The sequence below is a fragment of the Curtobacterium flaccumfaciens genome (assembly GCF_004361695.1).
In the GTDB taxonomy this organism is placed as follows: Bacteria; Actinomycetota; Actinomycetes; order Actinomycetales; family Microbacteriaceae; genus Curtobacterium; species Curtobacterium flaccumfaciens_B.
In genome coordinates this window covers 1-57671 of the sequence record NZ_SNVW01000001.1, presented here as the reverse complement: position 1 = coordinate 57671, position 57671 = coordinate 1, and the positions used below count along the sequence as shown (strand labels likewise).

At 71.6% G+C, this 57671-nt stretch carries 50 protein-coding genes and 1 tRNA gene (1 of these 51 running past the window's edge); 31 read left to right on the top strand and 20 right to left on the bottom strand.

Features of this window, described 5'->3' with window-relative positions:
• Nucleotides 1-1528, bottom strand: the 5' portion of a protein-coding gene (locus tag EDF64_RS00250) for an ABC transporter substrate-binding protein (RefSeq protein WP_133518120.1). 134 nt of this gene lie to the left of the window's left edge; 1528 of the gene's 1662 nt are visible here — the first part of the coding sequence; its start codon is at nt 1526-1528; its stop codon lies beyond the left edge, outside the window.
• Between the two features lie 32 nt (nt 1529-1560).
• Here EDF64_RS00250 and EDF64_RS00245 point away from each other — a divergent pair, with 32 nt between their 5' ends.
• Nucleotides 1561-2160 carry a TetR/AcrR family transcriptional regulator gene (locus tag EDF64_RS00245; RefSeq protein WP_133518119.1) on the top strand — a complete coding sequence of 200 codons (600 nt, stop codon included), beginning with the start codon at nt 1561-1563 and terminating at the stop codon, nt 2158-2160.
• Nucleotides 2161-2277: 117 nt separating this feature from the next.
• Here EDF64_RS00245 and EDF64_RS00240 read toward each other — a convergent pair whose 3' ends face one another.
• Nucleotides 2278-3309 (bottom strand): cation diffusion facilitator family transporter, encoded by a 1032-nt coding sequence (locus tag EDF64_RS00240; RefSeq protein ID WP_133518118.1) that lies wholly within the window; start codon nt 3307-3309, stop codon nt 2278-2280.
• 242 nt (nt 3310-3551) lie between these two features.
• On the opposite strand from EDF64_RS00240, the gene ileS reads away from it, so the two are divergent.
• From ileS to ndk, 4 genes are read left to right on the top strand one after another with little or no spacing between them, the layout of a single operon-like run.
• Nucleotides 3552-6821, top strand: coding sequence for an isoleucine--tRNA ligase (gene ileS, locus EDF64_RS00235; protein WP_133518117.1), 3270 nt, complete (start codon nt 3552-3554; stop codon nt 6819-6821).
• Complete coding sequence (locus EDF64_RS00230) at nt 6818-8263, top strand: bifunctional folylpolyglutamate synthase/dihydrofolate synthase (RefSeq protein ID WP_133518116.1); 1446 nt, start codon at nt 6818-6820, stop codon at nt 8261-8263. The genes ileS and EDF64_RS00230 overlap by 4 nt, the downstream gene beginning before the upstream one ends.
• Nucleotides 8260-8676, top strand: coding sequence for a DUF4233 domain-containing protein (locus tag EDF64_RS00225; RefSeq protein WP_071293754.1), 417 nt, complete (start codon nt 8260-8262; stop codon nt 8674-8676). Before EDF64_RS00230 ends, EDF64_RS00225 begins: the two co-directional genes overlap by 4 nt.
• 35 nt (nt 8677-8711) lie before the next feature.
• Nucleotides 8712-9131, top strand: coding sequence for a nucleoside-diphosphate kinase (gene ndk, locus EDF64_RS00220; protein ID WP_071293755.1), 420 nt, complete (start codon nt 8712-8714; stop codon nt 9129-9131).
• 73 nt (nt 9132-9204) lie between these two features.
• On the opposite strand, the gene EDF64_RS00215 is transcribed toward ndk, so the two are convergent.
• From EDF64_RS00215 to EDF64_RS00195, 5 genes are all read right to left on the bottom strand, one after another.
• Complete coding sequence (locus tag EDF64_RS00215; protein WP_133518115.1) at nt 9205-9555, bottom strand: hypothetical protein; 351 nt, start codon at nt 9553-9555, stop codon at nt 9205-9207.
• Nucleotides 9556-9566: 11 nt separating this feature from the next.
• Nucleotides 9567-9872 carry a hypothetical protein gene (locus tag EDF64_RS00210; RefSeq protein WP_133518114.1) on the bottom strand — a complete coding sequence of 102 codons (306 nt, stop codon included), beginning with the start codon at nt 9870-9872 and terminating at the stop codon, nt 9567-9569.
• A gap of 122 nt (nt 9873-9994) precedes the next feature.
• Nucleotides 9995-10861, bottom strand: coding sequence for a DsbA family protein (locus EDF64_RS00205; RefSeq protein WP_166645541.1), 867 nt, complete (start codon nt 10859-10861; stop codon nt 9995-9997).
• A gap of 193 nt (nt 10862-11054) precedes the next feature.
• Entirely contained in the window at nt 11055-11906 is an 852-nt protein-coding gene (locus EDF64_RS00200) for a DsbA family protein (RefSeq protein ID WP_133518112.1), read from the bottom strand.
• Between the two features lie 100 nt (nt 11907-12006).
• Nucleotides 12007-12609 carry a vitamin K epoxide reductase family protein gene (locus tag EDF64_RS00195; protein WP_243736181.1) on the bottom strand — a complete coding sequence of 201 codons (603 nt, stop codon included), beginning with the start codon at nt 12607-12609 and terminating at the stop codon, nt 12007-12009.
• Nucleotides 12610-12877: 268 nt separating this feature from the next.
• On the opposite strand from EDF64_RS00195, the gene EDF64_RS00190 reads away from it, so the two are divergent.
• Nucleotides 12878-15721, top strand: a complete 2844-nt coding sequence (locus tag EDF64_RS00190) for an Rne/Rng family ribonuclease (protein WP_133518111.1) — start codon at nt 12878-12880, stop codon at nt 15719-15721.
• A 2-nt stretch (nt 15722-15723) separates the two neighbouring features.
• Nucleotides 15724-16734 carry a hypothetical protein gene (locus EDF64_RS00185; protein WP_133518110.1) on the top strand — a complete coding sequence of 337 codons (1011 nt, stop codon included), beginning with the start codon at nt 15724-15726 and terminating at the stop codon, nt 16732-16734.
• A gap of 373 nt (nt 16735-17107) precedes the next feature.
• On the opposite strand, the gene EDF64_RS00180 is transcribed toward EDF64_RS00185, so the two are convergent.
• The gene (locus tag EDF64_RS00180) at nt 17108-17380 is read right to left on the bottom strand and encodes a DUF4031 domain-containing protein (RefSeq protein WP_071293760.1); all 273 of its coding nucleotides are present in this window, start codon (nt 17378-17380) and stop codon (nt 17108-17110) included.
• Nucleotides 17381-17560: 180 nt separating this feature from the next.
• Between EDF64_RS00180 and rplU the strand changes: the two genes are divergently transcribed.
• The 15 genes from rplU (at nt 17561) to EDF64_RS00105 (ending at nt 34104) form a co-directional block, all read left to right on the top strand.
• Nucleotides 17561-17869: a 50S ribosomal protein L21 gene (gene rplU / locus EDF64_RS00175; RefSeq protein ID WP_071293761.1), complete on the top strand. Its 309-nt coding sequence runs from the start codon at nt 17561-17563 to the stop codon at nt 17867-17869.
• Between the two features lie 14 nt (nt 17870-17883).
• On the top strand, nt 17884-18135 hold the full coding sequence (gene rpmA, locus EDF64_RS00170; protein ID WP_022905368.1) for a 50S ribosomal protein L27: 252 nt from the start codon (nt 17884-17886) through the stop codon (nt 18133-18135).
• 86 nt (nt 18136-18221) lie between these two features.
• A complete protein-coding gene (gene obgE, locus EDF64_RS00165; protein WP_133518109.1) occupies nt 18222-19787 on the top strand; it encodes a GTPase ObgE in 1566 nt (521 codons plus the stop codon).
• 7 nt (nt 19788-19794) lie between these two features.
• Nucleotides 19795-20613: a glutamate 5-kinase gene (proB, locus tag EDF64_RS00160; protein ID WP_243736180.1), complete on the top strand. Its 819-nt coding sequence runs from the start codon at nt 19795-19797 to the stop codon at nt 20611-20613.
• A gap of 384 nt (nt 20614-20997) precedes the next feature.
• Entirely contained in the window at nt 20998-22263 is a 1266-nt protein-coding gene (locus tag EDF64_RS00155) for a glutamate-5-semialdehyde dehydrogenase (protein WP_133518108.1), read from the top strand.
• 41 nt (nt 22264-22304) lie between these two features.
• Nucleotides 22305-22505 (top strand): hypothetical protein, encoded by a 201-nt coding sequence (locus EDF64_RS00150; RefSeq protein WP_071293764.1) that lies wholly within the window; start codon nt 22305-22307, stop codon nt 22503-22505.
• An 11-nt stretch (nt 22506-22516) separates the two neighbouring features.
• Nucleotides 22517-23116: a nicotinate-nucleotide adenylyltransferase gene (nadD, locus tag EDF64_RS00145; RefSeq protein WP_133518107.1), complete on the top strand. Its 600-nt coding sequence runs from the start codon at nt 22517-22519 to the stop codon at nt 23114-23116.
• A gap of 356 nt (nt 23117-23472) precedes the next feature.
• The gene (locus EDF64_RS00140) at nt 23473-24774 is read left to right on the top strand and encodes a hypothetical protein (RefSeq protein ID WP_166645540.1); all 1302 of its coding nucleotides are present in this window, start codon (nt 23473-23475) and stop codon (nt 24772-24774) included.
• Nucleotides 24775-24903: 129 nt separating this feature from the next.
• Nucleotides 24904-25278: a ribosome silencing factor gene (gene rsfS / locus EDF64_RS00135; protein WP_133518105.1), complete on the top strand. Its 375-nt coding sequence runs from the start codon at nt 24904-24906 to the stop codon at nt 25276-25278.
• A gap of 123 nt (nt 25279-25401) precedes the next feature.
• Nucleotides 25402-25477, top strand: a tRNA-Ala gene (locus tag EDF64_RS00130).
• Nucleotides 25478-25599: 122 nt separating this feature from the next.
• Nucleotides 25600-26523: an aldose 1-epimerase family protein gene (locus tag EDF64_RS00125; protein WP_166645539.1), complete on the top strand. Its 924-nt coding sequence runs from the start codon at nt 25600-25602 to the stop codon at nt 26521-26523.
• Nucleotides 26502-28052: an anthranilate synthase component I family protein gene (locus tag EDF64_RS00120; RefSeq protein WP_166645538.1), complete on the top strand. Its 1551-nt coding sequence runs from the start codon at nt 26502-26504 to the stop codon at nt 28050-28052. Before EDF64_RS00125 ends, EDF64_RS00120 begins: the two co-directional genes overlap by 22 nt.
• 85 nt (nt 28053-28137) lie before the next feature.
• Nucleotides 28138-28959, top strand: a complete 822-nt coding sequence (locus EDF64_RS00115) for a hypothetical protein (RefSeq protein WP_208108790.1) — start codon at nt 28138-28140, stop codon at nt 28957-28959.
• Nucleotides 28956-30656, top strand: a complete 1701-nt coding sequence (locus EDF64_RS00110; RefSeq protein WP_243736179.1) for a DNA polymerase Y family protein — start codon at nt 28956-28958, stop codon at nt 30654-30656. Before EDF64_RS00115 ends, EDF64_RS00110 begins: the two co-directional genes overlap by 4 nt.
• A 25-nt stretch (nt 30657-30681) precedes the next feature.
• The gene (locus EDF64_RS00105) at nt 30682-34104 is read left to right on the top strand and encodes an error-prone DNA polymerase (RefSeq protein ID WP_133518103.1); all 3423 of its coding nucleotides are present in this window, start codon (nt 30682-30684) and stop codon (nt 34102-34104) included.
• Between the two features lie 7 nt (nt 34105-34111).
• Here EDF64_RS00105 and EDF64_RS00100 read toward each other — a convergent pair whose 3' ends face one another.
• Both EDF64_RS00100 and EDF64_RS00095 read right to left on the bottom strand, forming a co-directional pair.
• A complete protein-coding gene (locus EDF64_RS00100; RefSeq protein ID WP_243736178.1) occupies nt 34112-35641 on the bottom strand; it encodes a sensor histidine kinase in 1530 nt (509 codons plus the stop codon).
• The gene (locus EDF64_RS00095; RefSeq protein WP_070416542.1) at nt 35638-36315 is read right to left on the bottom strand and encodes a response regulator transcription factor; all 678 of its coding nucleotides are present in this window, start codon (nt 36313-36315) and stop codon (nt 35638-35640) included. Before EDF64_RS00095 ends, EDF64_RS00100 begins: the two co-directional genes overlap by 4 nt.
• 228 nt (nt 36316-36543) lie before the next feature.
• Here EDF64_RS00095 and EDF64_RS00090 point away from each other — a divergent pair, with 228 nt between their 5' ends.
• On the top strand, nt 36544-36852 hold the full coding sequence (locus EDF64_RS00090) for a hypothetical protein (protein ID WP_133518102.1): 309 nt from the start codon (nt 36544-36546) through the stop codon (nt 36850-36852).
• A 565-nt stretch (nt 36853-37417) separates the two neighbouring features.
• On the opposite strand, the gene EDF64_RS00085 is transcribed toward EDF64_RS00090, so the two are convergent.
• Nucleotides 37418-38602: an FUSC family protein gene (locus EDF64_RS00085; protein ID WP_166645537.1), complete on the bottom strand. Its 1185-nt coding sequence runs from the start codon at nt 38600-38602 to the stop codon at nt 37418-37420.
• A gap of 80 nt (nt 38603-38682) precedes the next feature.
• Here EDF64_RS00085 and EDF64_RS00080 point away from each other — a divergent pair, with 80 nt between their 5' ends.
• Nucleotides 38683-39927, top strand: coding sequence for a phosphotransferase enzyme family protein (locus tag EDF64_RS00080; protein WP_133518100.1), 1245 nt, complete (start codon nt 38683-38685; stop codon nt 39925-39927).
• A gap of 462 nt (nt 39928-40389) precedes the next feature.
• Entirely contained in the window at nt 40390-42519 is a 2130-nt protein-coding gene (locus tag EDF64_RS00075; RefSeq protein ID WP_166645536.1) for a DEAD/DEAH box helicase, read from the top strand.
• 190 nt (nt 42520-42709) lie between these two features.
• Here the strand turns inward: EDF64_RS00075 and EDF64_RS00070 are convergent, their stop codons facing one another.
• The gene (locus tag EDF64_RS00070) at nt 42710-42982 is read right to left on the bottom strand and encodes a mycoredoxin (RefSeq protein ID WP_133518099.1); all 273 of its coding nucleotides are present in this window, start codon (nt 42980-42982) and stop codon (nt 42710-42712) included.
• Between the two features lie 43 nt (nt 42983-43025).
• Between EDF64_RS00070 and EDF64_RS18030 the strand changes: the two genes are divergently transcribed.
• Nucleotides 43026-43247 carry a hypothetical protein gene (locus EDF64_RS18030; protein ID WP_166645535.1) on the top strand — a complete coding sequence of 74 codons (222 nt, stop codon included), beginning with the start codon at nt 43026-43028 and terminating at the stop codon, nt 43245-43247.
• Entirely contained in the window at nt 43244-44776 is a 1533-nt protein-coding gene (locus EDF64_RS00065) for a CYTH domain-containing protein (protein ID WP_166645534.1), read from the top strand. The genes EDF64_RS18030 and EDF64_RS00065 overlap by 4 nt, the downstream gene beginning before the upstream one ends.
• Before the next feature lie 150 nt (nt 44777-44926).
• Here EDF64_RS00065 and EDF64_RS00060 read toward each other — a convergent pair whose 3' ends face one another.
• The 3 genes from EDF64_RS00060 to EDF64_RS00050 are packed head-to-tail and all read right to left on the bottom strand — an operon-like array spanning nt 44927 to nt 48848.
• Entirely contained in the window at nt 44927-45460 is a 534-nt protein-coding gene (locus tag EDF64_RS00060; RefSeq protein WP_133518097.1) for a cysteine hydrolase family protein, read from the bottom strand.
• On the bottom strand, nt 45457-47628 hold the full coding sequence (locus tag EDF64_RS00055) for a S9 family peptidase (protein WP_133518096.1): 2172 nt from the start codon (nt 47626-47628) through the stop codon (nt 45457-45459). Before EDF64_RS00055 ends, EDF64_RS00060 begins: the two co-directional genes overlap by 4 nt.
• Entirely contained in the window at nt 47625-48848 is a 1224-nt protein-coding gene (locus EDF64_RS00050) for a Fic family protein (protein ID WP_133518095.1), read from the bottom strand. The genes EDF64_RS00055 and EDF64_RS00050 overlap by 4 nt, the downstream gene beginning before the upstream one ends.
• A 125-nt stretch (nt 48849-48973) precedes the next feature.
• Here EDF64_RS00050 and EDF64_RS00045 point away from each other — a divergent pair, with 125 nt between their 5' ends.
• Nucleotides 48974-50170 (top strand): amidohydrolase, encoded by a 1197-nt coding sequence (locus EDF64_RS00045; RefSeq protein ID WP_133518094.1) that lies wholly within the window; start codon nt 48974-48976, stop codon nt 50168-50170.
• A 102-nt stretch (nt 50171-50272) separates the two neighbouring features.
• On the opposite strand, the gene EDF64_RS00040 is transcribed toward EDF64_RS00045, so the two are convergent.
• Complete coding sequence (locus EDF64_RS00040) at nt 50273-51163, bottom strand: aminodeoxychorismate lyase (protein WP_133518093.1); 891 nt, start codon at nt 51161-51163, stop codon at nt 50273-50275.
• 19 nt (nt 51164-51182) lie between these two features.
• Complete coding sequence (locus EDF64_RS00035) at nt 51183-51533, bottom strand: tryptophan synthase subunit alpha (RefSeq protein ID WP_071293782.1); 351 nt, start codon at nt 51531-51533, stop codon at nt 51183-51185.
• Between the two features lie 64 nt (nt 51534-51597).
• On the opposite strand from EDF64_RS00035, the gene EDF64_RS00030 reads away from it, so the two are divergent.
• Nucleotides 51598-52104, top strand: a complete 507-nt coding sequence (locus tag EDF64_RS00030) for an 8-oxo-dGTP diphosphatase (RefSeq protein WP_208108789.1) — start codon at nt 51598-51600, stop codon at nt 52102-52104.
• 12 nt (nt 52105-52116) lie between these two features.
• Here EDF64_RS00030 and EDF64_RS00025 read toward each other — a convergent pair whose 3' ends face one another.
• The 3 genes from EDF64_RS00025 to EDF64_RS00015 form a co-directional block, all read right to left on the bottom strand.
• A complete protein-coding gene (locus tag EDF64_RS00025; RefSeq protein ID WP_133518091.1) occupies nt 52117-52401 on the bottom strand; it encodes a hypothetical protein in 285 nt (94 codons plus the stop codon).
• Between the two features lie 29 nt (nt 52402-52430).
• Nucleotides 52431-53834 (bottom strand): ABC transporter permease, encoded by a 1404-nt coding sequence (locus EDF64_RS00020; RefSeq protein ID WP_133518090.1) that lies wholly within the window; start codon nt 53832-53834, stop codon nt 52431-52433.
• A gap of 333 nt (nt 53835-54167) precedes the next feature.
• Nucleotides 54168-55856 carry a cation:proton antiporter gene (locus EDF64_RS00015; RefSeq protein WP_133518089.1) on the bottom strand — a complete coding sequence of 563 codons (1689 nt, stop codon included), beginning with the start codon at nt 55854-55856 and terminating at the stop codon, nt 54168-54170.
• Between the two features lie 117 nt (nt 55857-55973).
• Here EDF64_RS00015 and EDF64_RS00010 point away from each other — a divergent pair, with 117 nt between their 5' ends.
• Nucleotides 55974-57230 (top strand): inorganic phosphate transporter, encoded by a 1257-nt coding sequence (locus EDF64_RS00010; protein ID WP_243736177.1) that lies wholly within the window; start codon nt 55974-55976, stop codon nt 57228-57230.
• The gene (locus EDF64_RS00005; RefSeq protein ID WP_133518088.1) at nt 57230-57526 is read left to right on the top strand and encodes a hypothetical protein; all 297 of its coding nucleotides are present in this window, start codon (nt 57230-57232) and stop codon (nt 57524-57526) included. The genes EDF64_RS00010 and EDF64_RS00005 overlap by 1 nt, the downstream gene beginning before the upstream one ends.
• Nucleotides 57527-57671: the final 145 nt, after the last annotated feature.

Below are 57671 nucleotides of genomic sequence, written 5' to 3'. Positions count from 1 at the left end.
TCTTCTGGGCCTGCTCGTAGAGGTCGCCGCGCTCCGAGGTGTCCGACGTCCGTGCCGCCTGCTGGAGCAACGTGTCGAGCTCCGGATCGTCGAGCTGTGCGAGGTTCGCGAAGTACCCGGACGGTGCCGGCGTGATGCTGGCGCTGTCGTACAGGATGCGGAGGACGTCCGCGCCGACCTTCGTGTACGGCGCGCTGACCACGTCGTACTCGTTCGCGGCCAGGGCGGCGTACCAGCTGGACAGGTCGAGCTCCTTGATGACGACCTTGAAGCCGACGGCCTTCTCGGACGCCTGGATCTGCTGGAACAGGCTGCGCTCGGCGGGCACCGACTGGTTCGTCGACACCGGGAAGGTCACGGTCAGCTGCTGGCCGTCCTTCTCGCGGACGCCGTCGCTGCCGACCTTCCAGCCGGCGTCGTCGAGCAGCTGCTTCGCCTTCGTCGGGGAGTACCCGAACAGGCCCTTGTCGGAGTACCCGTAGGGCTCGACGCTCGAGAGCACGGAGTACGAGCGCTTCGCGGTCCCGAGGAAGAGGCTCTGGATCCCGGGGTTGATCTCGGCACCGGCGATGAACGCCTTGCGGACGGCCTCGTCGCGGAACACGCCGTGGCCGGAGTTGAGCTCGAGACGGTTCGAGGCGCCAGGCCGGGGTGCGTCGAGGTCGCGGATCGACCCCTTCGCCGAGGCGGCCTTCAGCTGGTCGGGCTGGGCGTTGTCGATGACGTCGACCTGGCCGGACTGCAGCGCGGCGTAGCGCGACGTCGAGTCGGGCAGGAAGCGCCAGGTGATGCCCGCGAGTCGCGGCTTCGTCGTCCCGCCGGCCTGCTTGCCGAGCGGCGTGTAGTCGGTGTTCTTCGCCAGGGTGACCCGGTCGCCGTGCTTCCACCCGGTGACCTCGAACGGGCCGGTGCCGACGGGCGACTCGCAGTTGACCTCCTGCGAGCGCTGCAGGGCCTTGGGTGACTCCATGCCGACCCACGGCTGCGAGAAGGACTCGAGCAGCGCGCTGTCCGGACGGCTGAGGGTCAGCGTGACGGTGTGGTCGTCGGTGGCGGTCGCCTTCGTGATCGACTGCAGCGCGAGGTAGCCCGTGCTGGACGCCGTCGCCGGGTCCTGCACGTGCTCGATGTTGGCGACGACCGCCGCGGCGTCGAAGGGCGTGCCGTCGGTGAAGGTGACGTCGTCGCGGAGCGTGAAGGTGAGGGTCGTGCCGTCGTCGCTGGTCTTCCAGGACTCGGCGAGCGCGGGGACCGGCTTGCCGTCGTCGAGCGCGGTGAGCTCCTCGATGTACTGGCTCGACAGCAGCGCCTGCGGGTAGTTGCCGCCGACGTGCGGGTCGAGGCAGGTCGGCTCGGCGTCACCGGAGGCGTAGACGAGCGTGCCGCCGTTCCGCGGCGTCGAGTCCGCCGTGCTCGTGCCGGTGCCGGTGCAGCCGGTGAGGGCGAGGAGGAGCGCGAGGGCACCCGCGGCGCCCGCTGTGCCGCTCGCGACACGGCGGCGGGTTTTCTGTACTGAGTCCAAGATCATGGCTGAACGAGTCTAGCGGTTTACTGGGGCGCATGGACGAACCGATGCGCCGCGGTGGGCGACCCCGACGCTCGAGTGCCGAGGTCCTCGCGGACGCCGCCGCCGAGCTGTTCCTCGAACAGGGCTACGGCCGCACGACCGTCGACCAGGTCGCCGTGCGCGCCGGGGTGAGCCGGGCGACGTTCTTCAACTACTTCACCGCGAAGTCCGACGTGCTCTGGCTCGAGCTCGACGCCGCCGTCGCGTCGCTGCCGGAGCACCTGGCCGCCTCGACCGAGGGCTCCGCCGTGCGTGCCGTCGAAGAGGCCCTGCTCGCCACCGCCCGCGCCCACGATCCCGAGCGGGTGCCGTGGGCGATCGCGCAGGCCGAGGTGATGGGGATCGGGCCGGAGCTCGTCGCCAGCGTCGCCGCCCGGGTGACGGCCCAGCACGCGACGGTCGCGGCGTTCGTGGCCGGGCGGACGGGGGACCACCCCGCTGCGCTCTGGCCGCAGACGGTGTCTGGCGCGATGCTCGGGGCGGCCGCGGCGGCGTTCGGGGTCTGGGTCGCGGACGGGGTCGGCCGGCGTCCGCTCGTCGAGTACGTCGGGGCGGCGCTGACGCCGGTGGCCGCGGGGCTCGACGGGCGCTGAGGGGCGGGGCTCGACGCGCGCTGAGCCGCGGGGCGGGGCGGGCCGCGCGCGGGCCCGGGTGCGCGTGCGGGCCCGGGTGCGCGTGCGGCCCGCGCGCGCGTGCGGTCCCGCCCGCGCTCAGTCCGTCCGCAGGGTCCCCGCGCCACCGGCGGCCACGTCCTCGACCGTGCCGTCCCGCACGACCTCGGGGACCTCGTCGTCCTTCGGCACGAGCGACTCGTCGCCCGGCAGGCTCAGCGTGAGCACCGCCTCCTCGATGTACTGGCTCTGCTCGAGCGAGTGCTCGACCTCCCGCAGCCGGACGGCCACGTGCTCCTCGTTCTCGTTGCCGGTCAGGTCCACCGCGGCGACGAGGTAGACCCGCGACGGCCCGACGAACTCGAGGTGCAGGTACGTGACCCGCTCGACCTGTGACCGGCCGAGCAGTTCGACGAGCACCGCGTTCTCGAGCTCCGGCGAGGTGCTCTCGCCGAGCAGGAACCGGCGGTTGCGGTCGATCAGGACGATCGCGACGACGCCGAGCAGGACACCGATCGCGATGGAGCCGATCGCGTCGAAGACCGCCAGGCCGGTGATCTGGTGCAGGAACACCCCGAGGAACGCGACGACCAGGCCGACGAGCGCGGCGGCGTCCTCGGCGAAGACGGCACGGAGCGTCGGGTTCGACGACTGCAGCACGTGGCGGAGCACCGGGACGCGGCGCTTCGTGGCGGCACCGTGCGCCTGCCGGTAGGCCTGCAGGAAGCTCGTGCCCTCGAGGATGAACGACACCGCGAGCACGACGTAGTTGATGAGGACGTCCTCGGCGGGCCCGGTGTCCCCGAGCTCGGAGATGCCGTGGTAGATCGAGACGATCGTGCCGGCGGTGAAGAGGCCGAACGCGGCGAACATCGACCAGATGTACGTCTCGCGGCCGTACCCGAGCGGGTGGGCGCTGTCGCGCTTCCGGGCACCGCGGCGCTCGGCGACGAGCAGGAAGACCTCGTTCCCGGTGTCCGCCCACGAGTGCGCCGCCTCGGCGACCATCGAGGCCGATCCGGTGAGCATGGAGGCGACGGTCTTGGCGATCGCGACGAGCAGGTTCGCGGCGAACGCGATGATCACGGTGAGCGAGGACTCGGGGCGGTCCTGCTCGGAGGAGGCGGGCATCGCTCCAGCATGCTCCCGTCCGGTAGACTCGTGCACCAAGAGCACCGATCCGGCCATCACCGGGGAGCTCCCGGAAGAACGCGGACCTGGTCCGTCAGTAGAACCGGGCGGGTTCGGGACCGTCACCACCCCGACGACGAGCGGTCGTGGACGTGCCGGACCGGCACCCCGCGGCAAGCGAGGTGGTACCGCGGAGCACGCTCCGTCCTCGTGGAGATCGACCGAACCCACGAGGAGCACCGGTGCCTTACCCGTTGAACGCAGACCGTTCCGACGACGCCCGCGACGGCGTCACCCCGTCGCCGTCCTTCCCCGCCGTCGAGCAGGGGATCCTCGCCTTCTGGAAGGGCGATCGCACCTTCCAGGCGTCCATCGACCAGCGCGAGGGCTGCCCGGAGTGGACGTTCTACGACGGCCCGCCCTTCGCGAACGGCCTGCCGCACTACGGCCACCTGCTGACCGGGTACGCGAAGGACGTCTTCCCGCGCTACCAGACGATGCGCGGCAAGCAGGTGCACCGCCGGTTCGGCTGGGACACCCACGGCCTGCCGGCCGAGCTCGAGGCGATGCGCCAGCTCGGCATCACCGAGAAGCACGAGATCGACGAGATGGGCGTCGACGTCTTCAACGCCGCCGCGAAGAAGTCGGTCCTGCAGTACACCGACGAGTGGCAGCAGTACGTCACCCGTCAGGCGCGCTGGGTCGACTTCGAGGACGACTACAAGACCCTCGACGTCACCTTCATGGAGAGCGTCCTCTGGGCGTGGAAGCAGCTCTGGGACAAGGGGCTCGCCTACGAGGGCTTCCGGGTCCTGCCGTACTGCTGGAACGACCAGACGCCGCTGTCGAACCACGAGCTGCGCATGGACGACGACGTCTACAAGATGCGCCAGGACCAGTCCGTCACGGTGTCGTTCCCGCTGCAGGGTGCGCGCGCCGAGTCGCTCGGGCTGGCCGGCGTGCGTGCGCTCGCCTGGACGACGACCCCCTGGACCCTGCCCACGAACGCCGCCCTGGCCGTCGGGCCGGCGGTTTCGTACGTGGTGCTCCCTGCGGGGCCGGGAGGCGCGGCTGACGGTGCCGACGCCGGTTCCGTCTCCTACCTGTTGGCTTCGGACACCGTGGCCGCCTATGCGAAGGACCTCGGCTACGAGACGGCCGAGGACGCCGCTGCCGCGGTCGTCCGCACCCTGACGGGTGCGGAGCTCGACGGCGTCGAGTACGAGCGCCTGTTCGACTTCCTGGCCGATGCCGAGGGCATGGAGCACGCCTGGCGCATCCTCGTCGCCGACTACGTCGAGACCGGCGAGGGCACCGGCATCGTGCACCAGGCGCCTGCCTACGGCGCCGACGACCAAGAGGTCTGCGCCGCCGCCGGCATCCCGGTCGTGCTGTCCCTCGACGAGGGCGGCGTCTTCACGTCGCAGTTCGGCGAGGTCGCGGGGATGCTCTGGTCGGACGCGAACAAGCCGCTGACCAAGGCCGTCCGCGACGCCGGTCGCCTGCTCCGCCAGGCGTCCTACGAGCACAGCTACCCGCACTGCTGGCGCTGCCGGAAGCCCCTCATCTACAAGGCCGTGTCGTCGTGGTTCGTCCGCGTCACCGAGCTGCGCGACCGCATGGGCCAGCTCAACCAGGACATCAACTGGGTGCCGGACAACGTCAAGGACGGCCAGTTCGGCAAGTGGGTCGGCAACGCCATCGACTGGTCGGTGTCCCGCAACCGGTACTTCGGCACGCCGATCCCGGTGTGGCAGTCGGACGACCCCGAGTACCCGCGCACCGACGTGTACGGGTCGCTCGAGGACATCGAGCGCGACTTCGGCCGCCTGCCGCTGAACGCCGAGGGCGAGGTGGACCTGCACCGCCCGTTCATCGACGACCTCACCCGACCGAACCCGGACGACCCGACCGGGCGGTCCACGATGCGCCGGATCTCCGACGTGTTCGACGTCTGGTTCGACTCCGGGTCGATGCCGTACGCCCAGGTGCACTACCCCTTCGAGAACCGGGAGTGGTTCGACTCGCACAGCCCGGCCGACTTCATCGTCGAGTACATCGGGCAGACGCGCGGCTGGTTCTACGTCATGCACGTGCTGTCCACCGCGCTGTTCGACCGTCCGGCGTTCCAGAACGTCATCAGCCACGGCATCGTGCTCGGCTCGGACGGCCAGAAGATGTCGAAGTCCCTCCGGAACTACCCGGACGTCTCCGAGGTGTTCGACCGGGACGGTGCCGACGCGATGCGCTGGTTCCTCATGTCGTCGTCGGTGATCCGCGGCGGCAACCTCGTCGTCACCGAAGAGGGGATCCGCCAGGGCGTCCGCGAGTTCCTGCTCCCGCTCTGGTCGACGTACTACTTCTTCACCCTCTACGCGAACGCCTCCGGGGCCGACGGGTACCAGGCGTCCCGTCGAACGGACAGCACCGACGTCCTCGACCGCTACCTGCTCGCGAAGACCCGGGTGCTCGTCGAGGACGTCACCACGCACCTCGACGCGCTCGACACCCCGCTCGCGGCCCAGGCCGCGCGGGACTTCGCCGACGTGCTGACGAACTGGTACGTCCGTCGGTCGCGCGACAAGTTCTGGCTCGGGGCGGAGTCCTCGCCCGAGGCCCGGGCGGCGTTCGACACGCTCTACACCGTGCTCGAGACGCTCACCCGCGTCGCCGCGCCGCTCGCCCCGCTGGTCACCGAGGAGATCTGGCGCGGTCTGACCGGCGGCCGGAGCGTCCACCTGACGGACTTCCCGGACGCCGACGAGTTCCCGGCCGACGACGCCCTCGTCGACGCCATGGACCGCGTCCGCGACGTCGCCTCGAAGGGACTCGCGCTCCGCAAGGCGACCGGCAAGCGTGTCCGCCTGCCCCTCGCCACGCTGACCCTCGTGGTGCCGGACCCGGCGGCCGTCGCCCCGTTCGCCGACATCCTCCGCGACGAGCTCAACGTCAAGCAGGTCGTGCTCGAGCAGCAGGAGGAATCCTCGCTCGGTCGCTACGGCATCGAGCGGAAGCTCACCGTCAACGCCCGCGCCGCCGGACCCCGGATCGGCAAGCAGGTGCAGCAGGTGATCCCGGCCGCCAAGCGGGGCGACTGGGTCGCGACCGAGTCCGGCGTCACCGTCGGCGGCATCGACCTGGTCGAGGGCGAGTACACGCTCGACCTCACCGTGGCCGACGACAGCGTCGCGGTGGCGTTCCTCGACGGCGGCGGCTTCGCGGTGCTCGACACCGTCACCACGCCCGAGCTCGAGGCCGAGGGGCTCGCCCGCGACGTCGTCCGCGCCGTCCAGCAGGCCCGCCGCGACGCCGACCTCGACGTCAGCGACCGGATCGCCCTGCGACTCCGGGTCACGGCCGACGCGGTGGACGCCGTCCGGACCCACGAACAGCTCATCGCGGGGGAGACCCTGTCGACGAGCGTCGACGTCGAGACGGTCGAGTTCGCGCAGAGCGAGGGCACCGACGTCGGCAACGGTGCGAAGGTGTCCGTGGAGGTGGCACGCGCATGAGCGATTACCCGGAAGAGCCGTCCGAGGACGGCATCGAGATCCCGGTCGGCCCCGCCGGCGACGTCGACCCGACGGAGTCCGTGCCGTTCGGCGCGGACGACGACGAGGTCGAGCGCGTCGAGGCGGCGCTGTACGCCCGCATCGGCGAGCAGTCGCCCGAACACCGGCTGTCGGCCACCCGGCGTGCCGTCGAGCTCCTCGGCGACCCGCACCTGTCGTACCCGGTGATCCACCTGACCGGCACGAACGGCAAGACCTCGACGGCGCGGATCGCCGAGAGCATCGTGCGCGCGCACGGGCTCCGAACCGGCCTCATGACGAGCCCGCACCTGGTGTCGATCCGGGAGCGCATCGTCATCGACGGCGCACCGATCGCGCCGGACCGCTTCGTCGAGAACTGGGACGACATCGCCCCCGTCCTCGAGCTCACCGACCAGGAGCTCACCGCCAAGGGCGAGCTCCCGCTGACCTTCTTCGAGGCGCTGACCGTCCTCGCCCTGGCGTGCTTCGCCGAGGCGCCGGTCGACGTCGCCGTGATCGAGGTCGGCATGGGCGGCGAGTGGGACTCCACGAACGTCGTGCAGAGCCAGGTGCAGGTCTTCACCCCGATCGCGATCGACCACGCGAAACAGCTCGGCAGCACCGTCGCGGAGATCGCCCGCACGAAGTCGGGGATCATCAAGCCGTCATCGTCCGTCGTGTCGAGCGCACAGGTCCCCGAGGCCCTCGCGGAGCTCCAGCGCGCGGCCGAGCTCACCGAGTCGACCCTCGCGATCGAGGGAGAGGGCTTCCGGGTCGTCGACGTGACGCCGGCCGTGGGCGGGCAGCTCATCACCGTGCAGGGGATCGCCGGCCGCTACGACGACCTGTTCCTCCCGCTGTTCGGCAAGCACCAGGCCCACAACGCCGCAGTGGCGATCGCCGCCGTCGAGTCGTTCCTCGGCCGCGGCTCGCAGCCCCTCGACGAGGACGTCCTGTCCGAGGGACTCGCCGGTGCGACCAGCCCCGGACGCCTCCAGCCGATCGCGACCGGGCCGACCGTCGTGGTCGACGCGGCGCACAACCCGCACGGTGCCCGCGCCCTCGCCGAGGCCCTGCCCGTGGCGTTCCCGTCCGAGCACGTCGTCGGCGTCGTCGGGATCCTCGGCGACAAGGACGCCCGCGGGTTCGTCCGCGCGCTCAAGGGCACCATCTCGACGTTCGTCGTCACGCAGCCCCCGGGAGACCGGGCGCTCGACGCGGACGAGTTCGCCCGGATCGTCGTCGACGAGGTCGGCGAGGACCGGGTCGTCGTCGAGCCCTCGCTCGCGGCCGCGCTGCAGGAAGCGCGCGACCTGGCGGACGAGGCGGACGCCGAGGACGCCATGGTGCTCGTCGCGGGCTCCATCGTGATGGTGGGCCGGGTCATGGACCTGGTGCACCGGGAAGGCACGGCGAAGTGACGGACGCACCACGGGCCTCCAGGCCGGGTCGTGCACCGCGCGTCCGCAAGCCGCGACGCGAACGCGGGGCGCAGGAGAGCCTGCTGTCCATCGCGCTCGTGCTCGAGGCGATCATGTTCTTCTTCCCGATGCTCGTCGTGTTCGGCAAGGGGACCCTCCCGCCGGCCGCGGCGTTCGGCGGCGGCATCGGCGCGATGGTCGTGCTGGCGCTGGCCTCACGCCTGACCGGCAAGCCCGCCGGTGTATGGTTCGGGTGGCTGCTGCAGGCGGCCATCCTCGCCACCGGGTTCATCGAACCGTTCATGTTCGCGGTCGCCGTGGTGTTCCTGGCGCTGTGGGTCTTCTGCTTCGTCAAGGGCGGTCAGCTCGACCGCATGAACGCCGCGCGCCGAGCGGCCATCGGCGAGGACTGACCACCACATTCGACCCCGAACACAGGGAGTACTGCGTGTCCGACTTCGAAGAGACCCTCGTCCTCGTCAAGCCCGACGGCGTCGCCCGCCAGCTCACCGGTGAGATCCTCCGCCGGATCGAGGCCAAGGGCTACGAGATCGTCGACCTGAAGATGCTCACGGCGCCGCGTGACCTGCTCGACGCCCACTACGAGGAGCACCAGGGCAAGCCGTTCTTCGAGCCGCTCGTCGAGTTCATGCAGTCCGGCCCGGTCGTCGCCGTGCGCGTCGCCGGCAACGGCGTCATCGCCGGCTTCCGGTCGCTCGCCGGCACCACCGACCCGACCTCGGCCGCGCCGGGCACCATCCGTGGTGACCTCGGTCGCGACTGGGGCCTCAAGGTGCAGCAGAACCTCGTGCACGGCTCGGACAGCCCCGAGTCGTCCGCGCGCGAGCTCGCGCTCTGGTTCGCCTGAGCCCGATCGAAAGACTGAACGCCTCACGCAACAGCGTGAGGCGTTCAGTCTTCGCTTTTATCCAGTGGAAGGTCTACACGATCTTCCACTTGACGCTCAGGGCTGAGCCGCCCTTGGAGCACATCGCGGAAATCAGATAGGTGCGTCCGATCCCCGGTTCGTTCCAGTGGTAGGACCGCACCGTGTTGTAGGTGATGCAGTTCAGCGTGTACTGGATCGTGCCTTTCCCGTTGCAGGTGTGCAGGAAATTGCCGTTCTGAATGACGGAAGTCGGCCCACAGTTCAATCCTGCCGCATGCGCCGGTTCGGTGCTGGCCGGCGAGAACAAGTTGAAGCCGAGGACGAGCGTGGCCACAAGAGAAAGGCCCACTACCGCAAGGACCGACTTACGGTGTCCATATCGACGGATTGACGGTTCGGTCATGTTGCTCCCCCTTACCCGAGCGAGTAGCTCGCGCCCAGAATGATGTTGTTTCCGTTGCAGCGCACATTGACGACCAAAGACTGGCCGTAATTGAAGTAGCGCGTGTACGTGTTATCGAACCCCGGGAGCAGGCATTTCACCTTGTAGGTGACCTGAGTGCCCGTGTCGCAACTCTGTACGATCTGGCCAGTACTCACGCCCGTGCGTGTGAACCCGAGCGCGCCGCACTGGTTCTTTGCCGAAGCCGGGCCAGCGAGGGCCAAGCTTCCAACGAGGACGCTCCCCAGGATCACGCCAGTTGCGATCAGTTTTTTCATTTCCCCACCTCATCTACGTTGATGTATTACCGGCAAGGTAGCGGAGCTCTGCACGCTGTGTCAACTCCATGAAAAAATGGCGGGCCACCCCGGAGGGTAGCCCGCCATTCAGCGGTCCTGCGCTACTTCGTCACGCCACCGTTCTGTTCGACGAACGCGGCGAAGGCGTCGGCGTCGGTCCAGGCACTCGTCCCCTGGGCGTTGTACTGCTTGCCGTTGACGATCACGGTTGGAGTGCCCGTGAGTTTCGGTAGGTCGGAGTTCGCGAGCGGCTCGGTGAGAACGCGGTTCGTCGCGTCGCCCACCCAGCCCTGGAACTTCTGACCAGTGATGCACTCTGCGACACTCTTGTTCGTGACGCCCGCCTTCTTGACAACTGAGGCGAGCTCGGCGTTGGTCAACCCGCGCGTGCCTTCCTCTGGTTGGTTGGCGTAGAGCGCAGTGTTCACGTCGAGGAACTTGTCCGGGTCGTAGTTCGCAACGCAAGCTGCCGCGGCAGCGGAGCGCGTCGAGTACTTCGAGCCGAGGGAAGAACGGTCCAGGAGGTTGAACGGGTGCACCTCGAGTGTTGCCGAGCCGTCCTGCACCCACTGCTTGATCTGGTCCATGTTGCCCGACTCGAACTGGTTGCAGATCGGGCAGAGGTAGTCCTCGTACACCGTGATGTTCGCGACGCTGTCGTCTTGCTTCGTGGCGGTCGGCGTGCCGCCCTCAGGGATCGCCTTCGTGCGTTCGGCCACGATCTTGCCGCTCTGACCCTTGAGGACGATTCCGTCGCTCGCCATGTTCTTCGGGCCGGGCCCGACGGGCTGGATCGAGTTCGCGATGATCAACACCACGGCGCTGATCACCGCCAAGCTCCCAACGACGATTGCGCTGACGAGCGCAATCCTGTTGCGCCGGCGTCGAGCCTGTTCCTTCTCGCGCGCCGCCTGGGCACGCTCGCGCGCGGCGTTCCGGCGCGCCTTCTTGGTCTCGTTGTCGCTCACGGACATCGAGCGTAATCGAGAGCGGAGTCGTTCCGGCATGTAGCGATTCGTCTGCCTGATCTTCGTGGGTGGATCCCAGGTTGCGAGTCGCGGCCCGGCTTGGGGAAGCGTTTCGGCCTGTGAGACGACCGCGACGGGGCGACTTCCGTTGTGTGGAGCCGATCGGCGCCGCGCGACGACGCAGGGGAGCGCCCTACGCAGCCCCGCCGTTCTGTTCGACGAACGCGGCGAACGCGTCCGTGTCGGTCAGCGAGCCGCTGTACTGCTTCCCGTTGACGATGACCGTGGGGGTGCTGGTCACCTTGTCGAGCGAGGAGTTCGGGATCGCCTCGTTGAGCACCCGGTTCGTGGCGTCACCGACCCAGCCCGCGAACCGCTGGTCCTGGATGCACGATGCGACCTTGCTGTTCGTCGCGCCGGCGGCCTTCGCCAGTGCGGCCAGCTTGTCGTTCGTCAGCCCGCGGGTGCTCTCGGACGGCTGGTTCTCGTAGAGCGACGTGTTGTACGCCAGGAACGCGTCCGGGTCGTAGTTCGCCACGCAGGCGGCCGCGGCAGCCGAGCGGGTGGAGTACTTCGACCCGAGGGACACCCGGTCGAGCAGGTTGAACGGGTGCAGTTCGAGCGTCGCCGAGCCGTCCTTCACCCACTGCTGGATCTGGGGCATCTGGCTCGTCTCGAACTGGTTGCAGTACGGGCACATGTAGTCCGAGTACACGGTGATGTTCGCCACCGAGTCGTCTTGCTTCGTCGGGGTCGGCTTCCCGCCCTCGGGCGTCGCCTTCGTCGTCACGGGCTCGATCTGGCCGCCGACGCCGTGCAGCAGGATGCCGTCGCTCGCCATGTTCGCCGGGCCGGGGCCCGCCGGCTGCACCGAGTTCGCGATCACCACGACGACGATCGCGACGACCGCGAGGCCGCCGACGATGATGCCGCTGATCCCCAGCGTCTTGTTGCGGCGCCGACGCGCCTGCTCCTTCGCACGTGCCTCGCGAGCGCGTTCCCGCGCCGACTCCCGCCGTGCCTTCTTGCCGTCGTTCTCGCTCATCGAGATCGAGCGTAGGTGCTGCCCACGCGCCGATCGGCCGTCCTGGCTGGGAAGCGACCAGGAATTCGATGACGCGTCATCGACAACGTCCAGGGAGGGTTCAGAAGGACGACAGGATCGTCGGGAACTTGATGAGGATCGTCACGATGATGAACAGGTAGTTCGCCAGCGGGAACGCCCAGCAGAAGGGGAGCAGGGCGCGACCGACCCGCTGCGTGCGGGCGCCGAAGCGACCCTGCGCGGCGTTCCAGATCGTGAACACCCAGAACAGCGGGATCGTCATCGACCAGACGAGCATGCACCACGGGCAGAGCGCGCCGATGAACCAGACGGTCTGCGTGAACAGCCACGTCACGAAGACCCACGCCAGGAAGACGCCGGCGTTGAACGCGATCCAGAACCAGCGCGAACCGTTGCGGAAGCCGGCGAGCAGCATCACCGCGACGGCGATCGGCGCGACGAAGCCCATGACGCCGAGCAGCGGGTTCGGGAAGCCGAACAGGTGCCCCTGCCAGCTGGCCATCACGTCCGAGCAGCTGATGAACGGGTTGACGTCGCAGGACAGCACCTTCTTCGGGTCCGCGTACTTCGCGAACTCGTCCAGCACGAGCGAGAACGACCCGTACAGGCCCACCAGACCGGTGATCAGGAGGAAGACCCCCATGGCGATCGGACGTCGGACGGCAGGTGCTGGCGTGCTCACGGCGTCATCATCGCATGTCCGTTCCGGTCCTTTCCGGGTGCGGCATGCGATAATCGCTCCATGTCGTGCGGCCGATCCGCGCGACGACGAAAGCTTTCCGGGCGCCGCCCGTACGATCAGGTGTGGTGAGAGCGCACCGTGACCGCGTTGCGCACGACGCACCGGTCACAAGACAGCGAACGCGGGGGCGTGGTCGCCACCCGCTACAACTACAGAATTCCCGCCGCCCGACGAGGGCGCGAGCGGGGTCAAGGAGTGCACCAGGTCCATGGTGGAGCAGAACAACGACAACACGAACAACGAAGAAGTCGCGCCGAAGCGTCGCGGTCGCCTGTTCGGCGGCCGTCGCGCCCGGTCGGCAGGCAGCCTGGAGGCACGGGGTGACGCCGCACAGGCGGCTCCGGCCGACGAGACGGTCGCGCTGACGGACGAGGCGGTCACCGCACCGGAACCGGTCACGCCACCCGCGGCGCCCGCGCTCTCGGTCGAGGTCGACGAGGTCGCCAGCCCGAGCGCCGAGCCGCACGACGTGAGCACCCTGACCGGCGACCTGCCGGTGGTGGACGCGACCGGCACGGTGGCGGTGAGCAGCGAGCGGGAGGTGAGCCGCGCCTCCCGTCCGGACGACGCAGCCGTCACCGACACGCCCGACGAGCCAGAGACACCCGCCCCGGCCGAGTCCGCCGCGTCTGCGCCCGCCGTGTCTGCGGCCGAGCCGTTCGTCCCGAAGGCGACGAGCACCCTCAGCCTGATCTTCCACGCGCCGGTCCTGCCGGCGCTGCCGGACCGCGCACACGACGTGGACGAGGACGACGACGAGCAGGGCGGCGGACGCCGTCGCTCGCGTCGTCGTGGCACCAGCGCGGACCGCGAGCCGCGCGACCTGCGGGAGCCGCGGGAGCCGCGCGAACCGCGCGACCACCAGGAGCCCCGTCGCCGCGAGGTCGAGTACATCACCGAGCCGCAGAAGGTGAAGGGCTCGACGCGGCTCGAGGCGAAGAAGCAGCGCCGCCGCGACGGCCGTGACGCCGGGCGTCGTCGCCAGGTCGTCACCGAGGACGAGTTCCTCGCCCGCCGCGAGAGCGTCGACCGCCAGATGATCGTCCGCTCGAGCTCGTCGAAGATCGAGATCGGCGTGCTCGAGGACAACGTCCTCGCCGAGCACTACGTGACGAAGTCGCACAACGTGTCGCTCATCGGCAACGTGTACCTCGGCAAGGTCCAGAACGTGCTGCCCTCGATGGAGGCGGCGTTCGTCGACATCGGGCGCGGGCGCAACGCCGTGCTCTACGCCGGCGAGGTCGACTGGGCCTCGGTCGACACCGGCAACCACGGTCGTCGCATCGAAGCCGCGCTGAAGCCCGGCGACAAGGTGCTCGTGCAGGTCACGAAGGACCCGGTCGGTCACAAGGGCGCACGCCTCACCAGCCAGGTCTCGCTGCCCGGCCGCTACCTCGTGTACGTGCCGAACGGCTCGATGAACGGGATCTCCCGCAAGCTGCCCGACACCGAGCGTGCGCGCCTCAAGAAGATCCTCAAGGAGGTCCTCCCGGAGCACGCGGGTGTCATCGTCCGCACCGCTGCCGAGGGCGCCACCGAGGAGCAGCTGACCCGCGACGTCCAGCGCCTCACCAGTCAGTGGGAGGCCATTCAGAAGAAGGTCGCAGGCGGCCAGGCACCGGTCATGCTGCACTCCGAGCCGGACCTGCTCGTCAAGATCGTCCGCGACGTCTTCAACGAGGACTTCACGAAGCTCATCATCGACGGCTCGGCCGCGCGCGAGACCATCGACGAGTACCTCACCGCCGTCGCGCCCGACCTGAAGGACCGCGTCGAGATCTACGACGGACCGGACTCCTTCGAGGAGTACCGCCTCAACGAGCAGATCGAGAAGGCCCTCGACCGCAAGGTCTGGCTGCCCTCCGGTGGTTCGCTCGTGATCGACCGCACCGAGGCCATGACGGTCGTCGACGTGAACACGGGGAAGTTCGTCGGTTCCGGCGGCAACCTCGAGGAGACCGTCACGAAGAACAACCTCGAGGCCGCCGAGGAGATCGTCCGCCAGCTCCGCCTGCGCGACATCGGCGGCATCATCGTCGTCGACTTCATCGACATGGTGCTCGAGTCCAACCGCGACCTCGTGCTGCGTCGTCTCGTCGAGTGCCTCAGCCGCGACCGCACGAAGCACCAGGTCGCTGAGGTCACCTCGCTCGGCCTCGTGCAGATGACCCGCAAGAAGATCGGCGTCGGGCTCCGCGAGTCCCTCGACGAGGTCAACGCCAAGGTCAACGACAACAACGCCGACCCGGGTCCGTCCAAGAGCCGGCGCAAGAGCCGCGGCGGCAACGGGTCGAACGGCAACGGCGGTAACGGTGGTGGCAACGGCAACGGCAGCGCGCCCGAGGCGAAGTCGTCGCAGGCACACCAGATCACCGACGACGTGAAGAACGCGCTGTCGCGGATCGCCGCATCGACCATCCCGCACGAGGAGCACGACACGCCGGCATCCGCGCCGGTGGCATCGGTCGAGAGCCCGTCGTCGCCCGTGTCGGCGTCGTCCTCGTCCTCGTCGCCCGCGTCGTCGCCGGATGCGTCCGAGCAGGGGGAGCAGTCCTCCGGCCCGAAGCGTCGTCGTCGCCGTGGCGGCCGCGGCGCGGGTGCGCCCGATACCGCGTCCACCGAGTCGACGTCGGCTTCGGAGGCTCCGGCCCAGACCGAACCCGAGGCTGCTCCGGTCGCCGAGGCCGCTCCCGTTGCCGAGGCGCCGGTGGCTGCTCGTCCCGAGGCCGCCGCACCCGCCACTCCGGTGGTCGAGGAGCAGGCGCCGAAGGCCCCGACGCGTCGTCGGGTCAGCTCCAGCGCACCGGTGACCCCGACCGAGACCTCGGTCGCGATCCTCGACATCCCGATCGCCGCCACGAAGCGCGAGCCGCGGAAGGTCAGCGGTGACGCCGAGTCGCTGCTCGACTCCGTCCTGCAGGCGCTCCCGGAGCCGAAGCAGCCGGGGCAGGGGCGTTCGCGCTCCCGCCGCGTCTCGTCGCCGAGCATCAGCGCTCCGGCGACCACCGACGGCGATACCACCGACGACGGCCCCGTGATCCTGGGGAACTGACGATGTCGAACCCGGGCGACCCGCAGCGGTCGCAGCAGGACCGCGGGTACTACGGTGCGGGCTGGCAGCAGCCCGCACCGGGCCCGCAGTCCTCGCAGCAGCAGCAGGGGCCGCCGCAGCCGTACGGCGGCGGGCAGTACGGGGCGCCGCAGTCCGGTGCACCGCAGTCCGGTCCGTTCGCCGGCCAGCAGCCCGGCCCCGGCCCGTTCGCCGGTCCGCCGTACGGCGGTCCGTCCGGTGCCCCGCAGCGCCGTCCGCGCGCCGAGGCCGACCCCCGTCGGGCCTTCGCACCGGGGGCGTCGGTCACGAACACCGCCGGGGCGCTCATCGCCGTGGTGTCGCTCGTGCTCGTGGAGTTCGTCTCCGGACTCATCGGGCTGCTCGGCACGTCACTCGTCGTGCACCCGTTCTCGTCGTACGGCGCGGGCAACAGCCTGGTCGGCGGGTTCGTCCGCGGGGTCTTCGCCTCGCCGTTCCCGTTCTACGCCGGGGCGTTCCTCGCGCTGGCGTTCCTCACACCGATCGCCCGCCGCAGTCCGCTGCCGACGGTGCTGCTCCGCGCGGTGCTCGCCGGGGCGGCCGGTACCGTCGCCCTCGCGCTCGTCGGTGTCTTCACCGGGTCCTTCGGGGCCGTCCGGTTCGGCGGAGCACGACTCGTCATCGACGTCCTGACGACCCCGCTGCAGAACGGCATCCCGTTCACCGTGATGCTGCTCGCCACCTCGACGGCCGCGTGGCTGTGGCTCGGACGCCCGCGTGGAGGACGCCGCGGCGCCGGAGCCCCCGGCACTCCCGGCACCGTGCGACCCGCCGACGCCGTGCCGCCCGCGACCGTGCAGACCGCTCCGGTCCAGCAGCAGCCGCAGCGGTACTCGCAGCAGCAGGACCCGCGCGGGCAGCAGCAGCAGTACCCGCAGACACAGCATCCGCAGGGGCAGCAGCAGCCGCCTGCGCCCCCGTACGGCGGCCAGCAGCCCCCGGCGAACCCCTGGGGTGGTCCGGCGCCCCGCTGAGCCGTCAGCGGGGCGCAGCGCCCGGTCCCCGTCTACTGGCGCGCGCCGTCCGCACAACCGAAGTTGCGCCGAACCATGCCGTGTCGCGGCTCGGGGTGACTTCCGTTGTGCGGTGCGCACTGCGGTGGTCGCGACCCGGTCGCGGCCGGGGGCTGCGTGCCGGGGCTGCGCCGCGCCTCCAGGCCGCAGCGCTGCCGCGCCGTCCCTGTGCCGGCGCGCGCCGTCCGCACAACCGAAGTCACTCCGAGCCGTGCCGTGTCCCGGCTCGGGGTGACTTCCGTTGTGCGGTGCGCACGGCGGTGGACGCGACCCCCTCGCGACCGTGGGCGACGCGCCGACGAGAGCCAGGGCGCGCCGCGCGGCCGCGGCGGGTTCAGAACACGCGCTTGTCGCGCTGGGCGACCCGCAGCCCGCTCGCGATCAGCCGGAGCACCAGCTCGCGCCCGGACACCGCCGTGGCCCCAGCGGCGACGAGTTCGTCGTACCGCGCGAGGGGCACGTCGTAGTGGTCGTGGTCGAACGCGCGGCGGGGGATCCCGGCGCGTTCGGCGAACGCGTGCAGCTCGTCGTAGGATCGGTCACTGACGAGGTGTGACCACACCGTGTCGTGCGCAGGCCAGGTCGGCGGGTCGATCAGCACGGTCACACGAGCAAGCTTACGTGTGTCGCCGTTTGACCGGACGTAGGGGCATCGAGTATTCTCGATCCCTGGTGTCAGCGGGCCGTTCTGCCTGCGTCGCCGATCGGGCCCGGCCCTCCGGGAGCCGCTCGTGCAGAAGTGGGCACCCGAGACTTCCCTCAAGCAGAGTTACGTAAGGATTTCCACGTGGTTTACGCAGTAGTGCGCGCCGGCGGCCGTCAGGAAAAGGTCGAGGTCGGGACGATCATCACGCTCGACCGTGCCAAGGCCGACGACAAGGGCAACATCGACCTCGCCCCGGTGCTCCTCGTGGACGGTGACAAGATCACGTCGGCGGCTTCCGAGCTCGCCAACGTGACCGTCACCGCCGAGGTGCTCGAGGACCTCCGCGGTCCGAAGGTCATCATCCAGAAGTTCAAGAACAAGACCGGGTACAAGAAGCGTCAGGGTTTCCGCGCTGAGCTGACCCGCGTCAAGATCACCTCGATCGCGTAAGGCGGGAGTAGAAGATGGCACACAAGAAGGGTGCGAGCTCCACTCGCAACGGTCGTGACTCGAACGCACAGCGCCTCGGCGTGAAGCGCTTCGGTGGCGAGGTCGTCAACGCCGGCGAGATCATCCTCCGCCAGCGCGGAACCCACTTCCACCCGGGCGCCAACGTCGGCCGCGGTGGCGACGACACGCTGTTCGCCCTCTCGGCCGGTTCGGTCGAGTTCGGCACCAAGGGCGGCCGCAAGGTCGTCAACATCGTCAACGCGTAACACCACTGACGATCTGACTCTGCGGGAGGGGCGGGCCACGTGCCCGCCCCTCCCGTTCTTTCTTTGCAACACCTAGGAGTGGACCCATGGCGACCTTCGTCGACCGCGTGACCCTGCACCTCAGCGCGGGCAACGGTGGCAACGGCTGCGTGTCGGTCCGCCGTGAGAAGTTCAAGCCCCTCGCCGGGCCCGACGGCGGCAACGGCGGGGACGGCGGCGACATCGTGCTCGTCGCCGACCCCAACGTGACGACGCTGCTCGGCTACCACCGTTCGCCGCACCGTTCCTCGAAGAACGGGCAGCCCGGCATGGGCGACCACCGGAGCGGCATCAGCGGGGAGACCCTCGAGCTGCCCATCCCGATCGGCACCGTCATCCACGACGAGGACGGCGAGGTGATCGCCGACATGACCGAGCCGGGCATGCGCGTCGTGATCGCCCCCGGCGGTCAGGGTGGCCTCGGCAACGCGGCGCTCTCGACCACGAAGCGCAAGGCCCCCGGCTTCGCGCTCCTCGGGACCGAAGGGTGGGCCGGCGACGTCAGCCTCGAGCTGAAGACCATCGCCGACGTGGCCCTCGTCGGGTTCCCGAGCGCCGGCAAGTCCTCGCTCATCGCCGCGATCTCCGCCGCGAAGCCGAAGATCGCCGACTACCCGTTCACGACCCTCACGCCGAACCTCGGCGTCGTCGAGTCCGGCTCCGTCCGCTTCACCGTCGCCGACGTCCCCGGCCTGATCGAGGGCGCGTCCGAGGGCAAGGGCCTCGGCCTCGAGTTCCTCCGTCACGTCGAGCGCTGCGAGGCGCTGCTGCACGTCATCGACTGCGCCACGCTCGACCCGGGCCGCGACCCGATCACCGACCTCGACGTGATCCTCGGCGAGCTCGCGCGCTACCCGGTCCCCGAGGGGCAGGTGCCGCTGCTCGAGCGTCCGCAGATGATCGCGCTGAACAAGGTCGACGTGCCCGAGGCTGCCGAACTCGCCGAGTTCGTCACCGCGGAACTCGAATCGCGTGGCTACCGGGTCTTCCCGATCTCCACCGCGTCCCGCAAGGGCCTGCGCGAGCTGACGTTCGCGCTGGCCGACGTCGTGGAGCAGGCACGCGCCTCCCGGGCTGCCGAGCCGGTGCCGGAGCGCATCGTGCTCCGTCCCAAGGCGGTCGACGAGAAGCCGTACACGATCCGCGCCGAAGGCGGGGAGGAGCACCGCTTCTACCGCATCCGCGGATCCAAGCCGGAGCGCTGGGTGCAGCAGACCGACTTCACCAACGAAGAGGCCATCGGCTACCTCGCGGACCGCCTGGCGAAGCTCGGCGTCGAGGACGGCCTGTTCAAGGCCGGAGCCGTCGCCGGGTCCACCGTCGTCATCGGTGGCGACGGCGGCACGGTCTTCGACTGGGAGCCGACGCTCACCTCGACCGCCGAGCTCATCACGAGCGCCCGCGGAACCGACTCGCGCATCGGGGCGACCTCGCGTCCGACCCGCAACGAGCGCCGCGAGGAGTACTTCGAGCGGATGGACGCCAAGGCCGCGGCCCGCGCCGAGCTCGAGCAGGAGCGCGTCGCCGGCCTCTGGGTCGACGACGACGAGACCGACGGGACCGTCGTCACCGACGCATCGGTGACCGGCGCGGACCAGGGCGACAGGGACTGAACGCAGCATGACCGACACGACCGCACGCACCGGCCTCGGACCCGTCACCCGGCGCGAGGACATCCCGCGTGCGCGGCGGATCGTGGTCAAGGTCGGGTCGTCGTCGGTCAGCGGTGACAACACGGCGCAGATCGCCCCGCTCGTCGACGCCCTCGCCGCGGCGCACGCCCGGGGGACCGAGGTCGTGCTGGTCTCCTCGGGTGCCATCGCGACGGGGTTCCCGTTCCTCGGGCTCGAGGGGCGTCCGGACGACCTCGCCACGCAGCAGGCCGCGGCGGCCACCGGCCAGAACGTGCTGATGTTCCGGTACCAGAAGGAACTCGACCGGCACGGGGTCGTCGCCGCGCAGATCCTCCTGACCGCGGGGGACCTGCAGAACCCCACGCACCGGGTGAACGCGCAGCGGGCCGTCGATCGGCTGCTCGCGCTGCGGGTGCTGCCGATCGTGAACGAGAACGACACCGTCGCGACGCACGAGATCCGGTTCGGTGACAACGACCGGCTGGCGGCCCTGGTCGCGCGTCTGCTCGGCGCCGACGCGCTCGTGCTGCTCTCCGACGTCGAGTCGCTGTACACGCGACCGCCGGAGCAGCCGGGCGCGGCACCGATCCCGCTCGTGCCGTTCGGCGACGAGCTCGCCGGGGTGACCTTCGGGTCGATCGGGGCAGCAGGCGTGGGGACCGGGGGAGCAGGGACGAAGGTCGCTGCGGCACGGCTCGCCGCCGAGGCCGGCACCGCCGTGCTCGTGACGGCGACGGCGCTCGTCGAGCGGGCGCTCGCGGGTGACCAGGTGGGGACCTGGTTCGAGGCCGCTCCGCGCTCCTGAGGCGGGCTGCGCGCGGGCCGGGAGGCGCGGGTCGGCTCGGGCAGGCGTCTCGCGCCCGTCGAGCGGCGGCCTGGAGGCGCGGGTCGGCTCGGGCAGGCGACTCGCGCCCGTCGAGCGGCGGCCTGGAGGCGCGGGTCGGCTCCGGCAGGCGTCTCGCGCCCGCCGAGCGGGCACCATTCGTCGCGCTCGGCGGCTCCGGACGGCGTGTTCCGCCCGCTCGGCGACCGCCCGACGGCGTGTCGTGCACGCTCGAGGCATGCGATCCGCGAGGTTCGCACGCGTCGGACGGACGGTGACTCCTCACCAGGAGCCGCGCCTCCAGGCCCTCTCCACAGGAGGGCGCGACACGCGTCACGGGCGGAACCCCGCGCCTAGAATCGAGCCATGTCGCTGACCGCTCCCGCACCGACCCTGACCGACCGGCTCGTCGCCGCGCGTGACGCCTCATCGGCCCTCGCCACGGCGACCACCGCGGTGAAGGACTCGGCGCTCCTCGCGATCGCCGCCGGGGTGCGCGCAGCGACGGACGAGATCGTCGCGGCGAACCACGGTGACCTCGTCGCCGGCGAAGAGGGCGGCCTGTCCTCAGGGCTGCTCGACCGCCTCCGGCTCGACGCCGCGCGGATCGACGCCCTCGCGGCCGCGGTCGAGCACGTCGTCGGGCTCACCGACCCGGTCGGCCAGCACGTCCGCGGGTCGCGTCTGCCGAACGGCCTGCAGCTGACCCAGGTCCGGGTGCCGTTCGGCGTCGTCGGTGCGATCTACGAGGCGCGCCCGAACGTCACCGTCGACATCGCGAGCCTCGCGCTGAAGAGCGGCAACGCGGTCGTCCTCCGCGGGGGGTCCGCCGCGCAGCGGACCAACGCGGTGCTGGTCGCCCGCATCCAGGACGCCGTGGCCTCGGTCGGGCTGCCCCGCGAACTCGTGCAGACCATCGACGAGTTCGGACGTGCCGGCGCGAACGAGCTCATGCGCGCCCGCGGGCTGGTCGACGTGCTCATCCCGCGGGGGAGCGCGTCGCTCATCCAGACCGTCGTCACCGAGTCCCAGGTCCCGGTGATCGAGACCGGCGCCGGCGTGGTGCACGTCTTCCTCGACGAGTCCGCGCCGCTCGAGCGGGCCGTCGACATCGTGCTGAACAGCAAGGTGCAGCGGCCGAGCGTGTGCAACGCCCTCGAGACCCTGCTCGTGCACGAGCGCGCGGCGGAGCGACTGCTGCCGGTCCTCGCCGACCGACTGCGCGCCGCGGGTGTCACGCTCCGCGGCGACGAGGCCACGCGGGTCGTCGTGCCGGGCGTGCTCCGCGCGACGGACGACGACTGGGCGACGGAGTCGATGGACCTCGACCTGTCGATCCGCGTCGTGCCCGACGTCGACGCGGCCATGGCGCACATCGCGCGGTGGTCGACCCACCACACCGAGTCCATCGTCACGAACGACGTCGACACGGCCGAACGCTTCCTCGCCGAGGTCGACTCCGCGGTCGTGATGGCGAACGCGTCGACCCGTTTCACCGACGGCGGCGAGTTCGGTTTCGGCGCCGAGGTCGGGATCTCCACGCAGAAACTGCACGCCCGGGGCCCGATGGGGCTGCCCGAACTCACCAGCACCAAGTGGATCGTGCGCGGGCAGGGCCAGATCCGCGGCTAGACTGAACGGCGAATTCCCCCACCGAACGGAGCATCGGACACATGACCTTCCTCGCTGAAGCCGCTGAGCACGCCTCCGGGGTCCCCGCGTACGTCTTCCCGCTCTGCGGTGCGCTGTTCTTCGCGTTCCTCGGTTTCGTCACCTGGAGCTTCCGCGACGTCGCCTACCGTCACTCGCAGAAGTTCGAGGCCACTCGCCACCACGAGACGGGTGTCGACGAGTTCGGTCACACCAAGATCTGACCCGCCACTCCATGCTCGAGAGCACGGGGCGGCCACGCATCGGTGTGATGGGTGGCACGTTCGACCCGATCCACAACGGCCACCTGGTGGCCGCGTCCGAGGTCGCTCGGGCGTTCGAACTCGACGAGGTCGTGTTCGTCCCCACCGGTCAGCCGTACATGAAGTCGGGCGTCACCGACGCCGAGCACCGGTACCTGATGACGGTCGTGGCCACCGCGTCGAACCCGATGTTCACCGTCAGCCGGGTCGACATCGACCGTCCGGGCCCGACGTACACGGTCGACACGCTCCGCGACCTGCACGCCCAACGGCCGGATGCGCAGCTCGTCTTCATCTCGGGCGCAGACGCCGTCCAGCAGATTGTCGACTGGAAAGACCATGATGGCCTCTGGGACCTCGCGCACTTCGTCGCCGTGACGCGTCCGGGACACACCTTGAGCATCACCGGTTTGCCCGAACGAGACGTAAGCTTGCTCGAAGTTCCCGCGCTGGCGATATCGTCGACCGATTGCCGCGACCGGGTGAGACGCGGTTTCCCCGTGTGGTACTTGGTCCCCGACGGCGTCGTCCAGTACATCTCCAAGCACCATCTGTATCGGAGCGTTGCATGAGTTCGTCCGACGCGCAGCCGCCCCTGTCGCGGCGTCAGGCGCGCGAGCGGGAGCGTGCCGCCGCGGCCGGTGGGCAGCCCGTGACGCCGCCACCGACCGTCGCGGCACCGTCAGACCCCGCGGAAGCCCGCCGTCGTCCGGGGTCCCACGTCGCGCCCGCTCCGGGGGCCCCCGCGCAGTCCGCCAAGTCGTCGTCGGCCGCCGCGCCCGAGTCAGCCACTTCGCCTGTGTCGGCCACTTCGCCTGCGTCAGCCGCCTCGCCCGGTTCAGCCGCCTCGCCCGTGTCGGCCCCTGCGCCCGCGTCGGTGCCGGCTTCCGCCGCGGCTCCGGCTCCTGCTGCGTCCGCGCAGTCCGGCGTGCCGTCGGCACCGCCGGCGTCCGCCACCGAGATCGTGCCCGGCAGCGGTGGTCTCACCCGCCGGCAGATCCGTCAGATGCGCGCGGCCGAGGGGCAGGCGATCCAGCCGGTCCCGCTGCAGAACCCCACGCCGCAGTCCTCCGACCGCACCGTGCAGGATGTCCTGGGCTCGGTCGACGCACTCTCCGTCGACGCACTCCCTGTCGACGCTGACGCCAGGTCGGACGCTCGCGCCGATGCCGATGCTGCGAAGGAACTCTCCGCCGAGACCGTCGTGCTCGACCAGGCCGCCGTCGCCCAGGCGACCGAGGCCGACGGTTCGCCCGACGCCATCGAGCCCCTGGAAGCCGCTGCCGCCCACGCCGAGGAACCCCGCCGTCACCGCTCCACCTGGGCCCCGCCGGACGCCGACGTGGACGAAGTCGCTCCGACCGACGCCGCTGCGACCGGATCCGCTGTGACCGGGACCCCCGCGACCGAGAAGCCGGTGACCGACACGACGGTCACCGAGGCGACCGACTCCGCTGCGACCGACTCCGAGGCGACCGACTCTGCTGCGGACGGCCCGGAGCCGCAGAGCAGCTCGGGCACGCCCCTGCCGACGTCGGCCTCGAGCATCGCCTCGTCGACCCCGGCCGTGTTCCCGCTCTCCCTCGACGAGGACGACACGAACGAGGTCCCCGTCGTGGCCACGCCGGGCACGACTCCGGCTGGTGCCCCGACCTCGGCGTCCCGACCAGCGAGCGCGCCGACCTCGGCACCTCGCGTCCCCTCCTCGTTCCAGCGCCCGACCGAACCGAAGCCCGTCACGACGGCCTTCGAGGCACCCGTCGGCCACTGGTCGCAGCAGGCGCACGACTCCCACGACGCCGAGGTCCACGACGCCGAGACGGGGACCCGTCGCGTTGCCGTGACGAACACGAACGCGATCATCCTGCCGAACTCGGCCCTCGCGGACCCGACCGGCGCACTGAACGCCACCGGCGAGGTCATCCTCACCGGCTCGATCGACCTGCCGGCCTCGCTGTCCTCGACCGGGTCGCACCGGCCGATCGACGGCGCCGAGGTCGATCGGCTGCTCGAGCAGCACGACGAGCAGCCCGACACGGACGCCAGCCCAGTCCGTGCCAGCCGAGCGGTGTCGAGCCACACCTCGACCCGTCAGGTGGTCCTCGCGGCCGCCAAGCCGAAGGAGTCGCGCACGCCGCTCATCCTCGGCGTCACGGTCGGGGCCGTCGGGGTCGCCGCAGCAGCGGTCATCATCGTGGCCCTCGTCACCACCCACACGTTCGGCGGCTAGACCCCGCCATCGACCCCCGCACATCGGACGCCCGTCGCCCGCGGCCTGGCCGCCGTCGGTGGGGTGGCTTATGATCGGGACCCATCAAGCGATCCGGCACCCTGCCGGTTCGACGACCGGAAGGAATCCGTGACCGCCTCCTCACGTGCAGTGGAACTCGTGCAGATCGCCGCTCAGGCGGCTGACGCCAAGCAGGCCGAAGACCTCGTCGCCCTCGACGTGACCGGGCCGCTGCAGCTCACCGACGTGTTCCTGCTCGCGACCGGCCGGAACGAGCGCAACGTGCTCGCCATCGCGGACGAGATCGAAGAGCGCCTCCTCGACGCCGGGGCCAAGCCGCTCCGCCGTGAAGGCCGGAGCGAGGGCCGCTGGGTCCTCATCGACTTCGGCGACATCGTCGTGCACGTCTTCCACGAAGAAGACCGTCAGTACTACTCGCTCGAGCGCCTCTGGTCGGACTGCCCGACCATCCCGCTCGAGCTCCCGGTGGACCACACCGCCTAGTCGCGACTCGCCCGGGTGGCGGCGACGATTTCGTCACCCGGCGATCGCATGGTGTACGCTTCTATGGTGCCTCCGGGGAACCGGTCGGTACGAACAGCAGTCAAATGGGACAGCAATTCAAATGGGTCTGTGGCGCAGCTGGTAGCGCACCTGCATGGCATGCAGGGGGTCAGGGGTTCGAGTCCCCTCAGATCCACCAACAACCCCCGTGGTTCCTCGGAACCGCGGGGGTTTCGTCGTTCCCGGGTGCCCGTTCCGGCACCCGTCTCCGGCACCCGTCCCCGGCGCCCGCGCCCGCGGCCGTCCCGCTACGCTGAGCGCATGAGCAGCGACGCACCCCTGTCCGGTTCCGCCCTGACGATCACCTCGGCCGGCTACACGGCCGAGATCGCCTCGGTGGGGGCGACGCTGCGGGCTCTCCGGCACGAGGGACGCGACCTGGTGGTGCCGTTCGACGCCGACGAGGTCCGACCGGCCTTCCGCGGGGCCGTCCTCGCACCGTGGCCGAACCGCGTCGTCGACGGGACGTACTCGTTCGGCGGGGTCGAGCACGAGCTCGCGCTGACCGAACCGAAGCGCCAGCACGCCCTGCACGGTCTGGTCGCGTGGACCGACTTCCGCATCGCCGTGCACGAGCCGGACCGAGCGGTCCTCGCGACGACGGTGCCCGCGCAGTTCGGCTACCCGTTCCGCGTCGAGGTGCTCGTGGAGTACCGTGTCGACGCCGAGGGGCTGCACACCACGATCACCGGCACGAACACCGGTGACGACGCCGCACCGTGGGGGACCGGCCCGCACCCGTACTTGGTGGGCGGCGAGGGACGAGTCGACGACTGGACCCTCACGCTCCCGGCCGCGGAGGTGCTCGAGGTCACCGAGGACCGGCTGATCCCGACCGGACTCGCGCCCGTGCACGACGAGTTCGACCTGCGGACCGCGACGCGCATCGGTGACCGGTTCATCGACCACGCGTACACCGGCTTCGACCGCGACGCCGAGGGCGTCGCCACGATCGTGCTCACCGCGGCGGACGGGCGCGGCGTCCGGATGTCCTTCGGGCCCGAGTGCCCGTGGGCGCAGGTGCACACCGCGGACCACGTCATCCCGGAGTACCACCGCGCCGGCCTCGCGGTCGAGCCGATGACCTGCGCGCCGGACGCCTTCAACGCCGGCGCCGAGGCCGGACTCGTCGTGCTCGAGCCGGGCGCCTCCCACGCGGCCTCGTGGACGATCGCAGCGGTCTGACCCCAGCCCGTGCCGGGTCGTCGGCCCGGCCGTCGCCCCGCATCGTGGCCCGGCGACTGCCGTCGACGCCCGACCTCGGGTCGCTCGCGGCCCGCACCGGCGCCGACGTCGTGTGGCTCGACTCCACCCTGCCGGACGGGTCGCCCCCGACGGCACGCGCGCGGGCGCGCTGGTCCGTCCTGGCGTGGACCGACGGCCCGTTCGCGGCACGGCTCCGGCACCAGGACCGGCGTGCCCGGGTCGCGACGACCCCGGCGTCCGGACGGTGGTTCGGGCCGACCCGGTCCGAGGACCGGCCGGCCTTCGACGTCCTCACCGACCTGCTCGGGTCCACCCCGGAGCTGCCGGAACCGATCGCGGGGTGCGGGTTCGCACTCGGTTGGGTCGGGTTCCTCGGCTACGAACTCGGTCGTGAGTCCGGTGCTGTCGCCGACCGGACAGCAGTCGGGCACGCGGATGCCGACCTGTGCTTCACGGACCGCGCCGTGGTGGTCGCGGACGACGGCGCCGCCTGGGCGTTGGCGCTGGTCGCCGATGCGGAACCGGCGGCCAGCGCCGCGAACCGGGCGTGGACCGAGACGGTGACCACGTCGTCGACGGGGGCCGACGTCGCGGAGGGCGAGCCGCGCCTCCAGGCCGACACGGCGGCGACCGGACGCGTCACGCGTGCCGCCTACGAGACGGCCGTCGAGGCGTGCCGCGCGGAGATCCGCGAGGGCAACGCGTTCCAGGTCTGCCTCACCACCGCCTTCGGGCTGGCTCCGTCAGCGGGCCTGGAGGCGCGGGTCGGCTCCGCCACGGACCCGCACCTGGTCGAGTACCTGCGCCTGCGCGGGGCGGACCCCGTCCCGTTCGGCGCGTACCTGCGGCTGGGGCCGCTGCGGGTCGCGAGCCGGTCGCCGGAGCGGTTCCTGCGGATCGAGGCCACCGGTGCGGTGACCGCGGAGCCGATCAAGGGGACCCGGCGGCGACTGCCGGACGCGGCGGCGGACCGGGCGGTGCGGGACGAGCTCGTGGCGAGCGTGAAGGACCGCGCCGAGAACGTGATGATCGTCGACCTGCTGCGGAACGACCTGCTCCGGACGGCGGTGCCGGGGTCGGTGCACGTCGACCGGCTCTGCGACGTCGAGACGTACGCGAGCGTGCACCAGATGGTCTCGACCATCGGTGCGGTGCTGCCGGCGGGTGTGTCGCGGGCGGCCGTCGTGCGCGCGGCGTTCCCGCCCGGCTCGATGACGGGGGCGCCGAAGCGCAGTGCGATGGCGATCGCGGACCGGCTCGAAGGCGCGCCCCGGGGCGTGTACTCGGGCGTGATCGGGTACTTCTCGGCGAGCGGGGCGGTCGATCTGTCGGTGGCCATCCGCACACTGGTGACGGTGGTCGACGAGGACGCCGGAGCCGTCCGCTCACGGTCGTTCGGTGCCGGCGGTGCGGTGACGTGGTCGTCGGTGGCGGCGGACGAGGCGGACGAGGTCGAGACGAAGACCCGGTCGGTGCTCGGCGGGGTGGGGGTCGTCGCGCGCTGGTAGCGCGTTTTCCCGGTACCGGCGTGTCGAACGCGTGTTCGACTCCGTTGTCCACAGGATGTCGGTCCTCGTTGACATCATCGAACACATGTTCGAATATGAGGGCATGCAAACGGCGACGGCACTCCAGTCGTCCGGGGCTCCACCGGAGTCGACCGGACGCTCCGGGGCTGCCCGGCCGGTGCGCCGCGTGGACCACCTGGGCGATGCCCGGGTGGCGCTCGAGCGCATCACGTCGCTGCGGTCGCGGGTGGCCGAGATGGAGTCCACGCGCGTCGACACCGAGGGACTCCCCACCGCCGAGGCGCTCGCGCCGCTGCTGCCGGGCGGGGCCATCCGTGTGGGCGGCTCCTACGCGGTGCAGGAATCGGTGCTCCTGGCGATCACCATGCTGCAGGCCGCCTCCGTGGCCGGGGCCTGGTGCGCCGTCGTGGGGGTGCCGTCCTTCGGCGTCGAAGCGGCCGCAGCTGCCGGCATCGACCTCGAACGGCTCGTGCTCGTCCCCGACCCGGGCGACCAGTGGCTCACGGTGACCGCGGCGCTGGCGGACGTGGCGCAGATCGTCCTCACCCGTCCGCTCGGCCGGGTGGTGCCCGGGGACGTCTCCCGGCTGTCGGCACGGCTGCGCCAGCGTGGTGGGGCGCTCGTCGCGCTCGGCTCCTGGCCCGGGGCCGACGTGACACTGCGGGTGACGCGGTCGGAGTGGAGCGGCATCGGGGACGGCCACGGCTTCCTGACGGAGCGGCGGGTCACGGTGTCGGCGAGCGGCCGGGCCGGGGCCGGGCGTCCGGTGGACGCCGACCTGCTGCTGCCCGCAGCGGACGGCACCGTGCGTGCCGCCGTGCCGGCGGGTGTGGCTGCCGGTGGCGGCTCGACGTCGGTGCTGCGTCCCGTGGCGGTGGCGTCGTGAGCCCCCGCGGTGGTGGGCGGACGCGGACCGCCGGGTCGCGGGTCACCGGAGCACTCGTCGGGTCCGGGGCACCCGATGCGCGGTCGATCCGTGCCGACGCGCTCGCTCGCGGGGGTGCGCTGCCCGAACCCCCGCCGACCCGGACGATCGTGCTGTGGTGCCCGGACTGGCCGGTGATCGCCGCCGCCCGTGCTGCCGGAGCGCCCCCCGAGAACCCGTTCGCCCTCGTCGCGAAGGGGCAGGTGTACGCCAGCTCCGCCAGTGCGCGACAGTACGGCGTCGTGCGGGGCATCCGTGTGCGCGAGGCCCAGGCGCGCTGCCCCGAACTCGTCGTGCAGCCCTACGACGACGCGCTCGACCACCGGGCGTTCGAACCCGTCATCCGTGCGGTCGAGGCAGCGGTCCCCGGCGTCGAGGTCCTCCGCCCCGGCACCATCGCGCTGCGTTCCCGCGGTCCGGCCCGCTACTACGGCGGGGAACGCGCCGCGGCGGCCACCCTGGCGGGCATCGCCGCCGACCACGGCGCCCCGGGGGTGCGGGCCGGGGTCGCCGACACCCCGTTCGCCGCCGAGCAGGCCGCACGTGCCCGACCGGTGCGTCCGGGGGAACGCGTCCGGATCGTGCCCGTCGGCGGATCGGCACCGTTCCTGTCCGGGTTGCCGCTCGGGGTGCTCGGGGACGCCGACCTCGCGATGCTGCTCGGTCGGCTCGGCATCGCGACCCTGGGGGAGTTCGCCGCGCTCGGCGACGAACAGGTGCGCGACCGGTTCGGGCCCGCCGGGGCGTTCCTGCACCGGCTCGCCGGCGGCCGCGACCCGCGCGAGGTCGCTGCGCGGAGCGTCCCACCCGAACTCCGGGTCGAGGCAGCGTTCGAACCGCCGCTCGACCGTGCCGACCAGATCGCGTTCGCGTTCCGGCGCTCCGCCGACGACTTCGCCGAACGGCTCCGGACGGCGGGGCTCGTCGCCACCACGATCCGGGTGGGCATCGTCGACGAGCGGGACATCCTGCTCGAGCGCACGTGGGTGCACCCGCGGTGGTTCGACGCCGCCGACGTGGTCGACCGGGTGCGCTGGCAGCTCGCCGGCGGGGTCGATCCGACCGGACTCGAGGCACCCGTCGTCTCGGTGGTGCTCGAACCCGTCGCGGTGGACGACATGGCGAACCACGAACGCGGGCTCTGGGGGACCGGACCCGACGAGCGGGTGCACCACGCGCTCGCCCGCGTGCAGGGTCTCGTCGGGCACGACGGGGTCGTCACGCCGCGGATCGGCGGCGGACGCACCCTGGCCGAACGGGTCGTGCTCGTGCCGTGGGGTGACGCCCCGGTCGGCGGCGAACGTGCCCTGGCGACCGTCCGCGACCGCCCGTGGCCCGGCAAGCTGCCCGGACCGCCCCCGGCGACCGTGCTCGACCGTCCGCGCCCGGTGGACGTCGTCACCGCCGACGGCGGCACCCTCGACGTCGACGACCGCGGTGCGCTCACCGGCGTGCCCGAACGCTTCCGCGCCGAGGGGGAACGCGGCGGCCGGTTCGGGTCCGTGACGGCGTGGGCCGGGCCGTGGCCGCTCGTCGTGCGCTGGTGGGAAGCCGGTGGCCGACGGCTCCACCGGCTGCAGCTCGTCGATGCCGAGGGGCGTGCGTGGTACCTGGTGCTCGCCGACCACCGTTGGTGGGCCGAAGCGGTGGCGACGTGAACGGCCGGACCGGAGGACACCGCTGATGGGCTACAGCAACCCACCGATCCCGTGGTCGCAGTTCGAGCGTGCCCTGTCCGACAAGCGGAGCCCGGGCAGCACGCACGACGGCGACGGCGGCGACAGCCCCGCATGGTCCCGCAAGCGCGAGCCCTACGCTCCCGCGACCCCGCCCGTCCCCGACGACGGCAACGTCCCGGTGGTGCCGTACGCCGAGCTGCACGCGCACTCGACCTTCAGCTTCCTCGACGGCGCGAGCGGGCCGGAGCACCTCTTCGAGGAAGCCGCACGACTGCACCTGCACGGCCTCGCGCTCACCGACCACGACGGGTTCTACGGCGCCGCGCGGATGGCCGAGGTCGCCGAGGCGTACCCGACCGTGGCGACCGTGTACGGCACCGAGCTGTCCCTCGGGCTCACCGAGCCGCAGAACGGCGTCCCCGACCCGGAGGGCACGCACCTGCTACTGCTCGCCGACGGGCAGGAGGGCTACCACCGGCTCGCCGGCGCCGTCACCAGCGCGCACCTGGCCGCCGGCGCCGAGAAGGGGCGGCCGCGGTACGACCTCGACGACCTCGCGGCGCGGTCGGACGGGCACTGGCGGGTCCTCACCGGATGCCGGAAGGGCGCCGTCCGGCAGGCCCTCGAGCGCGGTGGCGAGTCGGCGGCCGAGGACGCCCTCCGTGCCCTGCTCGACCGGTTCGGCACCGCCGGTGTCGTGGTCGAGCTCATGGACCAGGGCGACCCGATGGACACCACCCGGAACGACGCCCTCGCCGCCCTCGCCGCGAAGCACGCGCTGCCGACCGTGGCCACCGGCAACGTGCACTACGCCACCCCGGACCGGTTCCCGGTGGCGACGGCCCTCGCGGCGGTCCGGGCCCGGCGGAGCCTCGACGAGATCGACGGGTGGTTGCCGGCCGCGCCCACCGCGCACCTCCGGTCCGGCGTCGAGATGGCCCGGCGGTTCGCGCGCTGGCCCGGGGCCGTCGAGCACAGCGTGACCCTGGCCGACGAGCTGGGCTTCCGGCTGAAGACCGTCAAGCCCGGGCTGCCGGACATCGACGTCCCCGACGGTCACACCACGATGTCCTGGTTGCGGGAGCTCACCTGGCGTGGTGCCCGCCGGTTCTACCCGGGCAGCGCCGACGGTGTGGACCCGCAGAAGCGGGAGCGCATCGAGCGCGAGCTCTCGGTGATCGAGGACAAGGACTTCCCCGGCTACTTCCTCATCGTGCGGGACATGGTGCAGTACGCCCGCGACCGGGGGATCCTCTGCCAGGGCCGCGGGTCGGCGGCGAACTCGGCGGTCTGCTACCTGCTCGAGATCACCGCGGTGGACTCCATCCGGTACGGGCTGCCGTTCGAACGGTTCCTGTCGGCGATGCGCGACGAGGAGCCCGACATCGACGTCGACTTCGACTCCGACCGACGTGAAGAGGTCATCCAGTACGTCTACGAGAAGTACGGCCGGTTCAACGCCGCCCAGGTCGCGAACGTCATCACCTACCGGCCGAAGGGTGCCGTGCGGGACATGGCGAAGGCGCTCGGGCACAGCCCCGGCCAGCAGGACGCCTGGTCGAAGCAGGTCGAGCGGTGGGGGTCGGTGACCGAGAGCCAGGACCACGACATCCCCGACGCCGTGGTCGACATGGCGCAGCAGGTCCTCGGGTTCCCACGGCACCTCGGCATCCACTCCGGCGGCATGGTGCTCACCGACCGGCCCGTCGGCGAGGTCGTGCCGATCGAGCACGCCCGGATGGACGGCCGGACGGTGCTGCAGTGGGACAAGGACGACTGCGCCTACATGGGGCTCGTGAAGTTCGACATGCTCGGGCTCGGCATGCTCGCCGCGCTGCAGTACTCCTTCGACCTCGCCGACGAGCACTGCGGGGAGCGCTGGGACATGCACTCGATCCCGAAGGAGGAACAGGGCGTCTACGACCAGCTGTGCCGCGCGGACACCATCGGCGTCTTCCAGGTGGAGTCCCGGGCGCAGATGGGCACGCTGCCCCGGCTGCTGCCGCGACGGTTCTACGACCTCGTGATCGAGGTCGCCCTGGTGCGCCCGGGGCCGATCCAGGGCGGCGCGGTGCACCCGTACATCCGACGCCGCACCGGCGAGGAACCCATCACCTACATCCACCCCTCGCTCGAACCGGTGCTCGAGCGGACCCTCGGCGTGCCGTTGTTCCAGGAACAGCTCATGCAGATGGCGATCGCGGTCGGCGGGTGCTCGGGGGACGACGCCGACCTGCTCCGGCGGGCGATGGGGTCGAAGCGCGGGCACGAGAAGATCGACCGGCTCCGCGAGAAGCTCTACGCGGGGATGGCGGCGAACGACATCCACGGCGAGGACGCCGACGCCATCTACGCGAAGATCCAGGCGTTCGCGAACTTCGGCTTCGCGGAGAGCCACTCGATCAGCTTCGCCCTCATCGTCTACGCGAGCGCGTGGATGCGGTTGCACTACCCGGGGGCGTTCCTGGCGGCGTTGCTCCGGGCGCAGCCGATGGGGTTCTACTCACCGCAGACGCTCGTGGCGGACGCCCGGCGGCACGGGGTGCAGGTGCTGCGACCGGACATCCTGCGCTCGGGCGTCGACGCCACGCTGGAGCCGCTGCCCGAGGGGGAGCGCGCGACGACGGGGGACGACACCTGCCTGGACACCGAGCAAGCCCCGGTGCTGCCGTTCGACAAGGCCGTGCCCGACGACACCGCCCGGCACCGTCGCGACGGCGCGTTCGCGGTCCGGCTCGGCCTCGCCGAGGTGGCGTCGCTCGGACGGAAGAGCGCCGAGAAGATCGTCGCCGAACGCGACGCCCACGGCCCGTTCACGGACATGTCCGACCTGGCCCGCCGGGTCGGCCTCACCACGGCGCAGCTCGAAGCGCTCGCCGCCGCCGACGCGTTCGCCGCCCTCGGCGTGGACCGCCGCGGTGGCATGTGGTCCGCCGCCCAGGCCGCCGCGGAGCGTCCCGACCAGCTGCCGGACACCCAGGTCACCGTGCAGCCGCCGCTGTTCGGGCAGATGACCAGCGGGGACGTCCTCATCGCGGACATGTGGTCGACGGGGATGACGACCGACGACCACCCGGTCCGGCACGTCCGCGACGGACTCGTCGCCCGCGGGGTGCTCAGCGTGCAGGACACCGCCACCGCCGAGTCCGGGCGGCGGGTCGAGGTCGGCGGGATCGTGACGCACCGGCAGCGTCCGGCGACGGCGTCGGGCATCACGTTCATGAACGTCGAGGACGAGACCGGGCTCGTGAACGTGATCTGCAGCGTCGGGGTGTGGGGGCGCTACCGACGGGTCGCGCGCGAGGCGCCGGCGATCATCGTGCGCGGCATCCTCGAACGCTCACCGGACGGCGTCGTGAACCTGGTGGCGGACCGGATCGAGCACCTGTCGCTGTCGGTGCGGACGCGCTCGCGGGACTTCCAGTGATCGCGCGCTACGACGCCTCGGGGATGCGGACGGTGACCTCGAGCCCGCCGGAACGGACGTTGCGGAGGGACGCCGTGCCTCCAGCACGTTCCGCGACCGCGCGCACGATCGCCAGCCCGAGGCCGGAGCCGCCGGGCAGTGGGATCCCGCCGGTGGCCGGGTCGGGGTTCGGGCGGGACTTCCGGGCCTCGTCGGGCCGGGTGAACCGGTCGAACGCGACCGGGATGAACGATTCGGGGACACCGGGGCCGTCGTCGGTGATCTGCAGGACGCCCTCGCCGGTGGGGGTGCTCCGCCACGACACGAAGACGCCACCGCCGCGGGGGAGCGCGGCCACGGCGTTGCCGGCGACGTTCGTGACCAGCTGCGCCATCCCGCCGGTGTCGAGCCGGTACCGCGGTTCCGTGCTGCCGCCGCCGATGCCCGGGCCGGAGCCGCCGACGGTCACCGGTGGCTCGAGGTCGAAGTCGACGGTGATGTCCTTCGCCGATGCGATGAGCCGGACCCGGTCCACGGCGGACATCACCTCGTCGCCGAGGTCCGACCACGCGGTGAGGGGTTGCTCCTGGCCGTCCTGGTCGCGCCGTTCGGACTCCTCGATGCGCGAGAGCGCGAGCAGGTCGTTCGCCAGCCGCGACAGGCGCGCGACGCTGAGCTTCGCCCGCTCGATGTGGGCGGCGAGGGCTGCGGCGTCGTCGCCGTCGAGCGAGGCGAGGTCGAGCTGGGTGGTGAGGATCGCCAGGGGCGTACGGAGTTCGTGGCTGGCGTCCGAGACCATCTGGCGTTCACGCTCGGTGGCCTGGCGGGTGCGGGCGAGGAAGGCGTTCAGGGTGGTGGCGAGGGACGCCAGTTCGTCCTGGGCGGGCCCGACCGGCAGCTCCGCGCGTTCGGGAGCGACGGAGAGCCGTTCCGCCTCGCGCCGCATCCGGTTCACGGGGCGGAGTGCCGCGGTCGCGAGGGCCCACGACGCGATGCCGAACGCGACCAGGATCGCCAGGCCGGTGAGCGACAGGGTCGACGTGAGGTCGTCGACGACGATGGCCTCGGCCTGCGAGTTGCGCGCCGCGACGACGGTCCAGCGGCCGGCCTGGTTGACCGGGTGCTCGACGACGACGCGGTACTCCGACCCGGAGACCCGGATGAGCGAGGTGCCCGCCGGCGTCGACCTGAGGCTGCCGAGTGCTCGCTCGACCTTGGGTGGCATGGTCGACAGGGCGATGTCGCCCGTGGGGGACACGACCGCGACCAGCTGGGCGTTGCCGGGGGCGGACAGCTTCGGGACGCTGTCGACCTCGAGGGTGGCGACGTACGGGTCGGCGTCGGCGTCGAGCAGGGTGCGGGTCGCACTGGCGACGACGCTCACCACCTGGAACCGCATGACGAGCACGAGCAGCACGATGACGACCGCGGCGATGGCGGTCGAGCCGATGGTGATGCGCGACCGGAGGGAGAGCATCCGGAGCGGACGGAGCAGCCCGCGCCTCGGGGTGTCCGATCCGGACGTGGGCCCGGGTTCGGTCGTGCCCGGTCTGGTCACGCCCCGAGGAGGTCGAGCCGGTAGCCGCGGCCGCGAACGGTCGAGATCGCGACGGTGGCCTCGTGCGAGGTCAGCTTCTTCCGGAGGTACGAGATGTACTGCTCGACGACGTTCGGGTCGACGTGCTGCGAGCCGTCCCACACTTCCTCGAGGATCTTCGGACGATCGACGACGGTGCCGACGGAACGGGCCAGCAGGCGGAGCAGGGCGAACTCGGTGGGGCTCACGGCGACGCGCTGGCCCTTGATGAGGATGCGACGGGCTTCGGAGTCGATCGCCACGTCGCCCACCTCGATCGTGCGCGGTGCACCGGCGGACTCGCGACGCCCGAGCGCTCGGAGGCGGGCGGTGAGCTCGGCGAAGGCGAAGGGCTTGGTGAGGTAGTCGTCGGCGCCGGCGTCGAGTCCGAAGACCCGGTCGTCGACGGCGTCGCGTGCCGTCACGAGGAGGATCCGCACCGGGTCCTCGCGCTCACGGATGCGCCGGGCGAGCTCGAAGCCGGACATGCCGGGCATCATCACGTCCACGACGGCGAGGTCGAACGCCTGGTCGCCGAGCGCGATGAGCGCCTCGACCCCGTTCTCGACCGCGGTGACGCGGTACCCCTCAGCGGCGAGCCCACGCTCCATGAGCGCGCGCATCTCGTCATCGTCTTCGACCACCAACAGGCGCATAGCGACCTCCTCGGACCCATCGTGGCATCGAACCGGGGAAGCAGGGGTGTTCCGGCACCGAACTCACTGAATCTCGTCTCAGCGACGGGGTCGACGGGCAGGAGCGACGGAGTCGACCGGGCAGAACGGTCTGTCCCTCGTTCGTGGGACGTGAGGACTTCTTGCTTCGTTGCTAGGCTCGCGCACCGGACGGGGCGTACCCGACGCAGCGTCCGCACTGGGGGCACCATGAACGAAACGCCGGAACACCCGGCCCTCGTCCGACTCCGCGCCGAACTCGATGCCGCTTGGAAGGGCATCGGAGTCCTCGGCGACATGGAGGACGTCAGTCGCGACCGCGTCGTCGCCGAACTGCGTGCTGCGGTTCCCGACGTCGCCAGTCGTGCAGCGCGCGCGGCCGGTGCCGACGCGGCCGTCGCGGAGATCAGCCGGTTCGCCGAGGCGGAGGTGGTCGCGAGCGACGACGCTGTGCCGACCGCCACCATCTGGGACGACATCGTGCACACCGCGGCGGAAGCGGCGTCCGCCTCGCGCTGACGCGGTCTGACCGATCGGGGCGTGCGTCGCGCGTCCGCCGCGAGCGGGCGCATCCGTCCGCCCCGCGGCGAGCGGGCGCATACGCTGGGTCGCCGTCCCGCGCACCGTGGGCTTTCGCCCGCTCGCGCAGACGCGTGCCTGGAGGCGCGTGGCGGGGTCGACCCGTTCCTCCAGTCCGGCCCGTGTCGCGTCCGCCGCGAGCGGGCGGAACCGCTGGGTCGCCGTCCCGCGCACCGCGGGTTTCCGCCCGCTCGCGCTGACGCGTGCCTGGAGGCGCGTGGCGGGGTCGACCCGTTCCTCCAGTCCGTCCGGTGTCGCGCCCCGCCGCGAGCGGGCGGAACCGCGGGGTCGCTTTCTCGCGCACCGCGGGCTTTCGCCCGCTCGCGCAGACGCATGTCTGGAGGCGCGTGGCGGGGTCGACCCGTTCCTCCAGTCCGTCCCGTGTCGCGTCGCGGGCGCGAGCGGGCGGGACCGCTGGGTCGTCCTCGCGCGCACCCTGGCATTTCGCCCGCTCGCGCAGACGCACGCACGTGAGGACGGCCGCGCCGCAGCGCGAGCGGACGCGTCAGTCGTCCTCGCCGAGCAGCTCCTCGCGGACGCGCCGGATGTCCTCGAGCAGGGCCCCGATGAGCACCCAGTGCCGCGAGTTCGGCCGGATGACCTCGAGCGGTGCGGTCAGCGCGGGCTCCGACGGCATCGGGTCCGCACCGGCGACCGCCGACCCGGCACCGGCTCCGGCCTCGGCCCCGAACCTCCTGGCTCCGAACCTCCCGGCCCCGAACCTCCCGAACACGGACGACCCGAACACGGACGACCCGGACGACCCGGACGACACGGACGACCCCGACGCCCCCACCTCGGACGCCGCCACCCGCGCCCCGAGTGCCCGGACGTCGGCCCCGATGCGGGCGACCTCGGTGGCGATGCTCCCGACGACCGGGTCGGAACGGAGGTCCGGCGCGGTGTTGTCGTGGATCGCCCGGGTCATGCCGGTCACGCGGGTGACGAGCACGCGCAGGTGCTCGGCGGCCGCGAGGTCCTCGTCGAGGATCGTCCGGTGCCGCCCGCCGCGCGGGTTCATGGTGAGGGACTCCCGGGCCGCGGTGAGCGAGGCCTCGGCGCGGGCGTGCTGCTGCCGGAGCGCACGTGCCTGCAGGAGGGCCTCGTGCCAGCGGTCCCGGTCCCACCCCTCGGTGAGGCCGATCGCGATCCGCTCGAACGCGACCGCGGTGTCCCGAGCGAGCCGGGCGACGGCGAGGTGCGCCGGGCCGAGCAGCACCGGCGGGACGACGACGGCGTTGACGATGAGGGCGACGATCGCGCCGAGGACGGTCTCGAGGATCCGGTCGGCCGAGTAGTTCGGCGTCACGACGCCCGCGGTGAGCACGAGCATGCCGCTGATGCCCACTTGCGTTGCCGAGGTCGGGGTGAGCCGGAGCGCCCACGCGATGAGGATCGCGAGCACGATGACGAGCAGCACGACCCACACCGAGTCGCCGAGCAGCAGGTGGAAGCCGGTGGCGAGGACGACCCCGAGCACGACCCCGGCGCTCCGCTCGAGCCCCTTCACGAACGACTGGTTGATGCTCGGCTGGACGACGAGCAGCGCGGCGATGGCGGCGAAGGTCGGGAACGGGCCGTCGATGAGCACCCGGCAGAGCAGCACGGCGGCGACCACCGCGACCGCGGTCTTCACGACCTGCAGGAACGGCGTGCGGCTGGAGCTGCGGAGTCGCGCGACCGGGTTCACGACGACCACGGTAGCCACGGTCCGGACGCCGAGCCGTGCACGAACGCGACGAAACGTCCCCCGTCCGGTTGACTGGTCTCGTGTGGCCCAACCACGAACGCGTCATCCCGCAGGCCTTCGCCGGCTCCGGGACCTCCGTGGTGGCCGCACGCGCCCACTCCGTGGAGCCCTCGGGCAACGGGTACCTGTACGGGTACGAGGTGGACACCGTGGACCGGAACGGGCAGCGCGCCACGGTCCTGACCTACGTCGACACCGGTGGGACCCACGACCAGAACAGCGCCATCGTCACCGATCCGGCGACGGGCGACCCGGTGTCGGTGTGGGCGTACCCGAACGACCCCGGCCTGCCGGTGCTGCCGCAGGTGACCTACCGTGACGCGGTCGCCGAGCTCCTGACGACGCTCGGGATGCCGGTGACGAACCCGACGCTGACCGTCGCGGCCTACCGTCCGGGCAAGCGCGCGGTGGTCCGGGTCGACGCACCCGAGGGCACGGTGTTCCTCAAGGTCGTCCGACCGCACCGGGTCGCGCCGATCGAGAAGTCCCACGAGCAGTTCGTGTCCGCGGGGCTGCCGGTCCCGCGGGTGCTGTCGAGCCGTGGGGACGGGCTCCTCGTCCTCGAGCGCATCCGTGGCGTGCCCGCGGGCAGCCGGATCCTCGACATCGCCGACGACCCGCGGTTCGTGGCGTCGCTCGCCGCACTCACCGGCCGGATCGCGACGGTCCCGATGACGCAGCAGGCGCGCGCCGACGCGATGGACCACGCGGACTGGCACCGCCGAACCCTGGTGGCAGCGCTGCCGCAGGACGCCGAGGAGATCGACGCCCTGTACGACGCCATCGGCCGCCGCTCGATCGGTTGGTCGTCGGCGACGAAGCAGGTCGTGCACGGCGACCTGCACCTCGAGCAGGTCTTCGTCGACGAGGACGAGCCGTGGCGCATCTCCGGGCTGCTCGACATCGACACGGCGGGCTGGGGGTTCCCGGTCCGCGACATCGGCGCCGTGGTGGCGCACCTCGTCGTCACCGGGCTCTGGCACCGGTCGCGTGGGGACGCCGAGCGCGGCGCCGCGGCGGAACGACTCGCCGACGCCGTCGCCCGTGACTGGGTCGCACGGAACCCCGACCAGACCGACCGCATCGGCCCCGCCATCGGCGCGCAGCTCCTCGCCCACGCGGGCGGTCAGGCGACCACCGGCTCCGCGAACGGCATCCAGACCGCCGAGCAGCTCCTCGCCGCGACGCAGGCCGCCCTGGCGGACGCGGCCCCCGTCCTGCCGTCCGACGGGCTGGTCCGCCCGCGGTCCGCACCACAGGTCTGAACCGGCCCCGCCCCATGGGACGTGCGGTGCGGGTCGGGCGCGCACCGTGCCTCCAGGGCCGTCTGCCTGGAGGCGCGACTCGCGCGGGCGACGTCGACTCGCCTCTGTCGGTGGTCGGGGAGTAAACTGAGCGCGCACGCACCGGATCCCCGCGTGCCGCGTCGATTCCGGACGCAGCAGTCGGTCACTTGACCGACGTGGGGGACCGGATCCGTGGTCGTCCCGAGGGGGCGTCACGTGCGTGTGACGGCGCCGGATCCCGGCGCGGACCGTCGCATGCGGCACCACCCGGTGGCCGCTACGGGAACGGCCCGCGGGACTCCACCGGACGTCCCGACACGGGGACCGGCGAAGCAGCAGGCCACGGTGGCCTGCGAGCGCCGGAGCCGTGTCAGGCACCGGTTCAGGACTTCCGCCCCGAGGGCGGCTCGCCCGTCACGAACGGGCGGAACAGGAGGAGCGTTGGCTCGATCAGGCACCCGGCGAGCAGCCGGCGGCACGCGGACCGCATCCCGCCGTACCCGGCCGCTCGACAACGACGGCGTCATCCCCGTCCTCGCCCGCGCCGTGCGCGAGGTCGAGGCGGCCGCGCAGCGTGGCCCGCTCAAGGCGTCGAACCGCTCGAAGTTCCAGGCGGTCGCCCTGCTCATGCGCGAGGAACGCGCGCGGGTGAAGGCCGACACCGAGCTGACCGACTCGCAGCGCGCCGAGCAGCTCAAGCGGCTCGACGGCGTCGCCACGATCCTCGCGAAGACCGCGGCACGGGACACCAGCGTGATCCAGCTCCTCACCGAAGAGGCGTCGGTGAGCGAGGCGACCCGCACCGTCAAGCGCGACATGATGATCGCCGGCGGCATGGAACTGCAGCCGGAGGAACTCGTCATCGCCGCCGAGCCGTCGCCGTCGGTCGAGACCCCGGTGCGCTCCGTCGTGCCGCAGGCCGTCGTGCAGCGCCAGCTCGCCAACCCGTTCCTGCCGCCGGACTTCGCGCTCGCCGACCAGCCCGTCGCGCACCCGCGGCGCCTGGCGAACTGGGAGCTGTTCGGTCCGCTGTTCAAGTCGTTCGAGTACGGCGCGGGCGGGGGAGCGGCGACGATGCCGCTGCCGGAGCCCACGACGCTGCACTCCCGGTCCGGCACCACGCTCATGAAGCACCAGGCGGAGCTCATCGCGTCCGCCGCGCAGGGACACCGCACGTTCCTGCTCGCCGACGAGCCGGGCCTCGGCAAGACCGCGCAGTCCCTCCTCGCCGCCGACGCCGCCAACGCGTTCCCGCTGCTCGTCGTCGTGCCGAACGTCGTCAAGACGAACTGGGCGCGCGAGGCCGAGCGCTGGGTGCCGAACCACCGCGCCACCGTCATCCACGGGGACGGCGACGACCTCGACGGGTTCGCCGACATCATCATCGTGAACTACGAGATCCTCGACCGGCACGTCGGCTGGCTCGGGGCCTTCGGGTTCAAGGGCATGGTCGTCGACGAGGCGCACTTCATCAAGAACAAGGACTCGCAGCGGTCGAAGTTCGTGCTGCAGCTCGCCGAGAAGATCCGGCAGCGCACGGCGGCCCCGCTCCTGATGGCCCTCACCGGTACCCCGCTCATCAACTCCGTCGAGGACTTCCGTACCATCTGGGAGTACCTCGGCTGGATCGACGACAAGAAGCCGCGCGCGAAGCTCATGAACGAGCTCGAGGAGATCGGCCTCACGCCGGCCGACCCCGGCTTCTTCGTCGAGGCGCGGAAGGCCGTCATCGACCAGGGCATCGTCCGACGCCGCAAGGTCGACGTCGCGGCGGACATCCCGGCCCGCCGGATCGCCGACATCCCCGTCGAGCTCGACGGCGACGAGGGTCGCTCGATCCGCGACGCCGAGCGCGAGCTCACCGCGAAGCTCGTCAAGCGGTACCACCAGGCGCTCGACGCCCGAACCGGGCAGGACCCGGTCGTCGGCATCGACCACAAGCTCGTCCGGCAGGTCGCCCGCTGGGAGCTCGAGGACCAGGACGCCTCGTCGACCGGCGAGAACGTGTTCTCGATGGTCCGGCGCATCGGCCGCGCCAAGGCCCAGCTCGCGGCGGACTACGCGGCGCAGCTCGCCTCGAACGTCGGCAAGGTCGTGTTCTTCGCGAAGCACCTCGACGTCATGGACCAGGCGGAGGAGGTCTTCGCACGCCGGGGGCTCCGCACCGCCACGGTCCGCGGCGACCAGACGCCGACCCAGCGCACCGCCGAGATCGACTCGTTCGTGAACGACCCGGACGTCGCCGTCATCGTCTGCTCGCTGACCGCGGCGGGCGTCGGCCTCAACCTGCAGGTGTCGTCGAACGTCGTGCTCGCCGAGCTGTCGTGGACGTCGGCCGAGCAGACCCAGGCCATCGACCGCGTGCACCGCATCGGGCAGGAAGAGCCCGTCACGGCGTGGCGCATCATCGCCGCGCAGACGATCGACACGAAGATCGCCGAGCTCATCGACTCGAAGGCGTCCCTGGCCGCCCGCGCGCTCGACGGCTCGGACGAGGAGCTCGTCGACTCGGGCGACATCCAGCTCGACGCCATGGCGGCGCTGCTGACGGAGGCGCTCGAGCGCGGCTGAGCTGCTTGGGCTGGCGCGGCGCCCGGCGCGGCCCGGCGCCCGGCCCGGCGCGGCGCGGCCCGCGGCCCGGCGCGGTTGGCTTTCGCACAACAAAAACCCGCTCGAACCACGCGATTGCGCGGTTCGAGCGGGTTTTCGTTGTGCGCTGCTGCGGGGCGCGGGGCGCGGGGCGCGGGGCGCCGCGTCGGCGTCAGATGCGCGACTGGACCTCGGCGAGCGACGGGTTCGTGGCGGTGCTGCCGTCGGGGAACACCAGCGTCGGCACGGTCTGGTTGCCGCCGTTGACCTCGGCGACGAGCTCGGCCGTCCCCGGCGTCTGCTCGATGTCGACCTCGGTGTAGGGCACGCCGGCCTTCGTCATCTGGCTCTTCAGGCGTGCGCAGTACCCGCACCAGGTGGTCGTGAACATGGTGACGCCGCCGGCTTCCGGCACGAACGCGTCGCGGGTGATCGTCTCGCTCATGGGCTCAGGCTAACCCGTCGGACCGCGCTGGACCTGGTCGCTCGTGCTCTTCCCGCTCGTCGCGTTCGTCCTGGTCTTCCCGCTGAACAACGCGGTCCGGGACGCCCCGATGGCGTACTCGGTGAAGTCCTCCGTGTCGGTGGCCGTGGGAGTCGTGCCGTTCCTCGCCGCCATCGTCAGCGCCGTCGTCGCGAGCCGATTCTCCACAGATGCACCCGCCCTGGTCGAGCAGCACACGGAAGCCCTGGTAGACAAGAGCGCGTGAGCGACACGCACCTCGAGATCGAGCGCACCTACGACCTGCCCGAGGGCGGTGACCTCCCGGACCTGATCGGTGTCGGCGGCATCCTCCGCACCGACCACCAAGAGCCGTTCGCACTCGACGCGACCTACTGGGACACCGAACGCTACGACCTGGTGGCCGCGCGGGTGACCGTCCGTCGCCGCACGGGTGGCCCCGACGCCGGCTGGCACATCAAGCGGTCGGAGTCGGACACGGTCCGGCACGAGCAGCACTTCCCGCTCACCGACGACGCCGACGCCGTGCCGGACGAGGTCCTCGCCGCGCTCTTCACCGAGCGCCGTGGCCGGGGGCTCCGTCCGGTCGTCCGCATCACGACCACCCGCACCGTCACCCGGCTCCTCGACGAGGACGGCGACCAGATCGCCGAGCTCGCCGACGACCAGGTCACCGCGCAGCGCCTCGACGACGACGCCCCGGAGACACCGCGCACCTGGCGCGAGGTCGAGGTCGAGACCGTCGGTGGTGTCGACCCGCAGGTGGCACACGAGCTCTTCGCGGCCCTCGACGGCCGCTTCGCCGCGGTCGGCGCCGGCCCGGCGGCTGTCTCGTCGAAGCTCGCCCGCGGCCTCGACGGCGCGCCCGCAGCCCGCCTCCGGTCCGCGGACAAGCCCGAGAAGGGCACCGCGGCGCGCGCCCTGACGAAGCGGCTGCGGAAGCTGCGGACGGGCCTCCTCGACCAGGAGGCACTGCTCCGGTCCGGCGGGCAGGCGGACCTTCGTGAGACGGCCGAGATCGCGCTCGGCATCGCAGCGGTGACCGGTTCGTACCGGCCGGCGTTCCCGCCGACCGAGTCCGTCGACCGTGCGGTCGAGGCCGCCGAGGGGCTGGCGGCGGTGACCGCCCGTGCCGCCCTGGCCGAGTACCTCGTCGAGCGCCTGCCGCGTGCGTCGACTCCCGCGCAGGACGCCCTGGTCGACGCCATGACGCGGGAGCGCATCCTCGCCGCGACCCGGGAGCGCCGCGCCGTGGCCGTGCGGGACGTCGTCGCGTTCTTGCACAGCGAACCGTTCCTCGAGCTCCTCGACGTCCTCGACGACGCCGTGGAGCGGCCCGAGCCGACCGCGTGGGCGCTGCGCTCCCCGAAGAAGGTCGCGCAGGACGTGTCCGCGATCGAGAAGCCGCGCGTGCGGGAGCTCGTCCGCGACGCCGTGGGCGAAGACGACGAGACCACCGCGGTGCTCGAGCGGGAGACCGCTGCGCGCGAGGCGACCGAGCTCGCGTGGCGTGCGGCGACCCGTGCCCGGATGGCGATGGACGTGCTGCGGGACGATGCGTTCCCGCACGCGCTGTGGACGCGCATCGGCGACGCGGCCGACGTACTCACCGAGCGGGTGCGGTCACTGCACGCGCTCGACGTGCTCCGGGTGCACTCCGGGATCGCGGAACGCGGGGGAGAGGGCACCTTCGGGTACGGCGTGCTCGCCGGGGACCGGGTCCGCTTGGCAGAGGACTCCTACGACGAGGCGGTGCAGGCGCTCAACCGCGTGTGATCGCCGGACCCCGGACCCCTGACCCCCGGACCGGAGCCGGATCCGGACGGGACCCGGCCACGGCGCGCACCTCCGACGCCGGCCTGAACCCCTGGGCCGGCCGGGCGGCCCCACGGCCCACGGCCTCGGTTAAGCCGCCAGCCGGGCCCGCTACGCCGTCAGCGGGACAGCGGCCGCGGGCGCGACGTCGAACCGGCGTCCGGGGTAGCGCAGCCCGCTCCAGTACATGTTCGTGTGCGCGATGACGTCCGCGGCCGTGATGACGGTCCCGCCCCACTCCGCATCGGTCGTGGTGTGGGCGTCCTCGACCAGGGTGACGTCGAAACCCTCGGCGGCGGCACGCTGCGCCGTGGTCCGGACGCAGTAGTCCGTCTGTGCCCCGGTGACCACCAGCCGCGAGACGCCGAGATCGGCGAGCACGAGGTGCAGATCGGTGTCCGCGAAGGCGTCGCGGTAGGTCTTCCGGATGAGCGGCTCGGCGTCGTGCCGGACGAGCGGCGCCGCGAGCTGCCAGTCATCCGAACCGACGGCGAAGTCCTGTTCGTCCTGCACCCAGACGACGGGCGCTTCCTCTGCCCTGGCACGCTCGACGAGTCCGTCGATCCGGTCGACGACCTGCTGCCCGTCGATGCACGGCCGGACGACCCCCGCCTGGACGTCGATGACGAGCAGCGCGGTCGTCATCCGGCGGCGACCGGGTTCGCGTTCGCCGCCGCCGGCGTCACGTCGGCGAGACCGAGGACGTCGAGGAGCCAGGCGAGTTCGAACGCCCGCTCCTTCCACGAGTCGTACCGTCCGCTGACGCCACCGTGTCCGGCGGCCATCTCGGTCTTGAGGAGCACGGGCGCCCCGACCTCGCGGAGCTTCGCCGTCCACTTCGCCGGTTCGACGTAGAGGACCCGGGTGTCGTTGATCGACGTCACGGCGAGGATCTTCGGGTACTGCACGTCGTCGCGGACGTTCTCGTACGGGGTGTACTCGCTCATGTAGCGGTAGACCTCGGGGTCGTGCAGCGGGTCGCCCCACTCGTCCCACTCGATCACCGTCAGTGGCAGGTCGGGGTCGAGGATGCTCGTGAGCGCGTCGACGAACGGCACCGCGGCGAGGATGCCGGCGAAGCGTTCGGGTGCGAGGTTCGCGACCGCGCCCATCAGCAGCCCGCCGGCGCTGCCGCCCTCGGCCACGAGCCGGTCGGCGCTGGTGCGACCGGAGTCGATGAGGTGTGACGCCACCGCGACGAAGTCGGTGAACGTGTTCTTCTTCGTGAGGGTCTTGCCGTTCTCGTACCAGTGGCGGCCCATCTCGCCGCCGCCCCGGACATGGGCGACGGCGAACACGACACCGCGGTCGAGCATCGAGAGCCGCATCACGCTGAACCCGGGGTCGATCGAGTGCTCGTACGAGCCGTAGCCGTACAGGTGCAGCGGCGCGGGCTGGTCGGCGTCGACGGCGTCGCGGCGCCAGACGAGCGAGATCGGCACGCGCGTGCCGTCGGCCGCGGTCGCCCAGTCGCGCTCCTGCACGTAGTCGGCGGGGTCGTAGCCGCCGAGCACCGGCTGCCGCTTGAGCACGGTGACCTCGCCGGTGGCCAGGTCGAGGTCGCTGACCTCGGACGGCGTGACGAACGAGGTGAACCCGATCCGGAGCGTCGGCTGGTCCCACTCGGGGTTGCCGCCGAGCCCGGCGGAGAACAGTGCCTCGTCGAAGGGGACCTCGTGCGCGTCGCCGTAGCCGTCGCCCTCGATCGGGATGATCGCGATGCGGGGGAGCGCTTCGGACCGGTACTCGAGTGCGAGGTGCTCGGCGAAGGCGTCCACCGACTCGATGCGGCGCTCGGGGTCGTGCGCGACGACGACGCGGCGGTCGCGCTCGGAGGTGGGGTCGTCGGCGGGAACGTCGACGAGCTCGAAGTTCTCGGCGCCGTCGTTGTGGAGCACCAGGAACCGGTCGCTGCCGCCGACGATGGCGTGCTCGATCTCGTACTCGACGCCGTCGCGCCGCGGCCAGACGACCTGGAACTCGCCCGTCGGGTCGGCCGCGTCGAGCACGAGTGCCTCCGACGTGATCTTCGACCCGAGCTCGATGACGATGTACTGCGACGACCGGGTGACCCCGACACCGACCCAGTAGCGGTCGTCCGGCTCCTCGAAGACGAGCACGTCGTCGGTGGCGCTGGTGCCCACGGTGTGGCGCCAGATGCGGTCCGGGCGCCACGAGTCGTCGACGGTCGGGTAGAACACGTACCGGCCGGAGGGGTCGAACGTCGCGCCGGCGCCGGTGTTCGGGATCACGTCGCCGAGGTCGGTGCCGCTCGTCAGGTCGCGGACGTGCAGGGTGTACCGCTCGTCGCCTTCGACGTCGATGCCGTAGACCAGGCGGGTGCCGTCGTCGCTGATGTCGTAGGTGCCGAGCGAGAAGAAGTCGTGGCCGTCGGCGAGGGAGTTGCCGTCGAGGACGACCTGCTCGCCGGCGAGCGTCGCGGCGCCCTCGCCCACCGCGGGCGGGGTCCAGTCGTCGGGGCCGGCGATCGGCGCACGGCAGTGCACGCCGTACTGGCTGCCCTCGGCCGTGCGGGTGAAGTACCACCAGTCGCCCATCCGCACGGGCACGGAGAGGTCGGTCTCCTGCACGCGGCCCTTCACCTCGGCGAAGACCCGGTCGCGCAGCGCTCCCAGGTGGGCGGTCTCGGCGTCCGTGTGGGCGTTCTCGGCCTCGAGGTAGGCCAGGGTGTCCGGTGACTCCTTGTCCCGCAGCCACTCGTAGTCGTCGACGAAGTCGATGCCGTGGTGGGTCCTCGTGACTGGCCGCTTGGCGGCGATGGGAGGGGTGGCCTGTGCGTGCTCGCTGCTCACCACCCCACCCTATTCGCCCGCTGTCGGACGGCGGCCTGGACGCGGTCGCCGAACGCGGCGAGTTCGTCGGCGGCGGCGATCGTCACCCAGGCCCGGTCACGGCGCCGTTCGGTGACGGACCGCAGGACCCCGGCGCGGCAGAGGTCGTCGGCCACGGCGTCCACGGTGCCCCGCTCGCCGTGCAGGAGCTGGTCGAGTCGGTCCTCGGTGAGCACCGGGTCGCTTACGAGCGCCCGGCCGACCACGGCGTGCACGCCGTCGGCACACGGGCCGGCGCTCCGCTCCGCCGCGACCTCGTCGAGCAGCAGCGCGGTCAGGGCTGCCTCGTCGCAGACGGTCCCGATCGCGATGGCGACGTCGCGGACCCAGTCGTCCAGTCGCCCGTCGCGGAACCGCTCGAGGTGCCAGAAGTAGCGGTCGCGTTCGGCGACGAGTGCCGTGGCGACGGGGACCGTGACGAACCGGGCGAGTCCGCGTCGCCGGAGCACCGCGGCCATGAGCGCCCGGCCGATCCGCCCGTTGCCGTCGGTGAAGGGGTGGATCGACTCGAACTGGGCGTGGGCGATCGCGGCCTGTGCGACGGGGTGGAGGTCGTCGCGGTGCAGGAACACGAACAAGTCGTCCATCAGCCCCGGCACGAGCTCCGGTGGCGGCGGCACGTACCGGGCGAGTCGCGGGGAGCGTCCGCCACCGATCCAGTTCTGCACGTCGCGGTACCGACCGGCGTACCGCCCGTCGACGGGGTCGTCGCGCAGCAGCAGCCGGTGCGCCGCGAGCAGGGACGCTTCGGTGATGGTGCCCGAGCCCGCCGCGGCGACGAGGCCGTCGATCGCCCCGCCGGCACGCACCATCGCGGTCGCACCGGGGTCGGCGCGGATGCCGACGGCCGCCCGCGCGACGTCGTCGAGGGTGGCGTGCTCGTCCTCGATGCGGGAGGACGCGACCGCCTCGGTCCGGTCGAGCACACCGCCGAGCGCGGAGAGCCCCGTACCGTGCTGCGCGTCGAGCTCGCGGAGTGCCACCGCGGCACCGTCGAGCAAGGCGGCGGTGTCGGTGTCCGGCGTCCACACCGCCCGCGCGATGGTCGGCGGGATCGATGCCCGGACGGCGGTGGTCTCGCGGTCGGCGCGGGGACCGCGGACCGTGCTGCGCCAGGGCACGGTCGTCGTGGTGTGCGACGGCCAGTGCCGCTCGTGTGGGTTGGGTCCGGCCTGCTGCATGGTTCCTCCGTCGCCCGGGCGGGATCGTGGTGCTCCGACGGTAGGCACGGCACGTCCGGCGACGCCAGGAATCGGTATTCCGTATGCATGACGGCGATGTCGCCGCACCTCGCTACCGTGGTGGCATGAGCAACTCCTTCGTCGTCACGAACGCACACGTCGTCCCCGTCTCCGCCCCCGAGTTCGACGGCACCGTCGTCGTCGAGGACGGCAAGATCACCGCCCTCGGCGCGGACGTCGCCGTGCCGGACGGGCTCGAGGTCGTCGACGCCGGCGGCGCCTGGCTCGTCCCCGGCTTCGTCGAGTCGCACGGCCACGTCGGCATCCACGAGGAGGCGAACGGCGAGGCGGGCAACGACACGAACGAGATGACCGGGCCGAACATGGCCGGCGTCCGCGCGATCGACGCCATCGACATCGACGACGAGGGGTTCCGCGACGCCCTCGCCGGCGGCATCACGTCGATCGTGGTCAAGCCCGGCTCCGGCAACCCGATCGGCGGCCAGACCGTGGCGATCAAGACCTGGGGTGGCCGCACGATCGACGAGCAGCTCATCTCCGACTCGGTGAGCATCAAGAGCGCGCTCGGCGAGAACCCGAAGCGCGTCTACGGCGGGAAGGGCCAGACCCCGTCGACGCGGCTCGGCGTCGCGAAGATCATCCGCGACGCCTTCGTCGAGGCGCAGAACTACCGTGCGGCCCGCGACGCCGCCGCCGCGAAGGACGAGCCGTTCGCCCGCGACCTCACGAAGGAGACGCTCGTCCGCGTGCTCGACGGCGAGCTCGTGTGGGACCAGCACACGCACCGGCACGACGACATCGCCACGGCGATCCGCCTCTCCGAGGAGTTCGGCTACCGCCTGGTCGTGAACCACGGGACCGAGGCGCACAAGATCGCGGACGTCCTCGCCGAGAAGGACATCCCGGTCATCTACGGCCCGCTGTTCACCAGCCGGTCGAAGGTCGAGCTCCGTGACCGCGGCATCCCGAACCTCGCCACGATCGCCGCCGCCGGGGTCCGCGTCGCGATCACCACGGACGCGCCCGTCGTGCCGATCAACATGCTCGTCGACCAGGCGACCGCCGCCGTGAAGGAGGGCCTGCCCCGTCAGACCGCGCTCGAGGCGCTCACCACGAACCCGGCCGAGTTCCTCGGTTTCGGTGACCGCGTCGGCCGCCTCGCCGAGGGCTACGACGCCGACCTCGTCCTGTGGGACGGCGACCCCCTCGACGCCACCAGCCGCGCGACGCGCGTCTGGATCGAGGGCGCGTCCGTCTTCGAGTGGGCCGACGGGACCGGCGTCACCACCCCGCGCTGGTAGCGAGTCAGGTCGGACTGGAGGCGCGGTGCCAGCCCGCACCGCGCCTCCAGTCCGTCACCCGCGCACCACCGCGACGAGCTGGCGGCCGGCGCGCCCCGGGCGTCAGACCTCGCGCGCGAGTAGGAAGTCGTTGATGCCGGTCGTGAGCGCCGCGTCGATCGTCCGCGCGTTGCCGTTCACCTGCCGGATGGGCGCCGCCTGCCGGACGCTCGACACGAGCCAGGCAGCGTCGGCGGCCAGGAAGTCCTCGACGGTGAGGAGCTCGTAGGCGGTCTCGATGCCCTCCTGCTCGGCGAACCGGAACACGTCGGCCTGGGTCGTGCCGGCGAGGATCCCGATGTCGGTGCGCGGCGTGACGAGCCGGCCGCCGACCGACAGGACGAGGTTCGCGCGCGTGCCCTCGAGCACGTAGCCGTCGCTGGACACGAAGACGGCGTCGTCCGCGCCGCGACGAGCTGCCTCACGGAGGGCCGCCATGTTCACGCCGTAAGACAGCGTCTTCGCGCCCTGCAGCAGCCACGGCGAGGTCCGCTCGACGTCGTGCCGGTACCCGCGGTCGAGCGTGACGACCGAGATGCCCTCGGTGCGGGCCGCGGTGGAGTCGCCCGACGGCGCCGCGTACACCCACCCCGTCGGCCGGTCGGTGCCCTCGACGCCGCGGGTCAGGACGGTCTTCGCGAAGGCCTCGCGCACGGGGTCGAGCCGGGCGCAGACGGCCTCGATGGCCTGACGCCAGGCCTCAGGGTCGGGGGCCGGCAGGTCGAGCATCGCGGCGGAGCGACCGAAGCGGGCGAGGTGCGGTTCGAGCGCCTGGGGACGACCGTCGACGACCGTGATGGTCTCGAAGACGCCGTCGCCTCGGGTGATGCCGAGGTCCTGCACCTGGATGTGCTCCTCGAGCGGCTTCGCCCACGTGAAGGCGTCCGCGGCGGGGTCGTGCGGTGCGGCGTCGCGGGAGGGCTGGTTGAGGACGGCGAGGACGGTTTCGGTCATGGCCCCATCCAACCCCAGGTCAGCCGGCCTCGGGCAGCGCGCCCATCAGCTTCCACACCGCGGGCGTGAGCTCCGGGTGCTGCAGCGCGATCCGGCGGAGTCGGTGGTACTCCTCGCCCATCCGGGTGCCCTGGCCGGAGGCGGGGTGCATGGACCACTGCGCGCTCCGCTTGCCGATGGCCTCGTCGAGGTCGACGGCGTCGGCGCGCAGGATGAGGACGACCTGCTCGTCGACGGTCGGCAGGGTCGGCATGAACTCCCACGGGTCCTCGCCCTGACGGCTCCGGTGCTCGACGAGCATCGAGATCTCCTCGGCGGCCTCGGCGCGCAGCACTTCGAGGCTGCGCCCGGTCCTGCGGGGCTCAGCCATGGTGCCCCCGCAGCACGCCTGCCATGGAAAAAGCCTACGACAGAACTTCGGCCAGACTGAACACGTGACCGGTCGCGACGAGAGCAAGTCCCAGCACCCTGCGGTGGTCGTGGTCTACCTGCTGCGCGACGACGGTTCCGGCCCGCAGGTCCTGCTGGGGGAGAAGCGTCGCGGTCTCGGCACGGGCCGCCTGGTCGGCCCGGGCGGCAAGCGGGAGCCGGGGGAGTCCGCGATCGAGACCGCGGTGCGCGAGGTGCGTGAAGAGGTCGGCCTGCGGATCGAGGCTGCCGACCTGGAGGCACGTGGCACGTTGGACTACCGGTTCCCGTACCGCCCGTCCTGGTCCCAGGTCTCGGACGTCTTCGTCTGCCGCCGCTGGCAGGGCACCCCGTCGGGCAGCGACGAGCTGGAGCCCCGGTGGATCCCGGTCGACGCCGTGCCGTACGACGCGATGTGGGACGACGCACGGTACTGGCTGCCGGGCGTGCTCGCCGGCGGATCGGTGCAGGCGCGCTTCACCTTCGGCGAGGACGACGCGACGGTGTCCGGCTTCAGCGGCACCGGCGTCTGACGCGCGGGCGCCTTAGCGGGTGTGCGTGCGGGTGCTGCCCGTGCGTGCCTCTTCGGCGGCGGCGATGACCTCGGCGTCACCGCTCCGGCCGCCGAGCGGGCGCACGAAGAAGTCGATGATGCCGACCACGATGGCGCCGATCATGGCGAACATCGCCCAGCCGACGAACAGCCCCGCGACGTTCCGGCCGTCGGCGGGGGCGAGGAGGACGCTCGCGGCGTAGAAGCCGACCGTCAGCACGAGGAACACGACGACGACGGTGACGAGGACGCGGTGCCAGGCGATGCGGGGGGTCATGACCCCCAGGGTACCCGCCCGGCCACGGCTCACCGGTCCGCGTGCCGACCGTGGGGACGGTCGCCTGTCGCGTCCGGACCACCCGCGTCGGACCGGACCGGGGCCCTGGGAGCCTCGCCGCGCGGGACGGGACGGGTGCGTGGTCCGGTCCCCGCGCCTCCCGGCCGTTGCACCGGACCGGTGCGGTCCCCGTTCCGCACCACGGCGATGCGGCCGGTGGGCGTGGTCTCCGTCTCGAGGCCGTCGCGTCCACCGGTGAAGACGTCGCCGCCGACGCGGGCGTCCTCCCAGTCCTCGTCGCGGAGCACGCTCAGCGTGCCCGTCTCGGTCGAGGTGAGGCCGTGGCGTTCGAGTTCGGCGTCGCGCTCCTTGCCGAGGAACTCGCGGTTCGCGGTCTGGGCGTCCTGGAACATCGTCGTGCGGCCGGTGACGATCGCGCGGATGCGGCGGTGCTCCCACCACTTCTTGCCGAAGTACATGAGCACGAGGCCGGCGGCCGCGTAGCAGGCCATCGTGATGAGGCCACGGGCCGGACCGGGGCCGACGCCGTAGACCTGGTGCTTGATCATGTCGACCATGCTCGAGCCGACCACGACGTGGTTGAGCCACGCGAACGGCTCCGGCATGAACCACTTCGGGTACGCGCCACCGGACGACGGCATCGACAGGAAGACGAAGCAGATCATGGCGGGCGCGGCGATGAAGCGGCCGACGAAGTAGCTCAGACCGTTGACGGCGAGGCCGATCGCGACGATCCACCCCCACGCGATGAGGACGAGCTGGATCCAGTGCCCGTGGATCGCACCGAGGACCGGGCCGGCGAGCGTGTTCGTGATGAGGGAGATGACGAGGCCGCCGACGACGATGACGGCCATCCGGGTGCGGTGCCGGAGCGGGCCGCCCATGATGCCGATGAACATCGCGACCATGTAGCCGCCGATGCACCAGGCGAGCATGACGTACATCGCGACGGTGCCGTACTCGTCCCAGGCCGGCAGGGGTGCGAGTTCGGTGATCGTCGGCGCCGCGACCCCGATGCCGGTGAGGACCGTGCTGAGTGTGACGGGCACGAGCGAGGCGACCTGGAACTGGTGGGCGCTCGCCTTGAAGACCTCGTTCGTGCTCGGGTCGTAGGCCACCGCCATCGTGCCGGCGATGACGTCGTGCTTCGCCCGGGCGAGCGAGTCGTACACGTGGAAGACGTACTCGCCGGGGAGCGCCTTCTGCACCGCGGCGACGAGCGTCGGGTCGCTGCCGACCAGGGCGACGGGGACGTCGTGCGGGTGCGGGGCGTGGAACGCGAAGACGTAGCAGAGGCAGAAGCCGACGATGAAGAACAGCGGCATCCAGAGCTGCAGGCCGATCAGCTGCAGCGAGGGGTGCAGCGTGCCGAACCAGCGGCGGTAGCGGCTGATGCGCTGCGGCTCCGGCACGGGTGCCTGCCGGGTGCGGGCGCCGCTGCCGGACCGGGCTGGACGCGTTCCGGCGACCGGAGCACCCCGACGTGGCTTCGATCCGCCGCGCGTGGAGGGGCGGGTCGTGCGCTGCTTCGGAGCGGGGTCCTTCCGCGGCCCCCCGTCGCGATCCGGGAGGTCGTTGTTCCTGGGGACGTCGTTCCGCGGCGTGCTCACTCGGCGTTGCGCTCCTGTTCTGGGTCGGAGCGCCAGGATACGCCCGGCCTGCTCGGCGCGCGCCGGACGCCGCTGGCTGCGGCCGCGGGGGTCCGGGGGCTGCGTCCGCGGGGGCGGGGGCGGCGTCCGCCCTCGTCAGGACCGGCTGCGGGACGCCTGGGCCGAGTCCATCGCGAGCTCCTCGGCGTCGAGCGTCACGAGCACGCGGCGCATGACCTCTTCGTCGAGGTTCCCCTTCTCGCGCTCCTCGAGCACGATCTCGCGGCGGCGGTCGAGCAGCTCCCGCCGGATGTCCTGGATCTGCGAGCCACGGAGGCGGACCGGGGCGTTGCGCTCCTCGACCTCTTCCTCTTCGGCGTCGCGGCGGAACGTCTCCGCCTGCCGTTCGAGCCGTGCCTTGAGGCGGTTGACGACCGCGTCCACGGCTTCGTCCCCGTACTGCTTCGACCAGTCCGGGCGGCGCTTCTCGAGCAGCTCGATCGCCGCCTCGGTGGTGCGCTGGTTCAGGCGCATCTCGCTGCGGACGTCGGCGTCGTCCTCGGCCGGGTCCTGCACCTTGAGCGCACGGATGACGAACGGCAGCGTGAGGCCCTGCAGCAGGAGCGTGCCCACGGTGACGACGAACGCGATGATGAAGATGGTGTCCTGCGCGGGGATCTTCGTCGGGCTGACGACGACGGACACGGCGGCGGCGAGGGTGACCACGCCGCGCATGCCGGTCCACGAGATGACCGTGAGCTCCCGCCAGTTGAGCTTCGGCTCGGCCGTGCCGCGCAGCCACCGCAGTGACGGGTGCCCGCGCGAGAGCCGGATCCGGAGTGGACGGAGCCATCGCCCGTTGAACCGGTTCCGGACGTACGACTCGAAGACGAACAGCGGCCGGACGAGGATGACGACGACGAGCACCACGCCGGCGGCGGTCAGGGTCTGCGAGAGGCTGCGTTCGCTCACGACGAGGTCGTGCACGACGGTGTTGAGCTGCAGGCCGATGAGGGCGAAGACGAAGCCCTCGAGGATGACGTCGATGCTCGTCCACAGCGGGCGCTCCTGCAGCCGGGTCGCGTAGCCCTCCTTCGGCGAGTTGTAGCCGATGTAGAGGCCGGCGGTGACGACCGCGATGACCCCGGAGCCGGAGAGGTGCTCGGCCAGGATGTACGCCACGAACGGCAGCAGGATGCTCATGATCGTCTCGACCACCGGGTCGTTGATGCGCATCCGGATCCAGTGCACCAGCACGCCGAGCACACCGCCGACCACGAGCCCGACACCGATCGCCAGCCCGAAGATCCCGAGGTCCTGCCAGATGGTGAGCGACGTGCCCGCGATGATGAGCGTGAACACCCGGACCAGGGTCAGCGACGCGGCGTCGTTGATGAGGCTCTCGCCGGAGAGCACCGTCATCACCCGGCGGGGGAGTCCGAGCTTCCGTCCGATCGCGGCGGCGGAGACGGCGTCCGGCGGGGCGACGATCGCACCGAGCAGGATCGCCGCGGGGAGCGTCATGTCCGGGATGAGGAAGTACGCGACGACCCCGACGACCAGCGCGGTGACGATGACGAGGAAGATGCCGAGACGGCGGATCTGCTTGATCGACCCCCGGAAGCTCTGCCACGACACGTCGAGCGCCGCCGAGTAGAGGAGCGGCGGCAGGATCACCGTCAGGATCACCTCGGAGTCGATCTCCATCGGGGGCAGCCCGGGCAGGAACGAGGCCGCCAGTGCGACCGCGGTCACGAGCAGCGGCGCGGGGAGCCCCCAGGACCGGGCGAAGCCGGTCACCACGAGCGATCCGACCAGCAGGATGAGGAGCTCGACGGTGTCCATGACCTCCATTCTCCCAGAGGCATGGGTCTGCATCTGTACAGACGTGAAGGACCGGTGAACACGAGGTTGCGACCAGGGTTTGCCCTCCGACCGCCTGATGGGGAACACTGGCCCGCGGTGGACATCACACTCATAGTCGTCCTGGTCATCGCGTTGGCCCTCTTCTTCGACTTCACAAACGGATTTCACGACACCGCCAACGCGATGGCGACACCGATCGCAACCGGTGCGATGAAGCCCAAGGTCGCCGTCACGGTGGCCGCGGTGCTCAACCTCATCGGTGCGTTCCTCAGCACGGCGGTCGCGACGTCGATCTCGCACGGGCTGATCAACGAGGGACCCGGTGGCGTCGCGATCAGCCCCGAGATGATCTTCGCGGGACTCATCGGCGCGGTCGTGTGGAACATGATCACGTGGCTGCGCGGCCTGCCCTCGTCGTCCTCGCACGCGCTGTTCGGTGGCCTGATCGGTGCCGCGATCGTCGGCGCCGGGTTCCAGGCGGTGAACTACGCGGCACTCCTCACCGTGGTGATCATCCCCGCGTTCCTGTCGCCCGTGATCGCCGCGCTGGTGTCCTTCCTGTCGACGCGCATCGCGTACCGGATCACCCGACGCCCGGTGTTCCCGAACGAGCGCGGCGGGTTCCGGATCGGTCAGATCTTCACGAGCTCGATGGTGTCCCTCGCGCACGGCACGAACGACGCGCAGAAGACGATGGGTGTCATCACGCTCACGCTCATCGCGTCCGGTGCGCAGTCGTCGAACCAGGGCGTGCAGTTCTGGGTCATCGTCGCCTGCGCCCTCGCGATCGCGCTCGGCACCTACACCGGTGGCTGGCGCATCATCCGCACGCTCGGTTCGGGCCTCACCGAGATCCGTGCGACGCAGGGCTTCGCGGCCGAGGCGTCCACCGCCGCCACGATCCTGGCCTCGAGCCACCTCGGCTTCGCGCTGTCCACCACGCAGGTGTCGTCCGGCTCGATCATCGGCGCCGGGCTCGGTCGCCGCGGGTCGAAGATCCAGTGGTCGACCGCGGGCAAGATCGTCATCGCCTGGTTCATCACGCTGCCCGCCTCGGCCGCGGTCGGTGCGGTCGCCTCGGGCATCGCGCGCTTCGGCGTCGTCGGGCTCGTGATCGATGCCGTCGTCGGGGCCCTCGTCATCCTCGGCCTGTACCTCTGGTCGCTCCGGAAGCCGCACGAGCAGGCCTCCGCGATCGAGGTCGACGTGGCCGCGAACGCGGTCCTCACCCGCAAGGAGCTGCGCGACCTGCAGCGGAAGAAGCGCGCGGAGACGGTCGCCGCCCGCCGCGCCGAGCTCAGCCGCGAGCGCACCCTGCGCCGCATGGCCGGACGCAAGGGAGGCCGTCGCTGATGGGCATCGATTGGTTTGCGTTCCTGACGGTCGCGATCGTCGCACTCGTCGGCGCCTGCTTCGTGGTCACCGTCTACTCGGTCGGCCTCCGCTTCTGGAGCGCCGCCGACACCCGCGCCGGCAAGTACACCGTCAAGGACGACGGCACGGTCGGCCCGGCCACGAGCGGCTTCCCGCTGCCCGGCAACACGCCCCCGGGCGTCCGGGTCTTCCGCGCGCTGTCGGTCGTCTGCTTCGCGATCTCCGCGGCCGCCGTGCTCTACGGCATCTACCTGATCGTCCCGCAGTTCCACTGACGCGGGTCGCCTGACGCGACCCCCTGACGCGACCGCCTGACGCGACCGCCTGACGGCCTGGAGGCGCGGTGCCAGTGGACTGGTCCCCGGTTCTTGGACTGATTAGTCGGTTCGAGATCCGGGGATGGTTCGTGTGGGTGGTACC

Coding starts and splice junctions, on each gene's coding strand:
- EDF64_RS00245 (WP_133518119.1), top strand. CDS start 1,561: ATGGACGAACCGATGCGCCGCGGTGGGCGACCCCGACGCTCGAGTGCC.
- EDF64_RS00240 (WP_133518118.1), bottom strand. CDS start 3,309: ATGCCCGCCTCCTCCGAGCAGGACCGCCCCGAGTCCTCGCTCACCGTG.
- EDF64_RS00230 (WP_133518116.1), top strand. CDS start 6,818: ATGAGCGATTACCCGGAAGAGCCGTCCGAGGACGGCATCGAGATCCCG.
- EDF64_RS00215 (WP_133518115.1), bottom strand. CDS start 9,555: ATGACCGAACCGTCAATCCGTCGATATGGACACCGTAAGTCGGTCCTT.
- EDF64_RS00210 (WP_133518114.1), bottom strand. CDS start 9,872: ATGAAAAAACTGATCGCAACTGGCGTGATCCTGGGGAGCGTCCTCGTT.
- EDF64_RS00200 (WP_133518112.1), bottom strand. CDS start 11,906: ATGAGCGAGAACGACGGCAAGAAGGCACGGCGGGAGTCGGCGCGGGAA.
- EDF64_RS00190 (WP_133518111.1), top strand. CDS start 12,878: ATGGTGGAGCAGAACAACGACAACACGAACAACGAAGAAGTCGCGCCG.
- EDF64_RS00185 (WP_133518110.1), top strand. CDS start 15,724: ATGTCGAACCCGGGCGACCCGCAGCGGTCGCAGCAGGACCGCGGGTAC.
- rpmA (WP_022905368.1), top strand. CDS start 17,884: ATGGCACACAAGAAGGGTGCGAGCTCCACTCGCAACGGTCGTGACTCG.
- obgE (WP_133518109.1), top strand. CDS start 18,222: ATGGCGACCTTCGTCGACCGCGTGACCCTGCACCTCAGCGCGGGCAAC.
- proB (WP_243736180.1), top strand. CDS start 19,795: ATGACCGACACGACCGCACGCACCGGCCTCGGACCCGTCACCCGGCGC.
- EDF64_RS00155 (WP_133518108.1), top strand. CDS start 20,998: ATGTCGCTGACCGCTCCCGCACCGACCCTGACCGACCGGCTCGTCGCC.
- EDF64_RS00150 (WP_071293764.1), top strand. CDS start 22,305: ATGACCTTCCTCGCTGAAGCCGCTGAGCACGCCTCCGGGGTCCCCGCG.
- nadD (WP_133518107.1), top strand. CDS start 22,517: ATGCTCGAGAGCACGGGGCGGCCACGCATCGGTGTGATGGGTGGCACG.
- EDF64_RS00125 (WP_166645539.1), top strand. CDS start 25,600: ATGAGCAGCGACGCACCCCTGTCCGGTTCCGCCCTGACGATCACCTCG.
- EDF64_RS00115 (WP_208108790.1), top strand. CDS start 28,138: ATGTTCGAATATGAGGGCATGCAAACGGCGACGGCACTCCAGTCGTCC.
- EDF64_RS00105 (WP_133518103.1), top strand. CDS start 30,682: ATGGGCTACAGCAACCCACCGATCCCGTGGTCGCAGTTCGAGCGTGCC.
- EDF64_RS00095 (WP_070416542.1), bottom strand. CDS start 36,315: ATGCGCCTGTTGGTGGTCGAAGACGATGACGAGATGCGCGCGCTCATG.
- EDF64_RS00090 (WP_133518102.1), top strand. CDS start 36,544: ATGAACGAAACGCCGGAACACCCGGCCCTCGTCCGACTCCGCGCCGAA.
- EDF64_RS00070 (WP_133518099.1), bottom strand. CDS start 42,982: ATGAGCGAGACGATCACCCGCGACGCGTTCGTGCCGGAAGCCGGCGGC.
- EDF64_RS00060 (WP_133518097.1), bottom strand. CDS start 45,460: ATGACGACCGCGCTGCTCGTCATCGACGTCCAGGCGGGGGTCGTCCGG.
- EDF64_RS00050 (WP_133518095.1), bottom strand. CDS start 48,848: ATGCAGCAGGCCGGACCCAACCCACACGAGCGGCACTGGCCGTCGCAC.
- EDF64_RS00045 (WP_133518094.1), top strand. CDS start 48,974: ATGAGCAACTCCTTCGTCGTCACGAACGCACACGTCGTCCCCGTCTCC.
- EDF64_RS00040 (WP_133518093.1), bottom strand. CDS start 51,163: ATGACCGAAACCGTCCTCGCCGTCCTCAACCAGCCCTCCCGCGACGCC.
- EDF64_RS00035 (WP_071293782.1), bottom strand. CDS start 51,533: ATGGCTGAGCCCCGCAGGACCGGGCGCAGCCTCGAAGTGCTGCGCGCC.
- EDF64_RS00025 (WP_133518091.1), bottom strand. CDS start 52,401: ATGACCCCCCGCATCGCCTGGCACCGCGTCCTCGTCACCGTCGTCGTC.
- EDF64_RS00015 (WP_133518089.1), bottom strand. CDS start 55,856: ATGGACACCGTCGAGCTCCTCATCCTGCTGGTCGGATCGCTCGTGGTG.
- EDF64_RS00005 (WP_133518088.1), top strand. CDS start 57,230: ATGGGCATCGATTGGTTTGCGTTCCTGACGGTCGCGATCGTCGCACTC.